At 35.7% G+C, this 57,671-nt stretch carries 63 protein-coding genes and 1 riboswitch (1 of these 64 running past the window's edge); of the genes, 6 read left to right on the forward strand and 57 right to left on the reverse strand.

The window, feature by feature from the left end; genetic code table 11:
* Positions 1-334 precede the first annotated feature (334 nt).
* Positions 335-880, reverse strand: a complete 546-nt coding sequence (locus tag H4O18_RS16420) for a hypothetical protein (RefSeq protein WP_187586554.1) — start codon at positions 878-880, stop codon at positions 335-337.
* A gap of 527 nt (positions 881-1,407) precedes the next feature.
* Between H4O18_RS16420 and H4O18_RS16425 the strand changes: the two genes are divergently transcribed.
* Entirely contained in the window at positions 1,408-1,560 is a 153-nt protein-coding gene (locus H4O18_RS16425; protein WP_187586556.1) for a hypothetical protein, read from the forward strand.
* A gap of 165 nt (positions 1,561-1,725) precedes the next feature.
* On the opposite strand, the gene H4O18_RS16430 is transcribed toward H4O18_RS16425, so the two are convergent.
* The 13 genes from H4O18_RS16430 to H4O18_RS16490 all read right to left on the reverse strand — a co-directional run bounded on the left by H4O18_RS16430 (position 1,726) and on the right by H4O18_RS16490 (position 14,568).
* Positions 1,726-2,955, reverse strand: a complete 1,230-nt coding sequence (locus tag H4O18_RS16430) for a hypothetical protein (RefSeq protein WP_187586558.1) — start codon at positions 2,953-2,955, stop codon at positions 1,726-1,728.
* 14 nt (positions 2,956-2,969) lie between these two features.
* A complete protein-coding gene (locus H4O18_RS16435) occupies positions 2,970-3,428 on the reverse strand; it encodes a HEPN family nuclease (RefSeq protein ID WP_187586560.1) in 459 nt (152 codons plus the stop codon).
* Between the two features lie 158 nt (positions 3,429-3,586).
* Entirely contained in the window at positions 3,587-5,413 is a 1,827-nt protein-coding gene (locus H4O18_RS16440; protein WP_187586562.1) for an ATP-binding protein, read from the reverse strand.
* Between the two features lie 413 nt (positions 5,414-5,826).
* Positions 5,827-6,171 carry an MmcQ/YjbR family DNA-binding protein gene (locus H4O18_RS16445; protein WP_187586564.1) on the reverse strand — a complete coding sequence of 115 codons (345 nt, stop codon included), beginning with the start codon at positions 6,169-6,171 and terminating at the stop codon, positions 5,827-5,829.
* Between the two features lie 120 nt (positions 6,172-6,291).
* Positions 6,292-7,092, reverse strand: a complete 801-nt coding sequence (locus H4O18_RS16450; RefSeq protein ID WP_187586566.1) for a class I SAM-dependent methyltransferase — start codon at positions 7,090-7,092, stop codon at positions 6,292-6,294.
* A gap of 253 nt (positions 7,093-7,345) precedes the next feature.
* Positions 7,346-8,047 carry a class I SAM-dependent methyltransferase gene (locus H4O18_RS16455; RefSeq protein WP_187586568.1) on the reverse strand — a complete coding sequence of 234 codons (702 nt, stop codon included), beginning with the start codon at positions 8,045-8,047 and terminating at the stop codon, positions 7,346-7,348.
* Between the two features lie 280 nt (positions 8,048-8,327).
* On the reverse strand, positions 8,328-8,873 hold the full coding sequence (locus H4O18_RS16460; RefSeq protein WP_187586570.1) for a pyridoxamine 5'-phosphate oxidase family protein: 546 nt from the start codon (positions 8,871-8,873) through the stop codon (positions 8,328-8,330).
* 326 nt (positions 8,874-9,199) lie between these two features.
* The gene (locus H4O18_RS16465) at positions 9,200-9,841 is read right to left on the reverse strand and encodes a DUF5677 domain-containing protein (RefSeq protein WP_187586572.1); all 642 of its coding nucleotides are present in this window, start codon (positions 9,839-9,841) and stop codon (positions 9,200-9,202) included.
* 173 nt (positions 9,842-10,014) lie between these two features.
* Positions 10,015-10,710, reverse strand: coding sequence for a hypothetical protein (locus tag H4O18_RS16470; protein WP_187586574.1), 696 nt, complete (start codon positions 10,708-10,710; stop codon positions 10,015-10,017).
* 218 nt (positions 10,711-10,928) lie between these two features.
* Positions 10,929-11,615 (reverse strand): DUF2695 domain-containing protein, encoded by a 687-nt coding sequence (locus tag H4O18_RS16475; RefSeq protein WP_187586576.1) that lies wholly within the window; start codon positions 11,613-11,615, stop codon positions 10,929-10,931.
* A 383-nt stretch (positions 11,616-11,998) separates the two neighbouring features.
* A complete protein-coding gene (locus H4O18_RS16480; protein ID WP_187586578.1) occupies positions 11,999-12,559 on the reverse strand; it encodes a hypothetical protein in 561 nt (186 codons plus the stop codon).
* 129 nt (positions 12,560-12,688) lie between these two features.
* A complete protein-coding gene (locus H4O18_RS16485; RefSeq protein ID WP_187586580.1) occupies positions 12,689-13,318 on the reverse strand; it encodes a class I SAM-dependent methyltransferase in 630 nt (209 codons plus the stop codon).
* Between the two features lie 248 nt (positions 13,319-13,566).
* Complete coding sequence (locus H4O18_RS16490; RefSeq protein ID WP_187586582.1) at positions 13,567-14,568, reverse strand: NAD(P)/FAD-dependent oxidoreductase; 1,002 nt, start codon at positions 14,566-14,568, stop codon at positions 13,567-13,569.
* Positions 14,569-14,658: 90 nt separating this feature from the next.
* On the opposite strand from H4O18_RS16490, the gene H4O18_RS16495 reads away from it, so the two are divergent.
* Positions 14,659-15,036: a Fur family transcriptional regulator gene (locus H4O18_RS16495; RefSeq protein WP_187586584.1), complete on the forward strand. Its 378-nt coding sequence runs from the start codon at positions 14,659-14,661 to the stop codon at positions 15,034-15,036.
* Between the two features lie 167 nt (positions 15,037-15,203).
* Here H4O18_RS16495 and H4O18_RS16500 read toward each other — a convergent pair whose 3' ends face one another.
* From H4O18_RS16500 to H4O18_RS16550, 11 genes are all read right to left on the reverse strand, one after another.
* Positions 15,204-15,578, reverse strand: a complete 375-nt coding sequence (locus H4O18_RS16500) for a VOC family protein (RefSeq protein ID WP_187586586.1) — start codon at positions 15,576-15,578, stop codon at positions 15,204-15,206.
* Positions 15,579-15,968: 390 nt separating this feature from the next.
* Positions 15,969-16,328: a DUF4180 domain-containing protein gene (locus tag H4O18_RS16505; RefSeq protein WP_187586588.1), complete on the reverse strand. Its 360-nt coding sequence runs from the start codon at positions 16,326-16,328 to the stop codon at positions 15,969-15,971.
* Positions 16,329-16,333: 5 nt separating this feature from the next.
* Positions 16,334-16,690, reverse strand: coding sequence for an iron chaperone (locus tag H4O18_RS16510; protein WP_187586590.1), 357 nt, complete (start codon positions 16,688-16,690; stop codon positions 16,334-16,336).
* Between the two features lie 5 nt (positions 16,691-16,695).
* Positions 16,696-17,070: a DoxX family protein gene (locus H4O18_RS16515; protein ID WP_187586592.1), complete on the reverse strand. Its 375-nt coding sequence runs from the start codon at positions 17,068-17,070 to the stop codon at positions 16,696-16,698.
* Between the two features lie 6 nt (positions 17,071-17,076).
* Complete coding sequence (locus tag H4O18_RS16520; protein WP_187586594.1) at positions 17,077-17,541, reverse strand: SRPBCC family protein; 465 nt, start codon at positions 17,539-17,541, stop codon at positions 17,077-17,079.
* 3 nt (positions 17,542-17,544) lie between these two features.
* The gene (locus tag H4O18_RS16525) at positions 17,545-17,871 is read right to left on the reverse strand and encodes an ArsR/SmtB family transcription factor (protein ID WP_187586596.1); all 327 of its coding nucleotides are present in this window, start codon (positions 17,869-17,871) and stop codon (positions 17,545-17,547) included.
* A gap of 451 nt (positions 17,872-18,322) precedes the next feature.
* Positions 18,323-18,988 carry an SDR family NAD(P)-dependent oxidoreductase gene (locus tag H4O18_RS16530; RefSeq protein ID WP_187586599.1) on the reverse strand — a complete coding sequence of 222 codons (666 nt, stop codon included), beginning with the start codon at positions 18,986-18,988 and terminating at the stop codon, positions 18,323-18,325.
* Between the two features lie 128 nt (positions 18,989-19,116).
* A complete protein-coding gene (locus H4O18_RS16535; RefSeq protein ID WP_187586601.1) occupies positions 19,117-20,007 on the reverse strand; it encodes a helix-turn-helix domain-containing protein in 891 nt (296 codons plus the stop codon).
* Between the two features lie 257 nt (positions 20,008-20,264).
* Entirely contained in the window at positions 20,265-21,731 is a 1,467-nt protein-coding gene (locus H4O18_RS16540) for an efflux transporter outer membrane subunit (RefSeq protein WP_187586603.1), read from the reverse strand.
* An 11-nt stretch (positions 21,732-21,742) separates the two neighbouring features.
* Positions 21,743-24,931, reverse strand: coding sequence for an efflux RND transporter permease subunit (locus tag H4O18_RS16545; protein WP_187586605.1), 3,189 nt, complete (start codon positions 24,929-24,931; stop codon positions 21,743-21,745).
* 120 nt (positions 24,932-25,051) lie between these two features.
* Positions 25,052-26,275, reverse strand: a complete 1,224-nt coding sequence (locus H4O18_RS16550; RefSeq protein ID WP_187586607.1) for an efflux RND transporter periplasmic adaptor subunit — start codon at positions 26,273-26,275, stop codon at positions 25,052-25,054.
* 604 nt (positions 26,276-26,879) lie between these two features.
* Here H4O18_RS16550 and H4O18_RS16555 point away from each other — a divergent pair.
* A complete protein-coding gene (locus H4O18_RS16555) occupies positions 26,880-27,308 on the forward strand; it encodes a DUF1330 domain-containing protein (protein ID WP_187586609.1) in 429 nt (142 codons plus the stop codon).
* A 12-nt stretch (positions 27,309-27,320) separates the two neighbouring features.
* Here H4O18_RS16555 and H4O18_RS21995 read toward each other — a convergent pair whose 3' ends face one another.
* Positions 27,321-27,569, reverse strand: a complete 249-nt coding sequence (locus H4O18_RS21995) for a hypothetical protein (protein WP_222942443.1) — start codon at positions 27,567-27,569, stop codon at positions 27,321-27,323.
* A gap of 15 nt (positions 27,570-27,584) precedes the next feature.
* Positions 27,585-28,172 carry an SRPBCC family protein gene (locus tag H4O18_RS16560; protein WP_343065472.1) on the reverse strand — a complete coding sequence of 196 codons (588 nt, stop codon included), beginning with the start codon at positions 28,170-28,172 and terminating at the stop codon, positions 27,585-27,587.
* Between the two features lie 557 nt (positions 28,173-28,729).
* Here H4O18_RS16560 and H4O18_RS16565 point away from each other — a divergent pair.
* Positions 28,730-29,728, forward strand: coding sequence for a GlxA family transcriptional regulator (locus H4O18_RS16565; RefSeq protein WP_187586611.1), 999 nt, complete (start codon positions 28,730-28,732; stop codon positions 29,726-29,728).
* Positions 29,729-29,771: 43 nt separating this feature from the next.
* Here the strand turns inward: H4O18_RS16565 and H4O18_RS22000 are convergent, their stop codons facing one another.
* From H4O18_RS22000 to H4O18_RS16655, 19 genes are all read right to left on the reverse strand, one after another.
* Entirely contained in the window at positions 29,772-30,020 is a 249-nt protein-coding gene (locus tag H4O18_RS22000; RefSeq protein WP_222942444.1) for a hypothetical protein, read from the reverse strand.
* Positions 30,021-30,053: 33 nt separating this feature from the next.
* Positions 30,054-30,431 (reverse strand): nuclear transport factor 2 family protein, encoded by a 378-nt coding sequence (locus tag H4O18_RS16570; RefSeq protein ID WP_187586613.1) that lies wholly within the window; start codon positions 30,429-30,431, stop codon positions 30,054-30,056.
* Between the two features lie 20 nt (positions 30,432-30,451).
* The gene (locus H4O18_RS16575) at positions 30,452-30,835 is read right to left on the reverse strand and encodes a VOC family protein (RefSeq protein WP_187586615.1); all 384 of its coding nucleotides are present in this window, start codon (positions 30,833-30,835) and stop codon (positions 30,452-30,454) included.
* An 82-nt stretch (positions 30,836-30,917) separates the two neighbouring features.
* Positions 30,918-31,493 carry a Crp/Fnr family transcriptional regulator gene (locus tag H4O18_RS16580; RefSeq protein WP_187586617.1) on the reverse strand — a complete coding sequence of 192 codons (576 nt, stop codon included), beginning with the start codon at positions 31,491-31,493 and terminating at the stop codon, positions 30,918-30,920.
* A gap of 510 nt (positions 31,494-32,003) precedes the next feature.
* Entirely contained in the window at positions 32,004-32,378 is a 375-nt protein-coding gene (locus H4O18_RS16585) for a DUF1801 domain-containing protein (RefSeq protein ID WP_187586619.1), read from the reverse strand.
* 5 nt (positions 32,379-32,383) lie between these two features.
* The gene (locus H4O18_RS16590; RefSeq protein WP_187586621.1) at positions 32,384-33,019 is read right to left on the reverse strand and encodes a DUF998 domain-containing protein; all 636 of its coding nucleotides are present in this window, start codon (positions 33,017-33,019) and stop codon (positions 32,384-32,386) included.
* A gap of 51 nt (positions 33,020-33,070) precedes the next feature.
* Positions 33,071-33,283 (reverse strand): DUF4287 domain-containing protein, encoded by a 213-nt coding sequence (locus H4O18_RS16595; RefSeq protein ID WP_187586623.1) that lies wholly within the window; start codon positions 33,281-33,283, stop codon positions 33,071-33,073.
* A gap of 2 nt (positions 33,284-33,285) precedes the next feature.
* The gene (locus tag H4O18_RS16600; protein WP_187586625.1) at positions 33,286-33,669 is read right to left on the reverse strand and encodes a DoxX family protein; all 384 of its coding nucleotides are present in this window, start codon (positions 33,667-33,669) and stop codon (positions 33,286-33,288) included.
* Positions 33,670-33,674: 5 nt separating this feature from the next.
* Positions 33,675-34,637: an SRPBCC domain-containing protein gene (locus tag H4O18_RS22515; RefSeq protein ID WP_187586627.1), complete on the reverse strand. Its 963-nt coding sequence runs from the start codon at positions 34,635-34,637 to the stop codon at positions 33,675-33,677.
* A gap of 74 nt (positions 34,638-34,711) precedes the next feature.
* Positions 34,712-35,215 carry an SRPBCC domain-containing protein gene (locus H4O18_RS16610; RefSeq protein ID WP_187586629.1) on the reverse strand — a complete coding sequence of 168 codons (504 nt, stop codon included), beginning with the start codon at positions 35,213-35,215 and terminating at the stop codon, positions 34,712-34,714.
* Positions 35,205-35,537, reverse strand: a complete 333-nt coding sequence (locus H4O18_RS16615) for a metalloregulator ArsR/SmtB family transcription factor (protein ID WP_072861652.1) — start codon at positions 35,535-35,537, stop codon at positions 35,205-35,207. The genes H4O18_RS16610 and H4O18_RS16615 overlap by 11 nt, the downstream gene beginning before the upstream one ends.
* 258 nt (positions 35,538-35,795) lie before the next feature.
* On the reverse strand, positions 35,796-36,209 hold the full coding sequence (locus H4O18_RS16620) for an SRPBCC domain-containing protein (protein ID WP_187586631.1): 414 nt from the start codon (positions 36,207-36,209) through the stop codon (positions 35,796-35,798).
* 79 nt (positions 36,210-36,288) lie between these two features.
* Positions 36,289-36,828, reverse strand: a complete 540-nt coding sequence (locus tag H4O18_RS16625; RefSeq protein ID WP_187586633.1) for a dihydrofolate reductase family protein — start codon at positions 36,826-36,828, stop codon at positions 36,289-36,291.
* A 72-nt stretch (positions 36,829-36,900) separates the two neighbouring features.
* On the reverse strand, positions 36,901-37,638 hold the full coding sequence (locus H4O18_RS16630) for a helix-turn-helix transcriptional regulator (protein WP_187586635.1): 738 nt from the start codon (positions 37,636-37,638) through the stop codon (positions 36,901-36,903).
* Positions 37,639-37,930: 292 nt separating this feature from the next.
* A complete protein-coding gene (locus H4O18_RS16635) occupies positions 37,931-40,198 on the reverse strand; it encodes an amidohydrolase family protein (protein ID WP_187586637.1) in 2,268 nt (755 codons plus the stop codon).
* A gap of 183 nt (positions 40,199-40,381) precedes the next feature.
* Complete coding sequence (locus H4O18_RS22520) at positions 40,382-41,875, reverse strand: S41 family peptidase (protein WP_187586639.1); 1,494 nt, start codon at positions 41,873-41,875, stop codon at positions 40,382-40,384.
* Positions 41,876-41,880: 5 nt separating this feature from the next.
* Positions 41,881-42,570, reverse strand: coding sequence for a DUF4386 domain-containing protein (locus tag H4O18_RS16645; RefSeq protein WP_187586641.1), 690 nt, complete (start codon positions 42,568-42,570; stop codon positions 41,881-41,883).
* Positions 42,571-42,645: 75 nt separating this feature from the next.
* Positions 42,646-43,218 (reverse strand): Crp/Fnr family transcriptional regulator, encoded by a 573-nt coding sequence (locus H4O18_RS16650; RefSeq protein ID WP_187586643.1) that lies wholly within the window; start codon positions 43,216-43,218, stop codon positions 42,646-42,648.
* A 111-nt stretch (positions 43,219-43,329) separates the two neighbouring features.
* Positions 43,330-44,514, reverse strand: coding sequence for a PAS domain-containing sensor histidine kinase (locus tag H4O18_RS16655; protein WP_187586645.1), 1,185 nt, complete (start codon positions 44,512-44,514; stop codon positions 43,330-43,332).
* A 642-nt stretch (positions 44,515-45,156) separates the two neighbouring features.
* Here H4O18_RS16655 and H4O18_RS16660 point away from each other — a divergent pair.
* A complete protein-coding gene (locus H4O18_RS16660; protein WP_187586647.1) occupies positions 45,157-45,549 on the forward strand; it encodes a response regulator in 393 nt (130 codons plus the stop codon).
* Positions 45,550-45,599: 50 nt separating this feature from the next.
* On the opposite strand, the gene H4O18_RS16665 is transcribed toward H4O18_RS16660, so the two are convergent.
* The 3 genes from H4O18_RS16665 to H4O18_RS16675 all read right to left on the reverse strand — a co-directional run bounded on the left by H4O18_RS16665 (position 45,600) and on the right by H4O18_RS16675 (position 48,260).
* The gene (locus H4O18_RS16665) at positions 45,600-46,295 is read right to left on the reverse strand and encodes a DJ-1/PfpI family protein (RefSeq protein ID WP_246474362.1); all 696 of its coding nucleotides are present in this window, start codon (positions 46,293-46,295) and stop codon (positions 45,600-45,602) included.
* A gap of 71 nt (positions 46,296-46,366) precedes the next feature.
* Entirely contained in the window at positions 46,367-47,629 is a 1,263-nt protein-coding gene (locus H4O18_RS16670; RefSeq protein ID WP_187586651.1) for an NAD(P)/FAD-dependent oxidoreductase, read from the reverse strand.
* 58 nt (positions 47,630-47,687) lie between these two features.
* Complete coding sequence (locus H4O18_RS16675; RefSeq protein ID WP_187586653.1) at positions 47,688-48,260, reverse strand: Crp/Fnr family transcriptional regulator; 573 nt, start codon at positions 48,258-48,260, stop codon at positions 47,688-47,690.
* A 240-nt stretch (positions 48,261-48,500) separates the two neighbouring features.
* Here H4O18_RS16675 and H4O18_RS16680 point away from each other — a divergent pair, with 240 nt between their 5' ends.
* Positions 48,501-49,193: a LytR/AlgR family response regulator transcription factor gene (locus tag H4O18_RS16680; protein ID WP_187586655.1), complete on the forward strand. Its 693-nt coding sequence runs from the start codon at positions 48,501-48,503 to the stop codon at positions 49,191-49,193.
* A gap of 132 nt (positions 49,194-49,325) precedes the next feature.
* Here H4O18_RS16680 and H4O18_RS16685 read toward each other — a convergent pair whose 3' ends face one another.
* The 8 genes from H4O18_RS16685 to H4O18_RS16720 all read right to left on the reverse strand — a co-directional run.
* On the reverse strand, positions 49,326-49,610 hold the full coding sequence (locus H4O18_RS16685; RefSeq protein ID WP_187586657.1) for a Trm112 family protein: 285 nt from the start codon (positions 49,608-49,610) through the stop codon (positions 49,326-49,328).
* The gene (locus tag H4O18_RS16690; protein ID WP_187586659.1) at positions 49,607-50,254 is read right to left on the reverse strand and encodes a thiamine phosphate synthase; all 648 of its coding nucleotides are present in this window, start codon (positions 50,252-50,254) and stop codon (positions 49,607-49,609) included. Before H4O18_RS16690 ends, H4O18_RS16685 begins: the two co-directional genes overlap by 4 nt.
* Positions 50,245-51,300, reverse strand: a complete 1,056-nt coding sequence (locus tag H4O18_RS16695) for an AIR synthase family protein (protein WP_187586661.1) — start codon at positions 51,298-51,300, stop codon at positions 50,245-50,247. Before H4O18_RS16695 ends, H4O18_RS16690 begins: the two co-directional genes overlap by 10 nt.
* Positions 51,300-52,022, reverse strand: a complete 723-nt coding sequence (locus H4O18_RS16700; RefSeq protein ID WP_187586663.1) for a class I SAM-dependent methyltransferase — start codon at positions 52,020-52,022, stop codon at positions 51,300-51,302. The genes H4O18_RS16695 and H4O18_RS16700 overlap by 1 nt, the downstream gene beginning before the upstream one ends.
* Before the next feature lie 62 nt (positions 52,023-52,084).
* Positions 52,085-52,180, reverse strand: a riboswitch (TPP riboswitch).
* Positions 52,181-52,647: 467 nt separating this feature from the next.
* Positions 52,648-54,420 carry an assimilatory sulfite reductase (NADPH) hemoprotein subunit gene (gene cysI, locus H4O18_RS16705; RefSeq protein ID WP_343065473.1) on the reverse strand — a complete coding sequence of 591 codons (1,773 nt, stop codon included), beginning with the start codon at positions 54,418-54,420 and terminating at the stop codon, positions 52,648-52,650.
* Entirely contained in the window at positions 54,389-56,209 is a 1,821-nt protein-coding gene (locus H4O18_RS16710; protein WP_187586665.1) for an assimilatory sulfite reductase (NADPH) flavoprotein subunit, read from the reverse strand. The genes cysI and H4O18_RS16710 overlap by 32 nt, the downstream gene beginning before the upstream one ends.
* Positions 56,210-56,228: 19 nt before the next feature.
* Positions 56,229-56,864 carry a peroxiredoxin gene (locus H4O18_RS16715; protein ID WP_187586667.1) on the reverse strand — a complete coding sequence of 212 codons (636 nt, stop codon included), beginning with the start codon at positions 56,862-56,864 and terminating at the stop codon, positions 56,229-56,231.
* 226 nt (positions 56,865-57,090) lie between these two features.
* A protein-coding gene (locus tag H4O18_RS16720; RefSeq protein ID WP_072861161.1) for a LysR family transcriptional regulator crosses the window boundary here: on the reverse strand, positions 57,091-57,671 show its 3' portion. 313 nt of this gene lie beyond the right edge of the window; the window shows 581 of its 894 coding nt (coding positions 314-894); its start codon lies off the right edge, out of view; the stop codon is at positions 57,091-57,093.

Genomic DNA, 57,671 nt, shown 5'->3' on the forward strand with positions numbered 1-57,671 from the left:
AATTTTCTGTTCCATAGTTGTTGTTTCTTTCCAAGGCATGATAATTTGATTTTGATCTCAAATTATAACCTAAAAAAGTGTAAACTATGTGACTTTAACTTTGTAAAGGATGTCCCTTTAACGTACCAGCTTGCAGGTAACGCCTAAGCTATGAGTAGTGCGGGAGCAAACTTGCGCTTACCATTCCGTTTTGCCCATAGCAAAAGCTTTTTGTTTTGATATATTTTTTATTCTCAGAGCAAAATCGGAAAGATTTTGCGCCCTTATAAATATAGATAAAACTTTGAATTGAAGACCAGGGCCCGCATTACTTCATAGGCTCTGTTGCCCACAGTTATTTTTCGGTTAGCTGCTTTTTGAGCTTTTTAAATGTTACCCAATCGTTTGAGGGATAATCTTTTATAATAAAACTTGAATCGCTGGATATAACCCTATTTACTATTCCTGCGTGAGAGAAAGAAGAGCGATTATTTATTTTATTTTTTGCAAGTTCCACAATCGCTTTTTCGATAAGGTCGATTTCTACATTATTTAACTCAATGCTATCAATCTTAAGTTCCAGCATTTTATATTCATACCATTTCTTGGGTTTTTCATTTTCTTTGGGTGGCATTGGTGGCTCATAAGAACCTAAATATTTTGAATAATCAGCATAAATTTTTTCGCCGTCAGAGTAAACTAAAATCACATCCGAGTCCCCGCCCCATTCACCATATTTATCATCAGTATGAGCAAGTTCAAGTTGATTCCATTTGTCTATGAAATCCAATGAAATATTCATTGCGTTTTTTACCTCACTATTTGATTCGTTTTTATTCTCATCAACACAACTGACCATAAAAGGAATAACCATTATTAACGTCAACGCGATTTTTTTCATAATTGTGGGCAACAATTGTATATAAATACTAGTGTGCATATTCTTATTATAGGTCCAATTTAATAAAACTTTTTGGTTAGCCTAGTTATTAATTATATCGTTTATGGACCTGCAGCCCTCTATTCTATTTTGTGGGGTCCGGCTTTCGTTCGTTTGCTTAATTTGAATGAACTAAAGGAAAACAATTCCTTGAGAAGTAAGTTGCGGGAAACCGTAATTTGGGTGCAATTATTGCGCTCTAATCTTGAAAAGTGGCATAATAAAACCGAAATACTTGGCAGATTATAGGTGGTAAATTTAGCAATCCCATCGTGAAGGAATCTGGGCCCGGTTTGGTGAACACGGTCTTATAGATTGGCTTCCGCAGAGATTAAGGGACAGGCTGTACCGGCCGCGCGGACCCTTGGTTGTTACTGCCAGTTGCTTAATTCCAAATGTCATTGGATTCTGTTAAAATGACTAGAAAAACCAGTCCGATGACCTTTGACCAGCGTATTGCCAGGATAAACGAAGTGCAGCGGGGATGAATGAACAATTTCCGGGGTACAAGTATTCAGGGCAAGCTACGATATATGGACGACGAGATTAGGAACCGGTTACGCTATGGTGTAGGCTACACCTGGACGGGAAAAACGACACAAGAAGATCAAAAAGGAACTCGGGCGGACAAAGGAAAATGAATTTTGACCACTTTAGGGACCTGACATGACTTCGATATCCATCTGAAAAACTCCATCAAACCATAGCAATCCCCTTAGTAAGGGGCAACTGGACCCGGTTCAGTCAACACGGTCTTCATGTTTGGCCGTACCGACCACACGAAGTCTTAGTTATTGGCATTAGTATTATTGGTCAAAATGGAATAATATTATTTCTAAATACACATTTTTATTCTCATCCTTTGGTAATTGGAATAAATAACTAAATGATGATTCTCCATTCGTTCCATTTGTTTTTTTATAGTATTCGTGTTTTTTAGTTTCTTCTTTTACAGATTCTAAAACTCGTGTAAAATCGTTATTCTTAACAAAAAATATCAATGCTACTTTTGAATCTCTCCAAGTTAAATACCTGTCGAAAAGCTGATTTATAGCTTGGTGAAATTCAGATTTCCCTTTCCAAAATTTACATTCTGCGACAAATAAGTTAGTGTTATCAGCAGCATACTTTAAAATAATATCTGTTTTCCCTTTTTTATTAAAAGTTTCTCCTGTAGCTGTAATACCTTCGTATCTAGTTTCCAAGATAAAAAGAAACTGGTCTCTTAAACCTTCTTCATCTTTATTTTGATAAAGAGCAGGTTTTTTTTCCATACTTTTTCCCGCATCATAAACTACTTTCAAAATATCTGAATACATAGTTTTTGACATCGTAGGAATGGAAGCAAATTCTTTGTTCTTATCTACTTTCGGTTGAGGAATATCAACTTTTTTAATTGCTGGGACTGAAAAAATAGATTCTGTATTTTTATTAGTTGATATATTTATTGCTGCGAAAAAATCGTTTTCTTTTAAAAATTTGTCTTTTACTTTTTTAAATTCTCGGTTAACAACACCTTTAACACAAGCATTCCAACTATCTGCAAATTTGTTGACGTTTGCCAAATTCGTAAAAGCTGCTCGATAAGCGTCTGATTTCTGCCTTTTGAATTTATCAGGATTCTGTTCATAAAGTTTAAATGAGAAAGAGACTGTGTTATTGTGTTCATTTACATTAATTTCATAGCTAGTCATTGTCCAAGTGCTAGGTCTTATTTTGAAAAGGACTGTCGAACCTGAAAAGGTATATCTAATTGTAAAATGATAAACGTCTTGTTCGTAAACGTAATCTCTTGGATAAGCTGTAGTTTTTTCCTTTGTTACTCTTGGTTGCTCAATTTGTTCACTTTCTTCATAAACAACTAATGGAACTACTTTAAAATCTTCGGTTAAGAAATTTTTATATTCTTCCTCATCAACACCAAGAATGTACTCTTTGGATTCACTTTCTATTCTCTTTTTGATTTGTTCCTCCCATTGTTTTTGAGCATTATAGCTGTCAACTTCTGAAAATGTTCTGATTTTTGAATTATACATCTGTAAATCTTGTTTTATGCATAGTTCATTAAGTTGGACTTTACCCAATCAGCATAATATCTAATGAATGGAAGTAACTCATCAGATTTGAATTCTGCAACACTTGTTTGATTGTCCTTGAATATTATTTTATCAATCAAAAATTTGTCATTGGTTGATTTTATTTCTAGGTCAAAATGAGCAATTGAGTTTCTTAAATCAATTATTAGTTCTCGCAGAAATTGGATTTTTGGATTTATTTCCGATTTTTTTAATCCCATTTCTTTTTTCAAATCACTTGTTATTCTGTGGTTAGGAATATGAGAAAAGAACTGTTCTTTAGGCATAACTATAATTCCCAGTAAACAGTTCAATAAAAGCGTATAGTTGTATTGTTGTTCAAAAGGGTATTTGTTCAAATCAGATTCATATTGAGTTATCAAATTCATAGTCCTTTCAATGAAATCGTGATTGATATTTTTATAGTTTCCCATAGTGTTTTCGATATTAATGCCAACGGCTCGGGTATGAAACGTAGGGCATTTCGAAGCACTTCACTGTCCGCCCGAGACAAAGCTTGCTTAAATCCCAAAACTTGCGGAAACCACCGTCCGCCCTATGTTTTATACCCATTGTTGTGCTTTCGTGTTTTTTAATTTAGTAGTTCATTAATTTTTTCAAACCAACCTTTAACTTCACCATTTGGGTCACGTTCTTCTATCATTTCAGCTGTCATGTTTGGGAATGCTCTTTCAGCTAAGAATTTTTTAGCATTAGTATCTTTTATTGGGTTTTGGAAGCCAACTTTCTGCGAGTATGCTTCTGCGAAGATTTTCGGTGTAGCCTTGCCAACATCATTCAAATGGTCAGGTATTTCAATATCAATATCGAAACCTGCAATTATTGCATCTTTATGCAAGTAACTTTCAATTTCAAGCTTTTGGGTCAATTGTCCACAAGAATTATCTTCTCGGTTATTTACTTGGTCAATTGAAAGTTGATATGTATTGACATCATTATCGTATAAATGAAATTCGGGTTTACACAATTCTTTCAAGTAGTTATGATTAACCCAATGTTTTAATGTAGAACCACCCATTAAGACAAAAGCTACTCTTTCATCATTTGTTAGGTCGGGCAATTCTGGGTATTTAATTTTCATTGCTTTGCTCAAAGCGCATATTGCGGAAACATCAGTCGGACCTTCAACACAAAATAGAACTTTAACTCTACTATCAGGTGTCACGCCTAAAGTCTTGGCGATTTTTGGGAAAACATCTTCACCAAGTTCTATTTTCAAATTACCTGAATCATCATGGAAAATGAATCTCAAACTTTCGATAGGAAGTTCTGATGCCAAGCCTGGACTGTGTGTAGTTAGAATTATTTGACAGTCACTTTCATTTGCCAAAGATTTAAATGACTCTATTAATACTTTTTGGTTGTTTGGGTGTTGAGCTGTCTCAGGTTCTTCAATTGCATAGATGATATTTTTTTTTGAAGAGGATTTCAAGCGTCTCTCGGCTTCCGCTTTGAAAAAACTAACAAGAATCATTCTTCTAACACCGCTTCCCCTTTTATTTAAAGGTATTCCATCATCTGTGTCTAATTGGATAGAGAAAAGTCCATTCCATTTTGCAGGTGTAGGCGGATTAAACTTTGGATCTAATTTATTAGCTAAATTTTCATCAATCTCTTTAAGTGCTTTGTGAGTATTTGCTGCTATTTCTTCTGCTTTTTCTTTTACTTTTTGCTGAATGTCATTAATCTCCTTTTGAACTTCTGAAATCGCAGTTGCAATTGCCGCCTTCATTGGGTCTTGTACTTCATTGTCAGAGTCGCTACTACTCCTGTCACTTTGAAATAATGCGAAGATTGGAAGATATCCGTCAATTTGTTCCCAAATCCTTTTAGCATCTTCTTTGGGCTTGGAAACTGGAATTTCAATGGTTTGAAGTTTTAAATCGCTAATAGATTCCCAAATTGCTTTTCTCATAGTCGGGTTTCCTTTCAGCTTAGAATCAAGCGATTTTGATTTTATTATTGCTTGAAGTTCCTTTTCCTTCAACTCCAAAAGGTTTGATACTTCCTTATCTGTCGGATGATTGGCGATAATAAAAATTTCAACACTTGGTGTTTTCTTGCTGCAATCAAAACTCTTCTTAATTACAAGGGTATCATCTGTTGATAATAGATATTCATCTTTAAGGTTTGTTGGCGAAGATGTATCAATGGATATTTCTGAAGGGTATTCTGTGAACTCACATGTAATCTCAACAGTTTTTAATGTTGAGTGGATGTTCGCATCCGATGAATCAATTTTTACAGTCTGATTATTAAAAAATATTTCAAGCGCTTCAAGAATTGTTGATTTACCAATATCATTTTTCCCAATAATAGTCGTCAGTTGGTCAAATCCGATTTTAGTTTCATCTTGGTAAGCTCTGAAGTTTTTTACTGTTAGTGATTTTAGTTTCATTGGTTAGTTTTTTTCAGCATGAAGCACAACAATTGTATATGATTACTAGTGTGTATATTCCTATTATAGGTCTAATTTAGTAAATCTTTCTTGTTAGCCCAGTTTTAAATTTCATGCTTGATGGCTCTGCTAACCCTACGCTATTTTGTGGGGTCTCGTTGTTATTTACTTGCATATTTTTTGGAACTAAAGAAAAACAATAATTTGAGAATTTGGTTGCGGGAAACCGTAATTGGAGATGTTTTAGATCTGTATTGGTCCAAAAACAACTAAATAATTAGGAAGGGGATTACTTTTATGCCAATGGACAAACGATGAAGTATAGGAAATACGGTCTTCATTTTTTGGATACTCAAGGTCTGGAGGATAGGCTGTACCAACCATATGAAGGCTTAGTTATTGGCGGTTCGGTTTTAATTTTTGCTCTCTTTTATTAGCGCAGATAATTTTTTTGGTGCAACCTCACAATAACCTGTTGTCAAAACTTTTGAAAGCAATTCAGGATTCACTTGACTTAATTCTATGAAGGTCCAACCTTGTTTTCCCCACTTATTATTTACAGGGTAAATGCTTGAACTTAAAGATGAGAAATTATCCTGGTCAATTTCCGATAGTTTGACCGTTATTCTATTGTGTTTCTCGTCATAGGTTGCAAATATTTTCTTTTTTATCCGAAATGATATTTTTTCAAAATGAGGTTCAATTGTAATTTCAGGAAAGTTTAGAGTTATTTTTTCAAATGTTCCGAAAGTAACCATTAGCTATTTTTTAAATATTTTAAGAGAGTCATTACAAGAAGTCATTTAAGATTTCACGATCTTATAAAAATACGCAAACAATAAAATTCTGGTCCAAGTCCATATTATTTGTAAGATGTGTTATTTACTGGCAATTTCTCCTCTAGTTTCAGAAAGATTCATTGTCATGGATATAGCCTCTGTTTCCACCCAACTATTATATTCCTTTGCCGCATATAGTCTCTGGGAATCCTCTATAAAACCTTCTTCGGATATTTGTTTTAATCCAGCTACTTTACTCCAAATGCCAACTTTAGACTTAAAATCCTCTCTATCCCGAGTATAGTATTCATCTGAATTTAATGTTTGTATATTTTTTAGTCCAATCTCCTGAAATAATGACGGCAAATGATCAGCGATTTCATTATTCATACCCGCGTTCTCCCTCCACTTAAGAAATGCTTCATAGAATTCCATCATACTTTGCGGTGGATCTGGATTCCATTGAATTTTCTTATGATTATAATCCAATATTGTTATAACACCATTAGGGTTAAGCAATGATTTCATTTTTAACAAAGCTTCTTTCGGATTGGATAACCATTGAAGCATTCTAGCAGATATAATTAAATCAAATTTCTGATCGGTATTAAAATCAAATATATCTGTTGAGATCAGCTCTAAATTCTTTATATATCCATAATTGGCAATTCCATTTTCTATAAAATTAGGATCTTTATCAATACCTGTTACTCTACCACCATTTCCAATTATGGCGGCCACATCTTTGGAAATAGCTCCCGTTCCACAGCCCACATCAAGAACTCTGATATCTTTTCTCAATAAGGTTTTTAAAGTACGATAATCAACTTCTAATGATCTATTATTATATACTTCTGACCCTTCTTTGGAATCTCTTTTTACGATTTTGTTTTGTTTCATTTTGGATATCTAGAATTTCAATTATGCTAGTCGCTCACAAGATAGAATTAAATCATGTAAGCCTAGTGCGCAGTTTTTGGTTTAGCTGTTGAACTATGCGGTCTCGGTTTTGTGCTGCCATTGTCATTGGGACTAATATTTTATTTCTTATCAATTTAGGGATTTTTGCTTTGTGCAGAGGAGTATTTCATTTGTTTGCCTTTGTAGCCTTCCCTAAAAATTTTATTGTTGTTATTTGTGTGTTGAAGTTTTATTACTTTTTAATACATAGATATTCCGCAATGAGCCCACCTTGTATTTCTTTTGATATTATTTCGAATCCTGATCTATTTAATAAACCATCTAGAATCCAATCGTAAGTAGAAAATTCTTCTCGAAAATGCACTTCGGCATCATCTCTTAAAAAATCCCCTCCTAAAATTGCTTGGTTATCAATAAACTTCTGAATATTGCGTTTTGAATTTTTTTCTTCCATGACGACATCTTTAATGTATAAATACCCTCCTGGGATTAACATTTTATTTAATCTTTTAAGTGCAATTCCTTTCCAATAATCAGGCAAATGATGAAAAGAATAGGTAGAAGTAATGTGATTTATTGATTCATTGTTAACTGCAAAATTTAGGAATCCCGAATTACAGAAATCTATATTTTTTATTGAATTTTGAATAGCTTTGTTTTTTGAATAATTCAACATTTTATTTGAAATATCTACGGCGTAAACTTTTTTACAAATTTTAGCAGATTCTATTGCAAAAATTCCTGTCCCAGACCCAAAATCAATTAAAACATCATTTTTTTTGAGTCCTAACTTTTTAATTAGATCAAGACTTTCTTGTTTAATATTGCGAAAGTTGGCATGGCTTGACTCATATATCTTAACTTCATCTTCATCAGAATAATCTTTACCTACTTGTTTAAATTCATCATATTTCCAATTACAGTTTTCGTTCATTATATTATATTTTTTGGGATTACACGGTCAAGCTTGTTGCGAACTGTCTCGGCTTAGCGTAGTGCGGAGGTACGCCATCTGCGACAGCAGTGGGCGAGTTGACGCGTTGGCCAGTTTCCGTCTACGTATGAAACTAAAGCTTATTGCCTGCCCGAACGCACCTTTTTGGTACTGGCGGGTTTTGTAATTATTTTTATTTTAAAAGCCAAATCTAAAAAATTGGCGCACCTTTTGATTTAATAATCACTAGCTATGATTTATAGCATCTAGTAGCTGGTTTTTAATCGTCAAGGATTTTCGTTTCAAATCCATCAATACTTATGCTGTTTTTGTTTTTCCAATATTCTTCAATTTTGTCCTCACCTTGTTTTGCCGCCCAAGAATTTAAAGTTGTGCGCTCTTCTTTGAAATCCATAAAGGGCACCGCAAAGCCGCAGGAAGTTTGAACCAAGTCTACTTCCATTTCGATAATTTGTCGGGCACCTACATTCTCAGGGAACAAATTGTAATATTTGTGAAATTCACTATCCCTTTTATGGTAAATCTTTGCTTTTCCATACAGTCTTAAAATCAAAGGTTTCCCTTCAAAAGCACAGAACATAATAGTCATTCTATTATTCTTTAATATATGCGCAGCGGTTTCATTTCCACTTCCTGTTAAGTTCAACCAAACAATTTTGTTCTTACTAATAACTCTAAATGAGTCGGTACCTTTTGGAGACACATTAACCCTTCCATCATTGGAAGCTGTACCTACAAAAAATAGTTTTTGATTTGCAATGAATTCTTGTAATTCAGTGGTAATAAAATCTAATTTCTTTCCCATATTTTTAAATTGGCTACAACTAATGAATTTAGATGTTCACTATATTTCCTTTATAGGTCTAATTTAGTAAATCTTTTTTGAGACCTAATTATAAATTAAGAGGTTAGCTCAATTTCTCCCCTACTCTATTTTTGTTACTACTAGCATAAAGTGACTGGTCAAAAATATAGCTATAAAGAAAGACATTTATTTAAGAATTAGACGCGGGAAACAGCACAGAACATCTTAGGTGCAGGCATGATAAAATATAAAATCTTGAAATTGAGGTCCAGGTAATTATCCAGATGGACTAGTGCTTTTCATAGGACACGTTGTTAGGCGATGGTTTACTTGTTTTTATATTTCTTAATACTCTTCACAATACGATTCGCATTAATTTGACCTTGAGATAAAAAGATATTTCTAAAAACTGGATTATTGTGTTCATACTCGTGACTATTCATAATCCACGACGAAGGGTGAACATATTTTGAATAAAGTTTGAAAAAAGCATCGTATTCGAGTTTATTGTTTGTTTCAAGTGCTAGGTGACTAACACTCCAATGTCTTGTTGGAGTTAGTACGTAGTCTTTAGTAAGCTTCTCAATGTAATCGATTCTGTCATGAATCATTTTGATAGCTGTTTCAGATGCGTTTTCAGTTTTTAAAGACAAAAAACCCTTATTGATTTCTAATTCCTCTTTAGGTTTTTGACTAATAAAATCTTTGGCTTTAGAAGGGTCTTTTATAATGAACTCTACCAATAAATAACATTCAAAAAGACTTCGTGCAGAAAAAGCTAGATACTCAATTGGTATATTTTGCTCCGTTGTTAAGCGTTTAAAAAGCGTACTTGTATAGCGAACCAAACCTCTTAAAGCGAACAAGAAGTAATCCGTTTCATTTTTTTTAATGAGTGATGATATTTCTTCCTCAATTCCTAATATAATTTTGTTCAACTCGTTATTAATTTCATTCTTAGAATTCATAAATTATAGTTCAGAGTTTACTTAAATATCGCCTAATGGTTGGGCTATGATTTCGTTGCGGCGATATCCGGCAGGAAATTGTCGGTTAGAAATCGGGCCCTGTTAAAAGTTGATTGGTTTAAATTTAGTAATTAAGCAGCAATGGATTATAGCCGGTGTTGTGAGCTCGCTTTTCATTTTTTTAGAGCAATTTTACCTACTGGAACAATTCCAGAACCATGAGGCGCTACACTCATTTCATAGTAAAGGTCATGTTCTTTCAAAAAAAGTCCTGCTCTTGGAGTTCCAGCTGCTTGATAAGAAAGTGCCATCATATAAAAAGTATGCTCTTCATAGGGATTAATCGTTTTTTGCAATATGCCAGCATTATCAAAATTTTCATCTAAGAAAGGTTTTATTTCAGTTAGACCATAGTTGAATTTTGAAAGCTTATCAAGCGAGAATTTTTCTTTGTGCAAAAATAACTTTAAGAAAGAGTCAGGTGGATTGAAAATTCGAAATGAATTAGTAGGAACATTTATGTTTAGCTCTACAGGAATGTCAGTTTCATTTATTATTCTAGTCCAAAAGCACGCAAACCCATATAATTTACCAGTAGAGTCGGAATATTGTGTTCCTGGTTTAATCATTCCTCCCTTTGGAAAGCTGTTTAGTATGGTAATCCTTTTTCCATTAGCAAGGGTGTAGGTAGTATCCGTATAGATGTATTTTTGTAAATCATGATTCTGTAATTGTTGTCCCAAATTACTATAGGCAGCAGTTCTTATGTCTGATTCAATCGCTGCCTTTTCCGTAATCGATTTACTTTTTTGCCCACAAGAACAAAGCCACACTATTGAACAAATCGATAAAAATAAAACTCTTTTCATGTTTAGCTTGCTCACAACGGACTTGTGTATGAAACGTAGCGTGCAAAAAGACACTAACTTTTCGGATTAACACAGAGCCGAATTTTTATATTTTGTTTTTAATTTTCTCTTTTTAAAAGCCAAATTAAAAATTTGGCGGACTTCATAAATATACAGAAACCCTTCGGTAAAGCACTTATTAGCTATGTTTTATACACCGTGTTAGCCATAGTTTTTTATTACCTAAATATTACTTTATGCACTTTTAATTCAACTTTCGTTCCGCCAATTCCTGTTCTTTCCATAAAATGCGTTCCCATTGGTTTTCCAATGTCAATTTTTTCAATTCTCGAAAAGTAATATTCAGCATCTCTTTCCGAAAATCTGGAAAGAGAATCTAATTTTAAATCGCGAATTTTTTTCGCAAACTCTTTTCCATTTATGGGTTCTATTTCTTTTACAATTCCAATTTCAGTAGGCATTTCTGATTCAGTTCCATTAAAGAAGTGCATACTTTTCCTAACTCTCTTTTTTGGTTTAAATCCAAATGGTGCTGGAATTAATAGTTCTCCATTTTTTGTGTAATTATTATGGTCGTATTCAGAACTCGAAAAAAGTGCTTTTGTATAAACTTTATTTTCGGTCTGTTGAAAATTCAAGGGTATTTTGAAAGGATTTTTAAAGTCCATTTCTTTGTTTTCTGACTCTAATTCTAAATCACAATCTTCTGGTAAATTAAATGTTACTTCGCAATCACAAAATCCACCATTCAATTTCAAAACGTCAATCAAGTCAGCTTTGTTAATTCCGTTTTTTTCAGCCCATTCGAAAGTGTTTTTCAATGAGTGGTCACATCCGTTTTTTTCAATTCGGTTTTCTATAAAAAGACAAAGTTCAGTTACTTGATTTTCTGTTAATAAGGTCATTTTTTAAATTATGGCTAACAATTGGATATAGTAACTGGTGATTATATACCTATTATAGGTCTAATTTAATAAATCTTTTTTGTTTGCTCCAATATTAATTAAGGGCTCTGTCCTAAGTGACCCTACTCCAATTATGGTAGAGTATTGCCCTCCCTGGCGTCCCAAATAACAGACTTCTAGAAAAACAATATCTATCAAGTAGGCTGCGGGAAGACGTAAAACATATTGAGCACTTGTTTAAAATCTTTACGATGGTAAAAATGAACCAAAGTATTAGGAAATTTAGTTTGCCAAACGGAGTATGGGAAAACCAGACCAAGTATTTAAGGTTTGGTGATTTCAGGCTGCTATCGAGGAACATTGGTTATTGTACCAGCCTTTTTTTACAAGATGTTAAAGGTCAAGAACCAACTGTAGCCGGGTTGATTTATCATAATCCATGCTAGTAATTTATCGGTTTCGGGGTCCAATAATACAACACCCAATGGGTTTTCAGGTTCTTCTTTTCTGTAGTAAGCAAAAACATTATCATGTTTAGCATACATTTTTTCGCCTTTGACCGTTTTTAGTTCAGCTTTTTCTTCATCAAAAGGCTCATAAATTTTATGATTTTTATAAAATCTCACAGGTTTCGCGTCTAGATTTTCAAATCCAATACTGTCAACGGTCTTTTTAAAATAATCGAAAAGACCATCGAAGGCAACAATGCGTATTTCCCGTCTTTCCGTAACGGTGTCCTTTAATATATTGTCAAAAAAGACGTAGTTTTTAAACAGGCTATCTTTAGAAATTTCAAATTTTTCTTTCTTGTAAATGTAATTAGCCAATTCTTTCAATTTGGCATATTGCGCATGATCATTTTCAGTCCAATGTTCCGAAATTTTAGTTTGTCCAATTCCCAAACTTGTCGCCAGGATAAAAAGCCCAATTAATATTCTTTTCATTTTAATTCTTTTATTGGGCACAGTGCTTTGGCTATGATTAGATTCAAACTTTCCCAACGGAAATTTCCACCGGGACTTAAAGATAGTTAATTGCGAGGATTTCCACATGGGAAATCGGCCGGCAATTCATTATACCTCCTGTTGAGGGTGGTAATATTTTTTCTTTTTGCATTTGATCAGATACATTGGTTGGTTTTCTTTTACTTCTGTAATTTCAAAAAGACCATACTTGTTAAATTCCGTATGAACTGATACTTGGTCATAGTAAAATATTTTTGCTCCTTTATGAATTTCGTAACGGTCTTTACTTATCAATTCACCCTTTCCATATTGAGGAGTGTTTTTGGTTATGGCGGTAAAAACCATAAATCCATTTTCTGTCAATTGGTTGTAGCAGTCTTGTATCAGTTTTTCTCTTTCTTGGCAGTCCAATAAATGAATGAGGGCATAACAAAAAATTCCGTCATATTTTATGTCCTCAAAAGGCATTTTCTTTACAGAGCCGTAAAAAATGTTCATTTTATTTCCATAATGTTTTTTTGCTAACGCGATGGCTGTTTTTGAAATTTCAATTCCGCTTACTTTTATACCATTTTCGATGAATGGTCGGGCATTTCGCCCATATCCAATTCCCGGGATGAGGATATTTTTTATGGCATTTTCTACAAAAAAATCTTTTGTCAATTGGGCAGATTTTGCAGGTTCCATTCCCCACATTTCTTGTTTGCCGGTAAATGCTGTTTCCCAAAACTCTGCCATACTACCTACAAATTTTATCTGCTAATAATTCACATTCAATTCCTTTACTTTTAAGTTGTTGGGTTATTGAATTTGTATCGATCGTTTTTCCTTCAATTCTTAAAATGGAATGACCGCAAGGATATGGTCTGTTGAAATCTTCCAAGTCAAAATTGAATTTTAGCTGTGGATATCCATTTTCCAAAAATTGTAGAATTTCAGTCGATAGAATTTCTGATTTTACGTTGGTCATAAACACTTCTACCATATCAAAAATTTTCTTGTGACAATTCATGATTTACCATTGCACCTGTGATAGTACCACTGCTAACTGCTATTGATACAGAGCGCATCATTGTACTGTTGTCTCCACAAGCAAATATGCCATCTTCACTGGTTTTTTGCATAAAATTCACTTCAATGTGTCCGTTTTCCGTGATTTTACAACCTAATTCTTGGGGTATATTTGAGTTTTGCTCAAATGGAATAGCGGCATAAGCAGATTCAAAATATTCCGTACTACCATCTTTGAATACAATTTTTTCCATTTGTCCATTATGATGTTCTATTGCAGAAATTTCTTTTTCAATGATTTTAATATCGTGTTGTTTTAACTTTTCGAGTTGGTTTACTTCAAAGTCTTTTGATCCCGAAGTAATAATCGTAATTTCTTGAGTTAAATTGTTTACTAAAGAAGCAAGGTGAAACGCTCTTTCTCCTTTTGCAATTATGGCAGTTTTCTTGTTTCTTATTTCGTAACCGTGACAATATGGGCAATGCACAACTGATATTCCCCAACATTCAGAAAAACCTTTTATATCTGGCATTAGGTCTTTAACTCCTGTTGCCAAAACCAATTTCTTTGCTGTAAAAACATCGCCTTTTGAAGTAGTGACTTCAAATCCTATATTGTTTCTTTTACCGCTAACAGCAAGTCCGTCATAGAATTCAATGCTGTCGTATTTTGCTACTTGACTTTTAGCAATTTCAGAAATTTCCTTTGGTGTACTTCCGTCTTGAGTTAAAAAATTATGTGAATGTGGTGTTTGCCGATTACATGGTTTACCTGCGTCAATGACCAAGGTCCTGCGAAGTGAACGTCCTAATGCCATTGCTGCTGAAAGTCCTGCATAACTTCCACCTATTATGATGACTTCAAATTCATTTTTATTCATATTGTTATTGTTTTGAGCAAAGAGTGTTATTGGTTGTGGTATTGTAAGTACTAAACCTGATACGCCGAATAGTTTAAATATTTGTCTTCTGTCCATTAAACAAACAATTAAATGCGAAGTTGTCGCAATAGTGTTTTGGCAAATATACTATCTTTTTGTATTATTGCAACTTATTCGCAATAAAATATGAATCGAAGAAATACACCTACAAAAGAGGCCGTGCTAAACTTATTAATGAATTCGAGAAAGGCGTTAAGTCAAGACGCTATTGAAAGGCAGTTGGATATTGAAATCAATAGGGCTACAATTTATAGAGTATTGAACAGGTTTTGTGAGGATGGGATAGTCCACAAAATAGTTGCAGAAGATGGAAAACAGTATTTTGCAATTTGTAAAAAATGTGAGAATCCACAAGAAGTTATTCAACCTCATTTTCATTTTCGTTGTTTGTCGTGTGATACGATTGAGTGCCTGCAAGTTCCTGTTGAGTGTTCAGTTCCTAATGGTTACGAAGTTCAAAATGCAAATTGTGTTCTGACTGGTACTTGTAATGATTGTTCGTAGGTTTTTATATTGTCATCATCGTTTGTGTATGAAAAGTGGCTGGATTTTCGAAACTGAGGTTTGTCTCACGTGGCCAAACAGAATTAATAAACTAAAACTAAAATTATACACTGTGCCCTAGCCAAGTTTACTACACTTTGTTAGCGGTTCGTTGTTTTCCCTTCAAACTATTTTGTTTCTCTTCTTTGCACATTGAATACTGTTCCTGCTGGGTCTTGTATCCAATGCATATTTTTTGGAAGTTCTTCAAGCTCGTCACAAGTTTCTACTCCATTTGATTGCAAATAGTTTGTCGCTTCATTTACGTCTGGAACTGTAAGTTGTAACCAAGTTTCTGAATGTGTATAGTTGTCAACACAGTCTAACCATATAATATTACTTCCGAATATAACTTCGTGAGTTCTGGAAATAGTTGGACTGTCAATAGGTTTTTCTTCAACGGACAACTTCAAAATATCCCTATAAAAAGCAACCGTTTTCTCGTATTTACTTTTCGGAATTTTTATCGCAATATTTATTCCTGCTTCAAATTTAACGTCCATTGTCCTTATGTTTTTTAGTTTGTCAAATTATAGTTTTCTTATTTGTTAATTTCTGTCGTTGGTCTGCATTGTGTTGTTCCCCAATGAACGCCAACGTTTGGTAATGCTATCCTACTTATAAGAACTAAAGTAATAATTGAAAATCAGATTCATATAAAGTCCAATTGTATTGAGTTGTTCTTTTTTGTTTTCCATTGTCTATCGATTTGTTTTCAACCTCACTTTCTATAAGTTCTAAAGCAATTTTGAGAGCCTCGATTCTATTCTTTAGCAAAGTATGCTGTGACGTTCTATACGTAAGTTTTAGCATGGACTTTTCACATTTATGTAATAGCGACTCAATAACTGTTGTGGCCTGTATTAATTTGTCTTTAGGATAGTTTTTCATATTTATTTTGATGAAAATTTTATAGCTTCCGAAAAATTAGACGCGAAATTAACATGCGTTCCCTTGTTACTTTCGTAAATAAAGTCCTTTAAACTTTTGCTTTCATACTTTGAGAAGCACCCAACAATAAATAACGGCATTCTATATTGACTAAATTTTTGCAGTATATCTCCTGCTATTTTTGTTTTTAAATCAAAGAAGGCAGGAGTTATGTTTTTCTCGTGGATTATGATTTTATCAAAACCTTGGTAATATAAATTTCCAAGTATATCTAAAGCGGTTTCGGTATTCTCAATAATTATCTCGTTAGAAATAACCTCTGCGATTTTAATACCACTTACCAAATGTTCTTTAATCTCCATTTGATTTATATTTCGTTTCTTTTAGCCTGATCTTTAATTAACTGTTTTAATTCAGCTTCAGGAACCTTTTGGTCGAATTTTATTTGAATGGTTTTCTTTCCCGTTTTATAGCCTTTATTTTCGAGTACTTTTCTCACGTCTTCTGTTAATGCATCTATGCCAAAACTTACGTGCTTTTTAGCCAAGGAAAAACCTGCAAGAATGCCGTTATACTTATAAATAGGCACATTCCAACTTATACCGCCTTCAGCGGTGGGCTTTGTAGTTTCGATTATGTTTTTAAGCTGTATCATTACCTCTTGCGCTGCTACCGGTGAAATGTGGATATACTCATCCACTGTCTTTGGTTTTGAATCTTCCATTTTTACTATTTTAGTGTTTTACGATCAGCAGGTCTGAAATACCAGGAGGTAATTGTAAGTGCCAAGAGTAATGTGGGCCCAAAAAGCGTTATCATTTCATCGCCAACTATTATATGTGAAGTCATTGCACCAGTCATAGTGAAGAAAAAGCCAGCATAGGCCCATTCTTTCACTAAAGGGAATTTGGGAATTAAGATGGCTATAACACCTAGGATTTTCCATACACCAAGTATTGGTAACAAAAAGGTTGGGTAGCCCAAAGCATTTATGCTTTGTACCTCTTCCTCCATTTTTATCAATTGTACAATCCCAGTGGAAAGCATTCCTAATGACAACCAGACTGTGGCTATCCAATAGATTATTTTATCTCTTTTTTTCATATGGACTTATTGTTGAATTGAAAGTACTTCCTCAAGTTTGTTGTGGGCCATATTTAAGCCATATGAAAATGGTAGTTTTAATTGTTCTGCTCGGTGTTTTTCTGATTTATAAATAATCTGAATGGTTAGCTTGCTTTTGTCTTCTGTAACTTTTTCAAAATTCAAGAACTCCAATTGTACACCTACCGGCATATTTTCCATTTCAAAAGTTCGTACCATCTCTTGGTTGGGAATAAGCTTGTGTATGGTTCCATTCGCCTTAAACATTACATTTCCTTCATATGAGGTTTCGAACTCAAAACTTCCGTGGTTTCTGTTTTCTAACTTTAGTACGTTAGTACCCATCCATTGTGCAATAAATTCAGCTTCGGTATACGCTTTGTAAACAAGTTCTACTGGAAGGTCAAATTCTCTCGTAATGGTTAGATCTTGCTTGCCTTCTAGGGCATTGATGTTGGTTTTTTGCTCCATAATCTATTTCAATTTTGATTGATGTTTCTTCATTATAGTTTCCAGGTTGTTAAAGCGTTCATCCCACATTTTCCTAAAAGGCTCAATGAAATCTGCTATTTGTTTCATCCCCTTTGGGTTTAGCTGATAATAGATTTCCCTTCCTTTTTGTTCCTGTTCCAATAATTCACATTCAGTCAGAATTTGAATGTGTTTGGAAATAGTTTGTCTAGAATAATCGAAATTCTCTGCAATAGTACTTGGTGTCATTGCACTTGCTGCGACCAATGTGATAATTGTTCTCCTTGTTGGGTCAGCTATAGCTTGAAAAACGTCTCTTCTTAATTTCATAATGCAGTTATTTGACTGCAAATATAAGCGCAGTTATTTGATTGCGCAAAATTTTGAAGGAAAAATATAATTGAAAATGTGTTTTCTATGAAATTAGATGACTGTAAATGGACGGTTATTAGACCTTATAATTGTTGAATAGTCTGTTATGAAATAATATCTAGAAGGTACGCCGGATAGCGGTAAACAATTTTATCAAAACTTCAAAGACAAGGGGAAAATTATAATGCTTAATTTACTAAAGCTTAAAGAAACAGTAGAGGTTGTAATACCATTGAAATTACAAAAATACGTTCAGGTATAGATAACCACACACCCTGTTGGCCATCCAAGGTGGATTACTTCTGTATTAAAGTCATAGTATAAAGCTTTGAGAATAATGGTAGAGGAATTTAAAACCATCATCAACCATGTAGATAATTTTCTGAATCGTCAATTACCTAATTGTCGTTTATTCTTTTTCTATTAGGGCAATGAAATCATCTTTAATACCATTGCAAATAGTAACTGAGTTATGAGTGCAATTTTTTAAGGCAATAGGGTCAAAGCTATTGATTTTAATTTTTGAAGTCTTGAATTCCTTGCACTGTAAATGGGTAAACATATTCAATGCGGCTTTAGAAGTCGCATAAGCAGTCATACAATAGTTGGAATAGCAGAATTCGTCATCCCGCATTTTATTGATATCGCCCAATGCACTAGTAATATTAATAATACTGGGATCTATGCCCTTTTCAAGCAAAGGCTTCAATACCTGGATAATCCTGATGACTGCGAACAAATTTGTCTCATATACAAGCCTCACCTCATCGAGGTTGATTTGATCGATTTTTTGACCAAAGCCATTGGCTATTTCAGCATTGTTGACCAAAAGGTCCAATCTCCCAAATTCAGAATCTATTTTTGTTTTTAATTCCAATAGGCTTTCTGCTGATGTGAAATCTGTTTTCACCAACTTATAGTCTTGAAGAACTCCTCCATCTTGAGAAAGCAATTCGAAACTTTTCTTACTAGCAGCAAGAATTACATTATAATTATTGTTCAATAAAATATTGGCAAATGTTTTTCCCAACCCATTACCAGATTCTGTGACAACTGCAATTCTATTAACATTCATGGCAAAACTATTTAACTCTACAAATTTAACTAAAAACAATCTCAAAAAATAACCACTTTTCTTTAATAAATGACCCAAATAGTGACTTACTGCAATGTATCCGAATTACTAATTTAAATCGCTTTCCATCAATTCAACTGACGAAATTTATTAGGTGTCGTACCACTTAACTTTTTAAAGAATCTCGTGAAATGGGTGGGTTCTTGAAAATTGAGTCTATAGGCAATTTCCGCTATATCCAGGCCTGAAAATTTCAACAGGCTTTTGCTTTCAACTAGTAGCCTTTCCTGAATGATATCCTTGGCGCTTTTACCTGTTAATTTTTTTACCGTCGTGGTCAGGTAATTCGGTGTAATGTTGAGTTGATCGGCATAATCACTGACATTCTTGGTGTCCACATACATTTTATCAACTAGGGTTTCAAATTTTTGGGTTATCATTTGTGCACTTGTCAAATGATTTTCGGTAGTTTTGTAGCGCTCATACACTGCTTTACAGTAATACAAAAAAGTGAGCAACATGCCCTCCAGCATTTTTTCTTGGTAGGGATGAGGATTCTTAAATACGGAATGCATTCTTTCGGCATCAAAATAAAGGGATTCGTGCTCCTCTTTTGTCAATACCAACACTTTGTTTTCTGACATTTTTAAAAACGGGAAATCCTCAATTAAATTAGGGACCGCATGCATTAAAAATTCCTTTTTAAACATGATATTAAATCCAGCTATTTTTGCATCCCATACCCAGGAGAAAACTTGCCCTGGTACTACAAATAATAATGGATACCCATCTAGACTAAGCCAGTCAGTGTTCAGATTCAATTTGCTATCCCCAACATAACTCAATAGACCTATATAATAAAAACCCTGCCGATAAGGTGGCATGCATCGCCTTGTGGAAGGTTCCAACCTTTCGAAGGCATACACATCAAAATTAGGGATGTGGCTTCTATGGGGAAATCCAATCGCTTCATGAAAATCATTACTTGTTTCAAAAACAGGAATTTCGGTTTTAATCATCAAATAAAATTACAAAATAATGGTCTTAATGTTAGGCCGTCAGCCACTAAAATAGTTAAATGAAACAAAACAATGTAACTCCATATTTGTATATATCACCACTCGTTTTAAATTTATCCAATACCTTGACCTTATACTGCTATCCAAGCGAAATATTTATCCATTCGTAAAAAAAAATGATTTTTTTTGGCGAAAAAGGGAACTACCATATTCCTCACTGAAAAGTGGTAGTCACGATGAAACCCTTAAAATTAGCGCTATTTTGAATTATCCTCGAGGTATTTCATTTGCTCAAATTTGGTGTTCAATTCACTTTCGGATATAATTTCCCAGCCCCCACCTAAAGCTTTATATATTGCTATTAGGGATGTTGCCGAAGAAATCTCACTTCTTGCCAACAAGTTTTCGGATTGAAGAAGTGTATTATCGGCACTTAAAAAGTCGATAAAGCTATCCAGACCGGCATTATATCGCTGTTTGGCAAATTTGGCGGCCTCTGCACTGGCCTCCGAAGAGGCTCTTAATGTTTCCTTTCTTTGCAATTCGTTCGAATAATTGCTCATAGCTGTTCGGATCTCCTCCAATCCATTTAATACGGTTTTCTCATATTGATTCAGTATTGCAAATGTTAAGGCATCGTTCCCCTTGATCTGTTGTTTCACCTTTCCCAGGTTAAAGGCAGCCCAACTAATATTTGGCATGACACTCCAAGTAAAGGTTTCGTTACTTCCAAAATTCGAAAAATCAACGGCAGAAAACCCAATTGATCCACCAAATTGAATTTTAGGATAAAGTTCTGCCACAGACAAGTTGTACCTGGCAATTTGTATTTGTAATGCAGCTTCTGCCCGACGTACATCCGGACGGCGACGCAACAGTTCGTTTACATCTCCCAAAGCCACTGATAAAGGTAAACTTGGCAAAGGTTGCTTCTCTACCATGGTCGAATCCAGATTACCAGGCACTTCTCCAATCAAGACGCTCAATCTATTTTTCAATGCTTCAATATTTGCTTTTAGAGGAGGAATCGTAGCTCTGGTATTTTCCAATTGCGCCAACGCTCGAGAAACGTCAAGATTATTGCTTGTTCCAGCCTCCGACAATTTAACAGTCAGATCATATGTATCTTGTTGCCCTTTTAAGTTACGATGTGCTATATCCAACAGGTATTGCGACCCTCTCAGTTCCATGTAATTTTTGGCCACTTCGGCAAAAATACTCACATATACCCCTTGCATATCGGCCACAGCCAATTGATTATTGGCATGGGCCCCTTTAATACGATTGGAAACCCTTCCGAACAGGTCAGCCTCCCAAAATGCATCGAAGCTACCATTATAGTTGCTATAAGTGGGATTGCTCCCTTGTACAAAGACGTTTTCTCCAAGACGGGTTCTGGTATAATTGCCATTGGCCGTCACTGTTGGCACTCTATCAAATTTTGCTTCTTTAAATAAAGCCTTTGAGGCAAAAACGTTCGCGACGGCAGAATTGATATCCATATTGTGTTTTCTTGCTTTTTCAATTAAAGAGTTCAAATTGGGGTCGTTGAATTCTGACCACCAATTCTGGGCCGCAGCAACTTTGGTAAAAACATTGGAACTATCTACTTCTAAGAAATTCTCTTCAACCTTTGCGTTGGGCGCCACCTCAAAATCACGTTTGGTAATTCCACAGGAAACCAACAGAAATAACAATATGGCGACAATAAACAAATTCTTCATTTTTTTTAAATTTAAGTTAATTCAGTTTTTTCAACGCTTGTTGGCACCGGTTTAATTGTGTTGGGGTTTGAAGATTTGGAGGACCATTTTCTTCCCAAATAATAGAATACCGGTGTCAGGAAAATTCCAAAAAGTGTCACTCCGAGCATACCGCTGAATACCGCAATACCCAATGACACCCGTAGCTCTGCGCCGGCACCAGTTGCAATGGCCAAAGGAACAACACCTAAAATAAACGCCATGGCTGTCATTAAAATAGGTCTGAGCCTTAATTTACTAGCTTCCATAATTGCGGTTTTCAAGTCCTTGCCCTGATCTTCCAATTGCTTGGCGAACTCTACAATTAAAATGGAGTTCTTGCTCGCCAATCCTACTAAAACTATAAGTCCGATCTGTACCATTATGTTGTTGTCCAACCCTGCCAAGTCAATACCGATCATTGCGGACAATAATACCATAGGAACAATGAATATGACCACTAGAGGGAGTACCAAACTTTCAAATTGAGCCGCCAACAATAGAAAGACAAATACGACGGCCAATAAGAATGCGATGCCTGCCGTGCTTCCCGTCTGTTTTTCTTGATACGCCAATTCTGTCCACTCATATGAAATACCTTGTGGAAGAATCTTTTCCGCCAACTGTTCCATTCTCTCCAAAGCTTGCCCTGAACTATATCCAGCGGCAATATTTCCATTTAACGAAGCTGCAGGATATAAGTTAAACCTTGGAATCCTTGAGGGTCCGGAAATATTTTGTTGGGTGGTGATCGTTCCAAGTGGCACCATTTCCCCACTTTTATTTCGAACCTTGATCCGTGATATATCATCTGGTGTTAAACGGTTTGGCGCATCGGCCTGTGCAGTCACTTGAAAGGTTCTCCCTAAATAATTGAATTCATTGACAAATGCGGATCCCATATAGATCTCCAAGGACTGAAATACATCACCTACATTTAACCCCAATTTTTCTGCTTTAACCCGATCGATATCCAAATACAATTGGGGGGTCTGATTGTTGAAAAAAGTGAATACATTATTAAGAATTGGGTCATTGTTGGCTGCAGCGGCCAATGCATAGGTGGCGTTCAAGAGTTCATCCGTTCCGACATTCCCTCGATCCTGAACCATCATTCTAAACCCACCGGCATTCCCTATCCCTCTCACAGATGGAGGAGGAATTACAAGAACTACAGCATCATCTATCTGTGCCAATTTCTGTTGTAGGGTACCTAGCAATGCTTCATATTTTAGGCCCTTTTTTCTTCTTACCTCAAAATCTTCCAAGGGTAAAAATACTGCAGCGGCATTGGAAGCATTCGTAAAGGAGGCAGCATCAAATCCAGTAAATGCAACCGCATTTTCAACTCCGTCCACAGCCAAAGCAATATCCAATACCTTTTGCATGACATTATCAGTTCTAGATAAGGAAGAGCCTGGCGGTAATTGCACAATCGTGATAAAATACTGTTGGTCCATGGCTGGAATAAACCCTTTGGCCACCCTGTTGAATTCTATTCCTGTAAGTAATACCAGACCACCGTAAACTACCAATACCATTATTGACGTTCTAATGAGTTTTTGAACAGTTTTACCATAGTTTATGGAAATTTTTTCCATGAAATTATTAAAGGTTGTACCAACAAAAACAAATGGTTTGAGTAATATGGGCGTCTTTTTATTATGATCTTTTTCCTCATGCCTCATTAATAGAGCTGCCATAGCCGGACTCAATGTTAAGGAAACGAAAACGGAAATGGTCGTTGCAACTGCAATGGTCAATCCAAACTGTTTGTAAAATTGCCCCGATATGCCCTCCAGGAATGCTGTCGGAATAAAAACCGCTATCAAAACCAGACCTATGGCCACCAAAGCACCTCCCACCTCATCCATGGTCTTAACGGCAGCCTCTTTAGGGGAGAGTCCTTTTGACAAATACCTCTCCATATTTTCAACCACGACAATGGCATCATCCACTACAATTCCGATAGCCAATACCAAGCCAAACAACGTAAGGTTGTTCAAAGAAAACCCAATGGCTTGCATAACGGCAAAGGTTCCTATAAGGGATACCGGTATGGCAAGAATTGGAATGATGGCCGCTCGCCAAGACTGTAGAAACAAAAGGATTACCAAGACCACTAAAATGATGGCTTCAAAAATTGTATGGTATACTTCATCTACAGATTTTTGGATGAATTCTGTCGGATTATAAGCGATTTTATATTTCAGATCTTCTGGAAAATTTTTGGACAACTCCACCATTTTGGCTTGAATTTCAGCAGCTGTTTCCAAAGCATTACCTCCCGGTTGTTGGAAAATAGGCATGGCTATAGCAGGATTTTTTCCCAAGTATCCCTTGGTGGCATAATTTTGAGCCCCCAATTCAACCCTTCCTATATCTTTTAATTGTACAATTCTACCATCTCCATGCGACTTGATGATGACATTCTCAAACTGCTCGGTAGTTACAAGCTTGCCCTGGGTCTGAATATTTATTTCGAAGGCAGATTGGCTACCTGAAGGCAAAGTATTCAAAGTACCACTGGCAATTTGTATGTTTTGTGCGCGAAGTGAAGCAACCACTTCACCTGCGGTCAAATCCAAATTGGCAATTTTATCAGGATCCAACCAAATTCGCATGGCATATTCAGCAGCCCCAAAAATCTGTATATCGCCAATACCTTTTATACGTGCCAATTGGTCCTTCAATTGCAAGGTGGCATAATTCCCCATATAGGTTTGGTCATAGGTTTTATTCGGGGAATACATATTAACCACCAATAGGATGTCAGGTGATATTTTTTTGGTAGTAATTCCTAATCGACGGGAAGATTCCGGTAACCTTGGCTCTGCAATGGCGACACGGTTCTGAACCTGAACCTGTGCCCTGTCGAGATCGGTTCCCAGTTCAAAGGCTATTTGCAGCACTACCCGGCCGTCAGCAGAGGATTGGGAGGTCATATAGATCATCCCCTCTACCCCATTGATTTCTTTTTCGAGAGGTGCTGCTACTGTTTCCGAAAGAGTCTTGGCATTTGCTCCTGGATATAGGGCCACAACCTCTACCGTTGGCGGCGCAACATCTGGGAATTGAGAAACTGGCAAGGATACGTATGCCAGACCGCCCACAATAAGTATGAGTACACTCAGTACTGCAGCAAAAATGGGTCTTTTTATAAATATGTGACTGAATTTCATAATTTATCTATAATTGAAAAATAGCAATCCTCCTGCTCCTCTCTCCCTCCAATTTATGGACGTGGAGGAGCAATTTAAGGGACTGTAATAATTTTTGGGTTTCTTTTTATGTGATGGCTATCACTCTATTTTGGCAATGGCCAACTCTCCTGATTCACTCTTTTGCAATTCCGTTTCTATAGGGGTGACAGCCATTCCCTGACTTATTTTTTGAATGTTATTCGTTATCAATTTATCCTCTTGGGAAATTCCATCCCTAATGATTCTCAATCCGTTGGAATGTAATGGCCCCAATGTGACATTCTTTGTTGTTACAAGATTGCCCTCACCCAATACATATACAAAACGAATGGATTGGTTGGTACCTATGATCTCATCTGGAATCATAATGGCCTCGTATTCGGCACTTCCAGCTATCCTTGCTTTTCCGAACATTCCGGGTTCCAACAAATGATCTTTGTTTTCAAGCACCGCCCGACTTTCGATCGTTCCGGTACTGTTATCTATCTCGTTATCCACAAAATCCATTTCAGCTTCGTGCACAAAATCCTCTTCATCTTGAAGTTTTATAAATACTGGTATACCCTCAGAGCGGGCGGACCTTCGTTCACCGTTTCTTGCCAAACGAACATATCTTAAATAATCCGATTCACTTCCGGTGAAATAAAAATCAATAGGGCTTGTGGCAACAATAGTGGTCAACAAGGTGGAGTTGGAAGAACCTCCATCGATTAAATTGCCCTCATTAACCCTATCTCTGCTCACTAGACCGGCCATTGGTGCCGTAACCCTTGTGAATTCCAAATTTAATTTTGCATTATCAACCCTTGCTTGTGACAATTGAATACTCGCTTTGGCATATTCAAGGGCTTGTTTTCTGCGATCGTATTCTTCAATGGACACAGCTCCGGATTCACGAAGTGATTCTACTCTTTCAAAATTATCCTGTGCTGTTTTTAAGGATGCCTGTGCTTGACTAAGATCTCCATTTGCTTGGTCAAGAGCAATTTTAAATGGCCTGTCATCAATGGTAAAAAGCACATCGCCCTTTTTTACCATCTGTCCATCAACAAAATTGACGCTTTCTAAAAATCCGCTAACACGGGCCCGTACTTCCACTCGGTTACTTGCCTCAAAACGGCCTGTGTATTCATCCCATTCGGTTATTTTTTCTATTAGGGGTGACGACACTTCTACCGGCATGGCCTGTGGAGCCGCAACAGTTTCAAATTCTTCTTCATCCCCTGACGTGAAAGAGAGTACAATAATTATAATAAAAAGTAATCCGGCCAGTGCCAATACACTTTTGGAAATTTTTTGGGTATTTATATGAAATTTTTTCATCTTGTTCTTCTTTAGGTTTTTGATTAATGTTTTGACACAGCAAATTTATAATGAGCTGTTCCCTAATGGCTAACCATTATGTTTATATAAATGACCAAAATCTAATCTTCTTGGTTATTTTTTTATCTAATCTCCGGAAGCACTCTTATACCGTTTTCTAAAAAGACATTTTATACCATTAGATTTGATCCAGGGCTAGATACAATACCATTTATACTTTATATAATGTCATTGCTTTAAACTTCTATATGAAAAAATGATGCGATAAACTAGGATAGAGGAAAGCAGCAACGAAATTACAGTCACCAAATAGAATAAATAGCCTTCTGTCGCCGGTTTATTTTCATGGCCTAAATGAAAAACAAACCTTTGTAAAGTAATTTGCGGGAAACCGTGATTTGAGATTTTATTAGTTCTGTTGTAGCATAAAACGTATCGAAAAATTAGGAAATGGCTTGAAAAATATCTCATCTTAATTTTAATATGCAGTTATTTGATTGCACAAAATTTTGAAGGAAAAATTTAATTGAAAATGTGTTTTCTATTAAATTAGATGGCTGCAATTTGACGTTTATTAAACCTTAACATTATCGAATAGTCTGTTATGAAAAAATATCTAGAAGGTACCCCGGATCGCGGTAAACAATTTTATCAAAACTTTAAAGACAAGGGAAAAATTATAATGCTTAATTTACTAAAGTTTAAAGAAACGGCTGACTACACAAATATAGAACATCTAAGTCCCAAACAAGAAATTAGTGGAGAAGAAGCTTATCAGTTATACCTTGATGCTACAATACCACAGTTTCAAGAAGTAGGAAGTGAAATTATATTTTATGGAAAAAGCAAGGAATATTTAATTGGACCAGAAACTGAAAAATGGGATGCTGTTTTATTGGTTAAACATCAATCGGTAATGAAATTCATGGAATTTGCACAAAGTGAGGACTATCTAAAATATGCAGGTCACCGAACTGCTGCGCTTGAAGATTCACGTTTATTGCCTACAACTGAAATAAAAAATGAGCTGTAAAATTACAATCATTTAATAGCCGAGAAGCTTTATTTCTAGGTTATTTAATTTTCCAAAATTGATAATTCCCAAAACATCAATACTAGTATAGCTTTCCACACGAAGTACCTTATCACGATCTTCTAAATCGAAATTGATACGATACTTAGGATATAACTGATTGAGCTCATAAACTATTTTGTTGGCCAATTGTCGGTTGTTAACATTAGTTTTGAAAATTTCGATAATATTTCTATTGACCAAGCTGTTTTTTACATTCATAATTAATTAAAACTGTTATTTATCAGGTAGCCCCCATTTTCTAACTAATTCCGCATTTAGACCACCTTCTTTTGCATTGGGTTTGCCAAAACCTGTTTCTATTAAACCTTTTAAGCTTCCTTGTATATAACTAGTCCATGCATCATTACATACCTCAAAGCATTCATATTCAGGTGTTAGCCCTACATGGGTAAACACTACTTTTGTTTGATTGCCTTCTTCGGATATTTCAAATATTAGTTTTGTGTTTATCCATTCTGTTTTGTCTTTCACAAAGCTAAACTCGTTGTCTGTTACTAGATATACCAACTTGTTGTTTGGTAGCTCTTCAATTAATTTTACTTTACACAAGTGCACATCTTTATAATGGTAGAAAAAAGTTTCACCTAAGGTGCCGGTTTCTCCAATAATTTCTTCAGACCACCAAGCTCTAAAGTTTTTGATAGCATTAAATGCTGTTTGAGCATCTTTTTTTACTATAATAGTTGACGTGTAATTCTGATTTTCCATTTGATTTATTATTAAGTTTTGATTTATCACTTTACTTTTTAAATTGCTCATTAGTAATACAGAAATAAAAAGGAATAGTATTAGTTTTTTCATTTTTTATTAAGTTTTGTTTCAAGTTGTTCTGAATAGTTTAACCAAGTACTGGAACATTGATTATAACATTCAACCTGTGGTGCTAAACCTTTATGTGTAAACTGAACCCACGTATTTCCCGTTGAATTTTTACTAATATTAAATATCAATTTAGTGTTATTCCATTCGTTGTGATCTTTTAAATATGAAAGGTTACTTTCTGTTACCAACCAAGCAATTTTTTACTGGGTATTAATTCAACTAGCTTTTGATTGGTAATATGCATGCCTCCACCTGCGAAAAAACAAAACCCATCTCCAATATTTTGACTACTTCCGGTTATGGTTTCTTCATAAAATCATACCCACCATTTAGTAATATCTAATAAAAAATTAAAAACTTCACTTGCAGTCTTATCATTTGAGAAGTTGTATATAAAGTTTCCCAACTTGTATGTTATTTATTATTAATTCAAATTTAATGGGTATTACACACTTGTAAGGTGTGGTATTTAGACATTATGAAGGGTTGATTTAGACATTAGAATAAATTATATTCGATTAACGGTTTAATTTAATATGAGACACTTAAGTATACTTGTTCCAGATGACCAAACAAATATGAGTACTGTGGCTTGTATAGTTGGTAGTTTACAAGTGTTTGCAGCAGCAAATGCTTATTTTGAGAATAAGGGCAAGAAATCTGTTTTTCACATTAATTTGGTAAGCGCAACTAAGAAAAAGTTTTTAGACAACGGTTTTTTGTCTATAAAATCAGATGTCGCCATTTCTGAATGCACAAAAACTGATCTGGTCATTGTGCCAGCCACATTGATTCGTAATTATCAGATGGCTACACCCAACAACCAAATCTTGATTGATTGGATAAAAAAACAGTATAAGGAAGGTGCTGAAATAGCTAGTATGTGTGTTGGTAGCTTTATGTTGGCGTCAAGTGGCTTGCTATCAGGAAAAATATGTTCTACCCATTGGGCTAAGGAAGAAGAATTTAAAAAGTTATTTCCGGACGTGGGTATCCAAACTGATAAATTGATAACCGATGAAAACGGAATTTACACCAATGGTGGGGCATATTCTTTTTTGCATTTATTGATGTATTTGGTTCAAAAATTTTATGACAGGCAAACGGCAATTCACTGTGCCAAATACTTTCAGGTAGATGTTAACCGAAGCCAACAATCTGAATTTTTGATTTTTAATGGACATAAAAATCACAATGATGAAATTATTCTGGAAGCTCAGTTATTCATGGAAAACAATTATCAAGACAAAATTTCCATTGAAGATTTATCTACAAAATTTGGACTGAGCAGAAGAAGTTTTGACCGCAGATTTATCAAGGCAACGGATTTACGGCCATTAGATTATTTACAAAGGTTAAAAGTGGAAGCAGCAAAGAAAGCATTTGAAAGTACGCGAAAATCTGTTAGTGAAGTGATGCATGAAGTCGGCTATAACGATACCAAGGCATTTAGGGAGGTCTTTGGTCGAATTACAGGTATAACACCCATTGCGTATAAAGAAAAATACAATGTTGATGCTCAATATTATATATAGTTAGGACTATCATCTCATAAAGAGTTAAATAGAAATTATCTCACTAAACTATAAGTTTGATTTTAACATTGTTTTTTTTACCATAGTTAACAACACCTAAAATGTCAATGAAATCGTTATCCTCAATCCTTAATATGTTGTCACAATCTTCTAAATCGAAATTGATACGGTAATCCGGATATAATTGAATGAGGTCAGCAATTATTCTATTTGCTAACTGTTGGTTGTTAACATTCGTTTTGAAAATCTCAACAATGGTAAGGTTAACCTTTAAGTGCTCATTAATTTTCATTTTCTTCAAACCATTTCTATAGTCATGGTTAATCTAAATCTCTATGCAGTACGACGTAATGGCTTTTATTTTTTCACCCTTTGCACCCTGAAAAATATAAAAATCCGAAAAGGCATACTGATTTCCATTTTCCATTATCATTACACCATTTGCAGCTCCTTCTTTACCATGGGATAAGATTTGATTTATTATCAATTCAGAGGTTTTTAAAGATTGCATTTTTTCTAATTCTACTGTAAATGCTTCTATTCCTACGATTTTCTTGTCACCAATGATGTTCCAAACAATGTCGTCCGTTACATTGTTGGTAAGAAAGGTAGCATCCCCTTTGGCAAAGGCAATATTAAATTGTTCTATGAATTCCATTTTGGGCGAGTTCCCGCAATTAGGTCTTGATATTATTCTGGTCATTTAGAGTCATTCTATTTTTCTTAGTTCATCGAATGAAACCCAATAGAATTTCCTTCTGTATCTTTAACAATGGATACAAAACCATGTTCCCCAATAGCCATTTTTTCTTGAATTACTTCAGCTCCATTTTTTGCTGCTCTATCTTCTAAAACCTTACAATCCTCACATCCAAAATAAATGAGACTCCCATTAGTAGAAGGTTTTACTGCTTCCATTTTTACCAAAGCTCCGGCTGCACCGTAATTTTCCATATCACTAGGGAAGCATTTCATTTGTACGGATGAATCTGTTGGGTCGCTCATATCTTCTAACACAACTTGAAGTACTTTTTCATAAAACGTTGCAGCTCGATCTATATCATTTACATAAATTTCGAACCACACCACAGGATTAAATTTTTTCATCTTTTCTATTTTTTAAATTATTAGTATAACAAAAGTGAAAAAAGAAAATCATTAAAATCTTGTCCTATGGCAAGTTATCTACTTAAGTTAGTACTTCTTTTCTTATTCTACTTAAAGATGTATCAGTAATCCCCAAGTAAGTAGCAATGTGTTTTAACGGAACTTCCTTAATGATTAGGGGCTTTTCCTCTGCTAAGTTTAAATATCGTTGTGAGGCACTTTGTGTGTGCATATTAACGGCACGATGTTTTGCCATAAAAAGTTGGTGGGACATCCAAGCTCGTCCCCATTCTGTAAATCCGTCTATGGTGCTATATAAATTTTGGAAATCGTTGAAATCGATTTTATAAACTTCACAGTCTGTTATGGCTTGAATGGTTTCTTTGGAAGGAATACGAAGAAATAAAGAAGCTACTTCAATTAAAATATCATTTGGACCAAAAAAATCGGTGGTAATCTCGTTACCTTTATAATCCATAACATAGGATCGAAACAATCCCTTTTTAATTAAATAGTATGCGTTACTAATCTTTCCTTCGCTAAGTATAGTGTCGTTCTTGAAAAACTCAACCCTTTCATGGGCCTCTATAATGGTCTTATAGTTATCATTTTTAATGTTTGGATGGCTATATATTTGTTTGAAAAAGGAATCCTTCATTATTTTATGTTTTGTTTAAAAATAAGGAAATAGAATAATATTATAACGTATTGAAAATGATTGAATTAAGGTTCGATTGATAATCTTATCGTTTTTAAAAGCTTCATTATTTTCTAGTTTTGCGTCGAAGTTATAGCAAATCCAACGACCATCTTACTCTTCCCTTTTAAAACTCCCCACCTGCCATAATGTACCTGAGTCTCTTTAGAATTTCCATTCTCCCTCCATCACATCATTAATAGATAAACTTTGTGCCTTTATTTTCAATCTTAAAAAGCATGTAAAAGTGCTTCTGTTTTGTTAATTATTTTGCGTCCCTTCTCTATAAGAGTTTAAGGATTGGAATAATTCAATCCTTTAGTTTATTTAGGCCAAAATTCCATGTTACCAAAAAAACTACAAAATACCCTGACCCTTGCGAATAAGCTCTTCAATAATTTGTTTAATTTTTATTACATCCTTCCATATTGCTGGATTAGATATTAGGAACCATTCTTGGAATGGATGTTTTCATATTAAATCTTTTTTATGATCTAATGCTATTGCTTGCAAAATATAGTATTCAAATACTTCGTCACTATATTCCTTACTATCACTTATTCTAAGATTTAAAGTTTTATTACCAACCCCTTCCAGTAGGTTATACTTATCTTCAAATAGTTTACCATCCGTAAATGAGAACGTAACTCCTTTCTGTGTGGGGCTCACCGTTATGATGATTTTATTGTTCCGGTAAACAGGAACTCCGTAATATTTCTCGGTTCCCCCTCGCATTTCTTCGTTTAAAAATGGGAATTTCGAGTGAATTAAGTTTCTGAATTTTGTAATAATTGGTTGGTATTCTTCCTTAACTCTATCTGTAAGGAATTGATTAACGGTTTTCATTAGAATCAATTTTTGAAATTAGATTTTTGTAGATAATTTGCACAAGCCCAAACCCAAATGGCACAAATTACTATTACAACTCTGCCAAGCCAACCAATTGGAGTTTCTGGTGTTATCATACCGTTAGTTTCACTCATATAAATACCCATAGTAACAATTAAAGCTAACTCTGAACCCCAAAGAATTACAGTTAAAACAAGCATGTTTTTTCCAAATGGTTTAAGTTGTTCACGTTTTATGAATTGGAATGCTATAAACACTGTAGCTAAAATCATAAAACCCAATAGCCCTGCAGCTGAGTTATGAATTTGACCGCTCATTGTCATTTGGTCGGGAAGTGTACTAATGGGATCCGTATTAAAAATGCTTGCTAAAAAATTACCTAGGGATGCTAGTATTAATAGGATTCCTCCGACTTTTGCACCTGTTTTTGGGAAGTTTTTAATTAAGTATAAGCCCAAAGTTAGAAAGCTTATACCAAGTAAAAAGAATGCAATATTCATTAACCAACCTGCGGTACCAATGGCATATACGCTGATAGGTTGCCATTTTGGATTGACAGATGTGTTTACGAAATGTAATATGAATAATATGATAATAAATACAATGACTCCTATCTTGGAGATGGTTAACTTTTTCATTTAATTTTAATTTGGAGGATAGTACAATTAGATATTATATAATGGATGTTATTAATCTCTTTTTCCCTTAATATAAGCATACATTGCCGTTGCGTGTCCGTGACCTAATTGAAATTCTTCTTTAAGCCAATTGGTTACTTCGGTAGCTTTTACAACTAGTTCTCCGTTTTTGGTAAACCCTTTTTGTTCAGCAAAATCTTGAAAGTCTTGAGCAGTTTTACCTGTTTTTTCTTCAATGTTTTTGATATATGTTTGAAATGACATAATTATATATTTTTAGATTTGAATATGATTTTTTGTGAGTGGACATAGGAAACTCCTAGCACAACTCCCACCATTACAGGCATTAGGATATATGATATAATTTGATCTACTGCCAAATGGCTAATGACGGCAAATAGTAAATTGAATGTTAAACCTGCATATGCCCATTCCCTTAGCTTAGCAGGAAGTTTTGGGAACATTATTGCAGTTGCCCCTAATATCTTACAAACTATTAAAGCATAGGCAAAGTAATCGGGGTAACCCAAGGGTTTAGTTCCAGCATTAAAATGTTCGTGCGCAAATAAAAGCGTTGCCAAAGGCATTAATGCTTCCATTACAAAAATGATGGAAGTAGTTGTCCAGAATATGATTTTATTCTTTTTCATTGTCATTATTGGTTTTGATAATTAATCATCCAATTGATTCCAAACTTATCCGCACAACTACCGAAATAAGCACCCCAAAACATATCTTGAATAGGCATTTCTATATTTCCACCTTCCGAAAGTGCATCAAAAAGCCGCTTAGCTTCTTCTCGGGATTCTGGTTCAAGATTGATGTGCATATTGTTTCCTAGGTTTACAGTCATCCCAAATTCTTTGGGTGCATCTGTACCCATTAAAATATGACCTCCAAGAATGGGAAGCTCTACGTGTAACACCATTTTCTTAACGGATTCGTCCATAGGTGGATGATTATGGTCATCTGGGACTTCGTCAAAGCGCTTGATGCCATTTATGAAATCGGATTTAAAAACTTGTTTGTAGAAGTTAAAAGCTTCTTCTGTATTACCAGGAAAGTTTAAATAGGTGGACACTCTAGCCATATTATTCGGTTTGTTTTGTTTACGTAATTTAAATTGTGATTCGATGTACTGATCTAAATTTGATAGAGCCATTTCAAAACCTTCTTTGAAGCCCATTTTAATCATCGTCTCAATATCTTCCAGTTTATCGTGTTTTAAGATAATATCTACTAGGGTAACCCCATTTTTTTCGGTGAAAAGATTTGTCCATAGCGAACGTGGTTTTAATGTGTTCTCAATCCCATTTTCATCACAGAACGCATCTAGCCAAGACAATAACTTATTTGGTTCAATCTCTTTATAATCTGCCTTGCACCATGTTTTTTCATTTTCGGGGCTTACCATTGCATAAAGCCACATTCCGCCCACTTTTAAATCCAAACTCTTTGTTTCTATATGGTAAGGTTTGGGTGCCCACCATTGATTTAATAATTCAGCTTCTGTCCAAGCTTTCCATACCAATTCAAGTTCTGCATTAAACTCTCGTTGAATATTAATGGTTTTATTTTCCTTATTTACCGAAAAATTGAATAATAGACTACTTTTCATTCTAATTATTTTTTAATGTTCCTAAAGGCATCATAGCTACTTTCAAATAAATGATTTTACTTTTTTTCATCATCTTATTTCTTTAAGGTTGCCAGTAGTTCATCTAATTTCTCAAGCGTTGCTATCATTCCTTCTTCCATTCCCATATTTATAATTGTTTCGAGGTCATTTAGTGAATCATAGGTAACAACAGTGGTAACCGTAGAATTATCGCCTTTATCGTTAAAAGTCACAAGCCATTTTGCTCTTGGAAGGTCTTCATTGATTTTAGCTTCACTATCACAAAATGCATCGATTGTACGATAATAATCAATGGGATTTATATCGTGATATTCCGTGTAACCCCAATACTCCGTTCCTTCAGGGTCAACCATTGCGTAGTGCCAATGTCCGCCATTGCTAAAATCCATTGATTTGGTCTTGGTTGTAAATGGTTTTGGTGCAAACCATTGGTCTAACAGTTCTTGTTTGGTGTAGCAGTCCCAAACCAATTGCCTTTCTGCGTTGAACTCACGAACAATGGAAAGCGTGTTTTTTTCTTTATCGACAATGAAGTCGAATTGCAAATTATTTTTCATTTTTTTTGTTTTTAAGAGTTGATAATAAATTGTCAAGTTGGTCAAAACGGTTTTCCCAAATCTTTCTGAACTGTTCCAACCATTTATCGATTTCTTTCATTTTTTCGATTTTCAGTTCGTAGTAGATTTCCCGACCTTGTTGGTTTGCTTCTACAAGATCGCATTCGTTCAAAATTTGTATGTGTTTTGAAATGGTAGGTCTCGCTGCATCAAAGTTTTCGGCAATTGCTCCTGCTGTCATTGCTTGAGAAGTGAGCAATACTAATATCGCTCGTCTTGTTGGGTCTGAAATTGCTTGAAATATGTCTCTTCTTAATTTCATTATGAAGTTATTTGACTACAAATATATATGAAGTCATTTAACTACGCAAAAAATTTTTGAATGTATTAGGTTTTTTTTTGACTACTTCAATTGCACCAAACCATTTTCAAATGATTTTGCGTACGAGAATCGCAAAAAGGTGTTTTAATCTTTCTTCTTAAAAGAAAGAATCCTGTTTTATAAAAATAAGAATGAACACACTGTGTGTAATGAGGCCACTTGTTTAAGTCCTTATAGTTAAATTTGTTGATTACTTTATTATCTATATCGCAATAGTTCAGTTCCAATTTCCTTCATTATTTTATTCCAATAAACTTTCATTTCAGCTCTCTGTTCTGCATCTAATAATTTTTCTTGATGGATGGCTATGGTTGTCTTTGTCTGATTTCCAATAACTCTAATTTGAACGGTTGACGTATTTTCCCAATGTGTGGATTTCCAATTCAAGCGAATATGTGAATTTGCTTCAAAAACACGGATAAGTCCTGTTATGCCATTTTCAGTTTCGTAATCCTTTTTAATTTGAAGTTCATTTTTCAATTGACCCAACCAAATATTTATTCCTTTTTTGGAGAACAAAAAGTCCCAAACCCTTTTAGTTGAAACAGGAAATGTTTTCCTTATTCCGAATTGAAATCCTACGTCTTTGGTTTTTCCGACTTGATTTTCCATATTTCTATTGAGGTTTAAAAAGTTATTACGTCAATTTCAAGTACTTTGTTAAGACACTATTATGGCAGTAGACTTGTAGTTAATACTTTGTTTTTCGCTTGTAATACAACTGAGTTAACCCTGTTTCAAATGTTTTGGCACTTACAAATTCCAGAAGTTGCTCTGGTCTACCTTCCTTAAATAGTTTTGTACCATTGCCAACTAGAATGGGCACAATGGAAATAGTAAGTTCATCTATGAGGTCATTTTTAAGTAGTTCGTTAACCACTTCAGCACCACCATCACAATAAATATCTTTTCCTTCTTCACTTTTAAGTTTGGTGACCAATTCTTTCAGGTTACCTGTATGAAATTTGATTCTTCCATTATCGGGACGTTCTGTGCGTGTAATGACATAGACATCTCTTTCGCCATTGTCGTAATGCGAAGCACCAATTTCCTTAACTACATAATCATAGGTTTTGCGGCCGATAATAATAGTATCAATAGTTGATGTAAATGCTGCGTAACCATAATCTTCCCCTTCCTTTTCGACAAGTTTTAGGAAACTAAGGTCATCATTTGGCTGGGCTATAAACCCGTCTAAACTAGTAGCGATAAATAGTTTTATCTTTCTCATTGAATATAGAATTATACTTTTCTACAAAGGTAGGAGGTTATCAAAGGCTATGCTTTGGAAAAAAACGACATTTTAAAGTTCGGAGGGTACAAATCCCGTATGTTGTTTAATGGCATTGGTGAGGTGGGAGTGGTCATAAAATCCACATTCAAAAGCAATATCCAATAAAGCTTTATGGTTATTATTTGATGCTATTAAGGCTAATGCTTGTTGAATCCGAATGATGTTGGAATATTCTTTTGGTGTTAACCCTATAAAATCTTTGAATAGTCTTTCTAGTTGCCTTGTTGAAATACCGTTTTGTTTAGACAACTCATCAATTGTTAATAGTCCTTTAGAAGCCTGTACAGCATTTACTATCGTGCGTAACCTTATAGACTTGCTACATACCTTGTCATTGAAGAACTGGTTTAAATAGTCAATGTAGTTACCATTGAAAAAATAGTCTCGGTCAAAAGATAAATTGTGGTCAAATTGAATTGTGTTATTTTTTATTTCGCTTAGAGAAGCATAAGAGAAGAAAGATGCAAAGGTGGAAGGTTTAAAACAGACGCCTATCAAGTGTGTGTTTTCGTCTATATAACTTTCTTTAAAAGAAGTCATGGCACCAACCACATAGGTTTTACCGTGATCCATGGTTGTAGCTCCATTATCGGTTAGGCATCTGTCACCAAGGTTTATGATTAAGCCTGGGCAACCATCAGGGAAAATACGTTCCCAACTATGGCTCGTGACATCTCCTTTTAACTCCCAGAAGTTGTGAATTTTGCTTTGAAGGTGTTTCCCTGGATTAATTTCTTTATACTTCATAAATGCTTTTATACAACCGATGGAAATATTACCCCGATTTGGGCATCTTGGCCATTAAGGTAAAATTTCAATTCTCCTTTTACAAGTAATCATGGATCTTTAGATCAAAAACAATAGTACAAATGGTTGCGAAGATTACTGCTCAACCGTAATATTCTCCTTCTTTATCAACTAACTTTTGCATTCCACGGGCATCATTTGACTTGGCTATGCAGCCATCTAAACAGGTAACTATAAGTTAATTCATTTTTCCCTTTGGGCCATTATGAACTGAATTTCTTTCCATCCCAAATTATTCCCTATAATTATCCAAAATTTTCGTACTTACCCAATAAATATCATTATTACTTGTATAAAAGAGATACTTTCCGTCCTTAGTTACAAAAGGACAAAGTTCGTGCTTTTCCGTATTAATTGCGTTTCCCATATTAACTGCATCGCCCCATTTCCCGTCTTTATCTTTGAAACTAATATATAAATCACCTTGACCTTTCCCGATTTTACGAATGGAACAAAATATCATATACGACTCATCAGGTGCAATAAATACATCCGCTTCGTATCTATTGGTATTAATTGATTCGGATAGTAATTCAGGTTTGACGAATTTTCCGTTAACATATTTGGAACGGTATATATCATAAGCATAGTTTGGGGCATTTAAAGTTTTATCTTGAGATGCGAAATAAAGTGTACCATCATTTGTAAAAGAAGCGTAGTACTCATTTAAAGGGCTGTTGATCGGTAACCCTAAATTGATTGACTCAGACCAGTTTGATTGTTTGTTTTCCCTTTCTACATACCAAATATCCATATCATCTTTAGTAATATCTTCATTTAGTGAACGATTGGATATAAAATATAATCTTTTCTCATCCGGAGATAACATTGGATCATTGTAGCTTATTGAAGCCGAATCGAAAAGTTTACTGGGTGGAGACCAGACACCTTCTAATAAGTTCGTGTAATGAATTTCCGTAACGCCATTATTGTCTACTCCAAAATAGAATTCATTCCCATCACCCGATATTGTACAGCCGAACTCATGTCTATTAGGTTTTGAAATTATATTCGGCGCGAATAGTTCTGGTTCATTCGAAGGAGTTTTTTGGCCAAAATATACCATAGTATTGTCTGTTTCCGAACCAACATTTCCTTTTGCAGATTCAATCAGTTTATTTGGATCGAAGCCAATACCATTTTTAAATACAATTTCCACTTCTCGAATAACTTTGGGGTTTCTTTCCAGATCTCCATTGAGAACTACAATATTGGCCAACTTTCCTTTCTCAATTGTCCCTATGTCAGTTCTTGACAGTAGCTTTGCTCCATTAGAGGTCATTACCTGTAAGGCTTCCTCTGGCTTGAATCCAGCCTCAATAAATAGTTCGTAATTTTTTTGATCTCCAAATCCGGGCATATTGTGGAGGCCAGGATCAAGACCCGCTACCAGCAATCCACCTTGCCTGAAAAATTGAAGTTCGTATGCCATTGATTTTACCAACCATTCTGGTTTAAAATACCAGTCGTTACCCTGTTCTTTCTTACGTAATTTACGCTGGTGATACGCTTCTTTATGAATGGGAGCCATTACTTCAAGGTCTCTGGCATCTGCCATTACATTAGCTTGTGCTTCAAAAATGGCAAGTGTTGAACCTAGTGCCACCCCATTGTTTATAAGGTTTTGTTGCACATCTTTGACCGTATCACTGTCAATGTCCAGATTTGTTCTAAAGTCGTTATTTTTAGAGCAAACTCCAGCTTCCCTTTCTGTTCCATGGTCATAACTGTGTATAAATCCATGTTCTATGGCATCGATCCCTATTTCTGCAGCTTCGGTAAAAGTTGTGGCACAAAGGTGACCTGTTACTTTTAGATTATTCCTATGTGCTTCATCAACTATTACTTTTAAGTCCTGTGGCCTGGTATTTCTATAAACCTTCAGCCATTGTACTCCTTTGCTTGCCCAATATCGAATGGTATCCCTGACCATTTTTTCATTGGTAAATCTTATGAAATTCGATTTACCCTCTGGACCTGTGAAATATGGCCCGGAATTAATGATTTCAGGACCAGGCTGCTCTCCCCTATCTATCGATTTTGCGATAGCTAACTCTTCAAAGGGATTTCCTGTCCCACAAGTTTGGATTGTAGTCACACCACTTGCTAAATATAGTTTAGGTGATGTAGATAACATTGCGGATTCAGGTATTCTCATGTGGTTGTGCATACCGATTATGCCTGGGATAATAGTCCTGCCAGATAAATTTAGTTCAAAAAAATCATCTGCTATTTGAATGTCATTGGCATCTCCAATCCCGACAATTATTCCATTTTCTATCAGAACAGTCTGTGAAGTTTTGGATGGATTCCCTGTTCCATCAATTATTTTAACATTTGATATGGCAATATTCGGAGAGTCGAAGGAAATAAAACTTTGGGAATAATCCGATATGTCAATTCTTGTGGATTGTATATCCGTTGCCTGTTTCTGTCCACACCCTTGCAGTGAAACCAGAATGGTAAATGTTAAAATTATAGTTTTAGTTATTCTGTTCATTGGCTCAAAATAATAGGTGTCATCCTTAATTGACAAATTGATGGTAATGTAAAACTTTGATGACCGCTGTACCTAACAGCAGTTTTTTTTACATTCTGTTCTTTTGCTTTTGTGCGAAGTGCCAAATCTGGCATTTGACAGTGTTTGTAATTAGCCTTGAACTTAAATGGACCAATGAAAACCCTATTCATTATGTACAGTGTTACCATGTTTTTTTTGTTTTTCTATTAAATGTTTTACGATATAATCCAGTTGGCTATCAATTCCGTCGATTAAGTCCTCCACAGTTAGTTCAACTTCTATGTCGGGCAGTACTCCACTACCCTTAGGGACGGTTTTGTCAAGAACATATTTATCTATTTTTACAAATGGCACGCGAACCATAATTTTTGAATTGGGTAATTTATAAAGTGCAGAATATTGTGCCGTATGAAAATAATACCCTCCTCCTGTTTCGTTGCCAACAAGTGTAATTTCCTGACAGTTTTTTGCATTCAGCGCAAAAGCCGAAGCGGCAGAAAAAGTATTTCCTCCTATTAATACATACACCTTGCCCTTAAATGGTTTTTTGTAAGGAATCATTTCTTCCTGGGCATGGTCTTTTGTTAATATCCAACGTCCAACTTTCTTTTCAGCAGAAGCAAAATATCTTTTAAAAAACTCATTGTAATCGGCCATACTGTGAATCACATACCTTTTTTTGGGAAGAGTATCTGTGACCGTACTTTCAGATATTCTTTGCTTAAAAGGTTTCTCTGTTAAAAAAGAGAATAAATTAATTGCGTTTATTCTGTATCCTCCAATGTTTTGCCTGATGTCCAAAATAAGATTGGACACCCTTTTCTTTTTTATATCTTTAAAGAGATCAACCAACCTTGATTTGAACTCTTTCGGGTCTAAACCGAAAGAATTGACAGTTAGTACACCGGATTTAATGGAGTCCATGTAATATACGAAGGGCCACTTTTCAGCTAATGTATTTTTAAAATGTTCTACGCGATCGGTATTTCCGTGATACATTGCAAAATGTGAGCTTCTCTTAGGGTATCTATTTTCTAAACTTTCAAATGATTCTGGGACAATTTCGATTGTTCTTAATTCGCTGTTGTTGATAGAATACTTGACGGTAAAGCTTTCCTTTTCTCCATATTCATAATAGTAGAGTATACCAAATTCCTTCTCTATCTGTCTATACTTTTTGTTTAGATTGTACCCATCGGATGCTGCGTATTTCAAAAATTCGTGAATAATTCTATTACTTTTTAAACCTTCTATAGAAGTTATTTCTGCTCCTAGAGGAATACCAAAATCATCGGTATCCGTATAAAGTTTTCCATCGATTATTTTTAAAAGTAATGGAAATAATGCAGGGACTGTATCCATTTTAGGGTGATAAATGACTAAATGTCCATCATATGCATTTTTTGCTATTGAATTTATAGATTTAAAAAGCTCTTTAGACTCTGTTAGATCTTTTATCCGTGTTTGTTCAAAATCGTAAAAAATACTATCCCACTGCGCCTTTGAAGTGTACTCATATAAACTTGGATGGCCCGTTGTTATAATTTCTTTGAAAATGGTATAGTCTTCCAAAACTTGTTTCTGTGATAATTCGTTTTGCCCAAAAATGCAAAAAGAAAACAGGAGTAATATGATTATGTTATAATTGGTTTTCACCTTTTTTAAGAAATAGAATTTACAATATTAGTATCAAATCCCTTAACTATCAACCAAGTTGCTAAAATCAATTCCAACAAAGCCGTAGGGAAGGTTAATGTAATATAGGTAGGTGTAATAATGTTTATAACACCAAACATAAGCAGTATGCTGGCCAAAACACTGCTCAAAATAGTGGCGAAAATCCCCCAAATTGAAAGCCATCTAGGGACAAGCTTGGATTGATACAAAATATAATAGAACATTAAGTTACCTACACTCAGGATTAAAGGCATTGCTACATGGTTTATTAAATCTCTGCCTGACCGAATCAAGTTATCCAACGTTTGAAAATAACGCAAGTCAGGACTTCCAGCTTGTATGAATTCCTGACTCAAGGTCAATAGCAGCAGTATGCTCATCCAGCCGATTAAAATGAAAACCACAGTTATAATTCTAAAAACTAGAAATCCAATTGTCAGTCCAGTATTAAATGTCTTAAATAATGAATAAAGTATAATAGGTATGCTCGCATAAATAAGAGCCAAGATAAACTGCATGAATGCTCTAATAAGTATCGGTTTTGAATGGTGGGAAATATTCACAAGGTTGTCCATCCCATCAATGACCGGGTCTATACTTAGAATACCTACAGCTATGCTTGAAATTAATAATACACCAACGAATATTGATTTTTTTCTGAATACGTTCGTCATATTTTTATTTATTAAAATTTGCACAAAAATATGATGACGTTGATTTTAACTTGTTGACTTAAGTTAAGAAGTCAATTATTTGTTAATTAATCTTTTTCTAATTCGGCTCAATGACTCCGGTCTTATACCTAAGTAGCTAGCTATTTGATATTGAGAGGCTCTTTGGAGCAAATTGGGCCTTGTTTTTAGCAATTGTAAATAGCGCTCCTCCGGTGTAGAAGATTTAAATGCAGTGTATGATTCTTGTTGCTTTGTTAATATTACTTCAGCGATCACCCTGGATAGGGATTCCAATTGTGGATACTTTTGATACATTTCATTTTCCAAGGCAGGATTGCCTACATTTACAACTGTATCTTCCAAACATTCCAAGAAATATTGGGAAGGCGTTGATTTACCTATATTGGAAGGTGTAACAACTTCTTCCTCAGTATAAAACTCTATAGTTTTTTCTTCTCCATCTTTAACAAAATAGCTTCTAATACAACCTTCCAATATGAAATAACATTCATTTGAAAAATCTCCTTCCTTAAGTAGGATATCCCCTTTTTTATAGCTTTTGAAATATGCACTTTCGTTTATTGCATTCTCTAACTGCTCTGTAATCTCAGTGTATTTTGAGAGATATTTTAATATTTTACTTTTCAAAATTCAATACTTTATTGTTTAGCCCAAATTCTAAATCGGCATATATTAAAATTAACCCAGATTTATTTTTGTTCTCTTATCAAACTCAATCAATTATATTTTATGCATTTTTTAATTGTTTAAATTTATGGTGAACAATGCCCCTTCATTAGGTTTGCTTTTGACTTCGATCTTTCCACCATGTGTCTCAACAATGGATTTAACAATGTACAGGCCAACCCCTACTCCTTCTTCATGGGTATGCAAGCGTTTAAATAGGCCGAACACTTTTTCACCATGTTTTTCAGCGTCAAAACCAAGTCCATTATCTTTTATGAGGAGATAAACTCTTTCGTTGCGCTTTCTGGTTTTTACTTCGATTTTCAGTAACCGATCCGGGCTTTTGAATTTCATCGAATTGCTTAGCAGATTTTGTAGGATACTTATTAAATGCAAGGGTGGATATTCAATTTCAGAGCATTCGGAAAAGTCTACGTCGATGTTGGCGTTTGTAGATTTAAGACGGTCAGGAATACTCTGTTTAACTTCATCAAATACCTTTTCGAATTCCAGGTGTTTTTTCTGGTCATTTAGTGTTGTTTTAAAATTGATGACATCGTTCAGAGCGAATACCTTTTTATAAACTTGTTCAATGTTATTTTTCAATTTATTGAATAATTCAATATCCTTGTCACCACGAATACTTTGCGTATTTATCATTTCAATTAACACATTGAGATTGGTGATAGGAGCTTTCAAATCGTGAGCGGCCACATAGGCCAACTCTTCCAATTCTCTATTTTTTGTTTCAATTTGTTTGGCGTTCAATTCCGCTTTGCTTACCTCTTCTTCCAAAGCTGTATTTAACTTCTTCATTTTTTCTTCCGCCTGCTTGCGTTCGGTGATGTTTTGAATGTGGACATGTACTACCGGCCTATCGTCAATTATATACATACAGGGCGTGATATCTGCAAAAAAAACGGACCCGTCCTTACGTTTAAAGGTTCTTTCAGCAGTTAACTTTTGCGTAGGTATCTTGTTCCCACCAAATCGAATTGAAGGCTCTTGATCAACTTTGTATTGTAAGTCTATTAGTTTCTTTCTGAGTAGTTCATTCTTGGGGTAACCAAATTCTTTGATGGCACTGTCATTCGCCTCAATGATACGCATGTCCATATTATGGATGATTTTTGGAAAAATGGAGTACTTGAAAACTTGTTTGTAAATGTCATTGGTTATTTTAACTTGTAGAAATTCTTCAAATGGATTTGTATTGTCTGAATTATCCTTTTCATTCATTTCCTTATTAAAGTCCATTTTTATGATTTTTACATGTTTCTGATGTCAGAAATCAATTCATTTTAATATTGCCTTAAGACCATAAATAAATATCTGTTGTAGCTTGCAGCTATTCTAGATCATAGTCCCAATCTAACCTTTCCTTGATCTTGTTCCCTAATAGTACCCAAAATAGTTAATTTTAAATAAATGGAAACTTGTAATGGGCATTTTTGGAAAAAGGTTCTGCAGTATTATTAGGAATAATGGGTCATATAATAAATACCGAATACATAATGGCATTAAACTTGGTCAAATTACTTATAATCTAATTCTTGTCCCAGACCACATTTTGGTCTTTTGCAATATCATGGACTTTCCATACATAGCAACCAAATCCCCACTAATTTTTTGGGATGAATTCACAATTTTTAAGTTTAGGATTCTGCCATTCTAAAAATGTACGTGTCATGAACCAATAAACCAGATACTAAAACAGTTCAGCGAATTTCTATTGAGTTGAGGCTAGGCAGCCCTTATTTTGGGACAAATAAATAAGTAGCTATTATTTCAGGGATTATTTTGGATTATTAAATGAAATCGGAGATTAATTTGGTAAAAACCGATCTTAAATCCGGATGTTAATTGTTGATGACATATATTAAGGTATATTAGATTAATATGAGAGAAGAAACCTTGTGGATAATTGATGATGATATGGTATCACAATTTGCCATTAAGTATAAGATAGGGCAATCTTACCCCAACAATAGGGTTAGTACTTTTTATTCTGTTCAGGAGGCTTTGACCGCCCTAAAGGAATGTATGGATGGTAAATTGGAGTTTCCGGAAAAGGTTTTATTGGACTTAGGCTTGCCAGTACTTACAGGGTGGCACTTTCTGCAGGAACTGGAAAAAATTCGAGGAAATATTGCCCCGTTCGAAATTTATATCGTTTCAGCATTTTCCAATTCAATGGACCGTAAGCGCGCTAAAGATCATTCTTTGGTCAAGGGCTATTTTGAAAAACCGTTGGATAACTTTGCCGTAGACCAAATATTTATGTCGCGGTAGCACGATCATGGATTAGGTTATGCTGTTGAACATGGAGACAAAAGTGATTCCTAATCTTTCCAATTTTGAAGTCGATCAAGATATAGATAATCTTCAACAAACTTTCTATGCCCTGGACCGGACATTTTTTCCAAAAGATTTAGGGCAGATATGTAGCTTGCCAAATTACCGTTGGAGGAGCTGAATTTTCCGTCCTCTACAAAGGTCACCGAACTGTCGTTCTGTACCTTTAGATTAGGGTAATCCTTCTGCAATTGTGTGCCCCCTCCGATCCAGGTAACAATTTTATGTCCATCTGCAATACCGGATTTGCCGATCAATTGTGCTCCAGCACAATTGCTTACGGTATATAGCGTTTCCCTATTTTTTTCCTTTATAAAACTTACAATTTTTTCATTATGAACTTGAGCGTACATGTCATAGGCACTTGGAACAAACAAGGCCGTAAGTTGTGGGCAGTTTTCAAAGGTGTAATCTGGTAAAAACCGTATTCCTTCCTCTGATGTTATTGGGTCGGCATTTTCAGCAATGGTTATTACATTATACAGCTGATTTCCTTCTATACTTGGTTTGGCAAAAACATCAGAAGTGGCAATGACTTCACTCTGCAGGACGCCATTGAACATCAGCAGTCCTATAGTTGGCAACTCCTTTTTGAAGGGCTTTAAGTGTTTCGTCAAAGTGTCCGTGGTAATGCTCAGGTCTGGTAAATGTCCAGTTTTGGCACTATTTTTTGATTGGTCCATTTTGCAACTTCCGAAAAAAACCAACAATGCAACTAATATTAGATTATACTTTTCCATAAGTCCTTAAGGTATTATTTTTTATCGTTTGGTTTGATGATCATTCTAAAATACTGATCCTTATACAGGTAGTACCCGATCCAGTTAATGAATGTGCGAAACCTATTTTTAAAATTAACCAACCCCATAATATGCACGAAGATCCAAATTAACCAGGCTATAAATCCTTTTATAAAAAACCTTTCCTTTGGCAAGTCAAAAACTGCCTTATTTCTTCCAATAATTGCCAATGACCCTTTGTCCCTGTACTTGAAAGGAGTCCATGGGCTTTTGTCCCTGTCTAAATTAAAGGCCAAATTCTTGGCCTGTTGAATTGCGGGTTGGGCCAATTGGGGATGGCCTTCAGGATAGCCAATATCTCCTTGGACCAACGCACAATCGCCCAATGCATAAATATTATCGTAGCCGTTGACCAAATTGGAAGAGTTGGTTTTTAACCTTTTTCCCTTTCCAAAACTGTCCATGGAGAAACCATTGAAAGCCTTGGCAGTTACCCCGGCCGCCCAGATTAGATTTTTGGATTCTATTGTAGTACCATCGGACAGTAAAACAATATCTTCCTTAAAATCATTTACCAAACAGTTCAGCCTTATTTCTACACCCAATTCATTTAGCTTGGAGTAGGTATAGCTTTGGGAGTTTTTTGACATGGTATTCAAAACTGCACTTTGACCATCTATTAAATATATTTTTCCTAAATCACTTTCACTCAATTCTGGATAATCTTTCTTCAAAATAGAGGTCTTCATCTCTGCTAAAATGCCTGAAAGTTCAACTCCTGTAGGTCCGGCTCCAGCGATAACAAATGTCAATAATTTTTTTCGTTCTTCTTTGTCATCGTGTCTTGTTGCCCTGTCCAGCCTAGTAAGAATGGTGTTTCTAAGAGTTAACGCATCACTTATGGTTTTCATCGGTAAACTATACTTTTCAATGTTCTTATTACCGAAGTAATTACTTTCAGTACCTGTGGCCATAACCAATATATCATAGTGCAACTCACCATTGCTCAGCATTACTTTGTTTTCATTGGGAACCACTTCCAATAAACTTCCAAGCCTAAAGCGAACATTCTTAAAGTTCCTCAATATTTTTCTAAAGGGGTAACTAATCGCCGATGGTTCCATAAACCCGGTAGAGACCTGATAGATCAAAGGCGGAAAGAAATTATAATTATTGGCATCTACCAATATGGTTTGGTACTTTGGTGAATTTCCGATCCTTTTTATCAATTCCAAGCCAGCAAAACCTCCCCCTACTACTATTATCGACTTTTTCATAGTATTCCATTTAAGGTACAAAGGTCCTGGATTCAGCCATAAATAATCTTGAACTGGTTCAAGAAATGTCTTTTTTATTTAATTTACTTACGTATTCCGGCGATAAGCCTAAAAAGCTTGCCACTAGATATTGAGGTACATTGTTTACAAAATCAGGAAAGGCCTCTTTAAACCTAAAATAGATTTCTTCCTTTGAATAAATAAAAAGATACTTTATCCGATTAAGTGAGGCACCATAAGCTGTTTGATATATCTTTCTGAAATAAGTTTCCATATTAGGAAACCGTCTAAGTAATTCTCTTTCGTTATTATGTGTTAAGTGAAGTATGGTCGAAGCTTTAACTCCTTGGATATAACACTCTGAACGCATATTGTTGTGATAGGCCAAATAATCCGTAATCCACCAATTCTCTATGGCAAATTGTAAAGTATGCTCGGTACCCTTTTCATCAATAATATACAATTGAAGACACCCGCTTAAAACAAAATAGTGGTCCAGAGATTTGTTTCCTGGTTCGTAAAGTAGTTCTTTTTTTTTGACAGTTTTCAAATCAAAGTACTTCGCAATCTCCTGAAACTCATTATTGTCAACTGAAGTGTATTTGTTAATATGTTCGAACAGTTTTTGCATTTTAATAGGTTCATCTAATATCAAATTTAGCACAATTCATCGATTACCCCAGACCATTCAATTTTTTAGTTTTTTCAATGATTTAATTAAATCAAGTATCTGAATAGACAGCCACCGGATAATTAACTACCCATAAGTATCATTTCACAACATATTATAAAGGGTTGTCATCATTTATTGTGCTCAGGTATGTCATTTGGGTACCTTGAACTTTTTATTAATCAATCTATCCCTCCGATTATGAAATTGAGATGTATAATAGTGGACGATTCGTTTATGCAGCGAACTACCATGGCCAGATTAGTGGACAATCATCCGAACTTGGCAATGGTGGCTGAATACAGTAATGCCATTGAGGCAAAAAACGGTCTAAAAAATAATGAAATCGACCTTATTTTCCTGGATGTGGAAATGCCCATCATCAATGGTTTTGATCTTTTGGAATCTTTGGACAACCCACCACAGGTAATTTTGATTACCGGTAATCCGGATTATGCACTCAAGGCTTTCGATTATAACGTAACCGATTATCTTTATAAGCCCATTTCCCTAGCTCGATTTGATGCCTCTGTAAAAAGGGCCGTGGCCAAATATGAGCAGATTAATAAATTGGATGAAGAAGAAGAGTATATCTTCGTTAAAAGTAACCTTAGACAGCGCAAAGTTGTTCTGAACGACATTAATTGGGTCGAAGCTCTCGGCGATTACATTAAATTGGTAACGATTGAAGGCAATGTCGTTATCCTTTCCACAATGAAATCTTTTGAACAAAAATTACCGAAGGATAAATTCCTAAGGATACATAAATCCTATATCGTTAATCTGGAAAAAGTTGAAAAGTACAATAGTAAAACAGTAGAAGTAGCTGGTAAACAGGTACCTCTTAGTAGACATAAAAAGACAGAACTCGCCGAGGCCCTTTACAACGTCTAAATTATAGGGGCCTATAATTTGGATTTGAATATCGGGGTATTACCCCCGATATTTTAGTATGTAACTTTAAGCTGATTTCAATTCTACGGCAATAAGTTATTTGCAATAGGGCTTTCCAAGAATAACTGCGATCTAATTTTCTATTTGTTCAGGCTCGGTTAGACGAAAGTTTTCAAACTTCTGACCTTTAAGATGTTTGTGCCATTTTTCAATTAATGGCCGTTCAAGTTTAAACTCACGGAATTCGTCAGGACTCATAATTGGTATTCCTTTTACGATTGGATAAAACCTTTTGCAGGATGAGCATACAAAAAAGCCTTCCAAAATATTATCATCTACATCTTTTGTGATTTCTGTTAGGCTAAGGTCCCCTTTGTCAAACGGACAACAAAGTTTATCGATTGTTTCTTTTTTCATATGTTATTTAATTTGTGGGCATATTTTTTAATGGATTCGTTGGGGACATCGCTACTCATAATTCCTGACACTACTGCAATTCCCGTATATTTTAACGCGTCTAGTCGATGGAGGTTTTCAGGTTTGATTCCACCAGCTAAATAAATAGGTAAATCGTAATTTTTTGACGCATGATGAATGGTTCCAAAATTTACAATTTCACAACTGTTGGCCGTTTGTGACGGGAAAATGGAACAGAATGAAATATAATCCAGCTTGTTCCTACTTGCCCATTCTACATGTGTTAAATCGTTGTTGCATGTAAGTCCACTAATAAAAGGATGGAGTACGCTTCCTACTATAGATGTGTAATCCGTTGGAATATCGTCAAAATGTACACCATCCAATAACGAATTATTGAGCAGTTCCCATCTGTTGTTTATCAATACCGGAATATTTTTAGCATGGCATTTTTCACAAATCCTGTTGATCAGTTCAATTATGTTTTGGTTGACTTTAAAATTGTCCCAAATTTGAACTGCGGCTAATTTTTCACTTAAACATAAATTTAATTTATTCATGAGAATTGATTCATCCATTGCCGGGTCGACAATTAAATAGATTCCAGAACCCATGTTTCTTTTCGCTTTCCCCCTTATTTCCATCCTGAATTGAGTGCTTTGAAAAAGGCCGCCCAGTAAGGGTCGTTCTCATTGTACAATAGATCATTGGCTACATCATTGGCTACGAGTTTAATACCCTGCTTCCTATGGGTTATTTTTCCCACTTCTGAGCAGAAAATATTTTCCCTGGCCAAACGATTGATAACTTTTTTTGCACTACCCTCCTTACAGGTGATGATCATTGAACCTGCTCCAATACAGTAACGCGGATCCAACGAAAACAATTTACAAACTTCACTTTGTAGAATGCCTATAGGCAGTTTGTCGTTATAAACGATTGCACCATTGTTCGAGGCGGTTGCCAATTCATATATTGCACCCAAGACACCTCCTTCCGTAACATCGTGCATGGCGGTTACATCATTATGTTCACGGTTTTGACCTACTGCTGCCAGGGCGTCCTCAAGGGAAGAAGTTTGATAAAAAGTAGCGCATGCCTGTTGTTGTATTTCGGAACCAAGTTTATTAGTAACCGTTTCAGGGAAACACATAGCAAGTATGGCCGTCGAAGAAATAGCACATGATTTGGTAACTAATATCACATCGCCGGGTTTCGCATATTTAGAAACCAATATTTTAGTTTTCGGAGCAATACTGACAAATGTCCCACCGCCTGCGATGGTAGAATTTTGGCCTTCAATAAAACCTGTATGCCCCCCGGTAATGGCAATGCCTATTTTTGAGCAAAAGCTGTGGATATAACCCCAATATATTTGAAAATCGGATTTCGAAAAAGTACTCGGAAGATTTAGAACAAACTGCCCATACATAGGTGCATATCCCGTGGTTGCCATGTCATTTGCCATTAATTGCACGGATAGCCAAGCGGACTCTTCCAAACCGAGACTTGGAAGTAAGGTCAGAGGGTCACTGGTCATGGCCATCGCCATAGTTCCGGGTAAATCTACTATGGATACATCAACACCGAAATTAGGACCTACACTTACTTCCTCTCTATTAAAACCACATTTATTACTGATAAACTGCTCAAATACATGTGGGTCTATTTTCCCTAGTTTATCACCCATTATTTTACGTCGTTTAATTTGATATACAAGCCAAAAAAGTCCCCAAAGGGTAGACTCCATTGTTGGATCGGAAACCATTTTGGTAGGCCTGTACACGTCCATTCAATGGAATAATCGCGTCCTTGAAGTGCCTCTTCGATAATTTTAGAGAGTTTTTCAGGTGTATAAAAGGTCGCTGTTAGATAGAAAGGATTCATCCCAAATACTTCTTGTATTCTTCTTCTAACTACCTTGGTCGAATTTCTGTTCATCATTCCCATAGCTATTCCATATTTTCCAACGCGTGCGGCTTCGCGAATTACTTGAACTGGGTTCTTGTAATATTCAAATGTGGTAATGAATGCAAGCGAATCAAAAGTATGGTCCTTAAATGGCATATAGTGTGAGTCGGCCATAACAAGATCACCATCAAATAGTTCTACGGCTTGGGATAGCATAAGTGGTGATATGTCACCACCAGTAGCTTCAATGCCAATCTCCTTCCACCAGCGTGTAAAACGGGTTGTACCACAGCCAAACTCCAATAGGGTTTTAACACGTTTGTCTTTTGAAACCAATTGCTCCATTACCTTTTTTTGCCATATTTCAGCGCGCTTGTACCTACCTTCATACCATTGTTCGTAGGTGTCTGTATGTTCTCTATTAAAAAACCATTCTGGCCTGTTCTGCCAGTTTTGATCTTCCTTGGGAATAAGTTCTGAAGTTGCTTTTTCTATTTTCATTTTATATTATTTAAAACAAAAACTCCATTCTTTGGGGTAACCAATGAATGGAGCCTAAAATGAAATATCTTAGCTTGCATCCCTACGTTGGCATTATCCAAATCAGGTCTCGGGTATTATCTCAGCTTGGCTTTTACCAGGCACCCCGTGCTTTTGTGTTGATAAATGTACGATTAAAATTTAAAATTCTAAGCTATACTAAATGTTTCAAGAAGGTAAATTGTGTTACTCAAGTTTCTATTGAGAGTATCCATAATAATTGTACTTGGAAGGCACGGTCTTTGGGAAACGCCACTGTACATATTTTTGGTTGCAAGGGAAAACGGTATTGGTTCAAGATGGGCTGGCTTGAAGAATTGAATACCACATGTTTAATAGGTTTCGGAATGCATTACTGTTACATAGGCATTTAATGCAATAAAAAAGTTATTCTATCTTCCATAACACTTTTTATACTGTTAATTTAACGTATAGAATAAGAACCTCAATAAGAAGTCAGTATTGGCGAGTTGTACGAATAACTAATAATCCATCGACATTAAAGCTATTACTATGGGAGAAGATTATAGGTACCATGAAATTCATCCTTAGTGTTTTTTAGAGTTGGTTTCATATAAGCAATGCTCTAGTTCATAACCCGTATTGGCCGATCTGTTGGTTCAATAATATTCTTTCTGATTACGAAATCTCCAAAATGCTCCTCCCCTAACCTATCCTGGGCATAGGCTTTGATAATTGGCTCTAATTCCTCTAAAATGTTTTCCTCGGATAGCATTTCCTTATATAAGGTATTTAATCGGTCACCGTTATGGCTTGCACCCAAGTACATGTTATATCTACCAATGGCCCTACCCACAAAACCTATTTCCCCTAGTGATGATCGTGCACAGTTATTTGGACAACCTGTCATCCGAATATTAATTTCATCCTTCTCCAGGCCATTATTTTTCATAATTACCTCCAGCTTATCTATTAAGGAAGGAAGGTAACGCTCTGCTTCGGCAAAAGCCAATCCACATGTGTTCAATGCGACACAGGCCATGGAACTCTTGCGTAGGCCCGTTAGTTTAGGATGGTTACCAACACCATACAATTCCAAAATAGCATCAATGCCCTGCTTTTTACCTTCCTCTATATTTCCAATAATGAGATTTTGGTTACCTGTCAATCGAAAATCTCCTGTATGAATTTTGGCAATTTCCCTTAAAGCCGTTTTCAGCTGATAATTATTTTCATCCCTAACTCTACCATGTTCCACAAATAAGGTGTAAAACCATTTATTGTTGGTGCCTTTTAGCCATCCATATTCATCTCCGTTTGATTTGAATCGATAGGATTTTGGTTTGGCCAGATTCCATCCCAATCGGTTTTGAAGTTCCGCTACAAACCATTCCAACCCCCTGTCGTCTATGGTATGTTTTAATCTCGATAACTTGCGGTCAGATCGGTTGCCGTAATCCCTTTGGATGGCTATTACTGTTTCGGCTAAATCAATCACTTTTTCCTTCGGCGCGAAACCAATAACGTCGGCTAATCGCGGATAAGTGGCGTCATTACCAAAGGTACTTCCCAATCCACCACCAACACATATATTATATCCTGCTATGTTGTTGTTTTCCTCAATAGCAATAAGTCCAAGGTCATTCGCAAAAACATCGATGGCATTGTTTGGTGGAATTGCCAATGCTATTTTGAATTTTCTTGGAAGGTAGTGGTGATGATACAATGGTTCAAAATCTGGGGTTCCCGCTACTTTTTCCTGGTCCAACCAAATTTCATGATAGGCAGTTGTCTTTGGAAGAAAATAATCGCTTATTTCTTTTGCAAGTTGGTATACCTCTTCGTGGATATGGGATTGGTAAGGGTTTGGATTGCACATTACGTTCCTATTCACATCCCCGCAGGTCGCAAGCGTACTTAACAAAACTTCGTTAACCTTCTGAATCGTAGGTTTTAAATTCCTTTTTAATATGCCATGAAATTGGAAAGATTGTCTAGTGGTCAATTTAAGGGTGCCATTTCCATATTGCTCAGAAAGTTCATCGAGGGCCAACCATTGCTTAGGAGTAGTAACACCACCAGCAGCTCTAACTCGAACCATAAACTGGTACAATGGCTCCAATTTCTTCTGCCTTCGTTCACTCTCCAAATCCCTGTCGTACTGCTGATAAGAACCGTGGTATTTTATAAGCTTGACATCGTCGGGAAATAAAGCTCCGGTCAAAGGGTTTTTTAGGCTGTCCTTTATACTCCCTCTGAGGAAATCGCTCTTGTCCTTGATATGTTCATCTTCCGATAATTCCTTGTAATCCAATTGTTTTCCCATAAAAATATTTCCTTGGTATTTTAGCTCACCTGAATCGGCCTTAATAGATATCTGCTTGGTAACGGTTCGCAATTTGAAGATTTTTTACATACTCTTCTGCCTTTTCAATAGTTATCCCCCCCTGTTGTTGTATAATCTGCTTTAAGGCAACATCAACATCTTTGGCCATTTTTTTAGCGTCACCGCACACGTAAAAATGCGCTCCTTTCTCCAACCATTCATATAACTCCTTACCGTTTTCCAACATTCTATGTTGTACATAGTGCTTTTGATCCTGATCTCTTGAAAAGGCAACATCTGCTTTGGTCAGCACCCCCTCCTTCAAATATTGTTGCCATTCTGTCTGATAAAGGAAATCTGTAGTGAAATTCCGATCGCCAAAGAAAAGCCAGGAAGGTCCCTTTTTGTCCAATACTTCCCGTTGTTGCATAAATGCCCTAAATGGCGCCACTCCAGTTCCCGGACCAACCATAATAATAGGCACTTCAGGATTTTTGGGAAGCTTAAAGCGTGTATTCCGATCAACAAAGACCTTTACTTTATCGCCAATATCAAGCCTGTCTGCCAGGGTAGATGAACAATGCCCTTCCTTGTTTCTGCCTAATGCACTATATCGGACAACCGACACCAACAGATGTACTTCTTCATCAACTACATCTTGAGCCGAGGCTATGGAATACATCCGTGGGGTATTTTTGCGCAAAATGGAAATCAGTTCGTCAGAAGTCAACTCGTACGGCACCTCGTTTATCAGATCTAAAAAATCACGTCCGGAAAGATACTCCTGAAGTGCAATTTTATCCTCAAGGATTTTCTTTAACCCCTTATTGTCTGTTAGTTCTGCATATCCGGAAAGCGTGTTCCTTGAAAGTGGAGTAAGTTCATAGTTATATGTAAGTGCATCATGTAGCGTTTTGGTACCTTCATAGGTTTCTACCTCCTTTTCGCCCGCTAACTTTGTGGTATGCAAAACTGACTCTACCAGTTCATGGGAATTGGAACCGTACACGCCTAAGGCATCCCCAGGCTCATATTTTATTCCAGATCCTTCCAGATCCAATTCAAGGTGAACGGTCTCTTTGGAAGATCCCTGTCCGTTTAGATTGATTTTCTCGAGAATGGTGGCTTCAAAAAGATTATTTCTGGAATATTGGGACTTATTAGCCGGATTATCGGGAATGTTCTCCGCTTTGACCGGGGAAGTTTGGCCATTTGTCTGCACTACGGCACTAAGAAACGTGCTTTGCCAAGCCTCTGCCTGTTCTGCGTAATCTACATCGCAGTCCTCACGCGGAACAATTCTTTGAGCTCCAAGTTTTTCAAGTACGGTATCAAAATCTTTGCCAGTCTGGCAAAAGTCAATATAACTACTATCTCCTAGGCTTAAAACCGAGAATTGCAAATGCGCCAGGTTTGGTGCCTTATTGCTGTGCAGGTATCGATAGAAATCTTCAGCTTGTACCGGGGGTTCTCCCAATCCATGGGTGCTTACGATTATGGCCAATTTTTTGATGCCCTTGAGTTCCCTGGTTTTAAAAGAGGCCATGTCGGAAATAACTGCATCAATTCCCAAATCCTTTACCTTGGAATGTAGGTCTATGGCCAAACTTTCAGAATTACCTGTATGGCTCCCGAAAAGAATATGCACTTTTTCGTGTTTAAGCTCATTTTTAGTATTGTGGCCCGAATCCAATGGTAGATTTCCAGTAGAGGGTTTGTTTAAAGACGTATGAATGAGCCCTTCGAAATAACCACTTAGCCATTGAAGCTGACCGGAGTCAAGGCCGGACAAAGCTATATTGAGTTTGTCCACTTGCTCATCGTTGAACGGTCCTCTGTCCAATCCTCTTTTTAGTTCCATGTTTTCAGATAATTAGTAATTATTTATTGGGCTGGGGAGTATACCTCAAGTATGGCTTTATAACTCGATGACCTTTAGGATATTTGGCTTCTACATCTTCCTGCTTCACTCCTGGTGGAATAATTACATCCTGGCCATCTTCCCAATCCACTGGAGTGGCCACATTATGTTCCGCTGTAAGTTTTAGTGAGTCGACAACGCGGAGAATTTCGGAAAAGTTTCTTCCCGTAGAAGCGGGATACGTAATAATGGCCTGTACCTTTTTGTCGGGACTGATAAAATAAACAGATCTAACTGTGGCAGAAGTAGATGCGTTGGGATGTATCATATTATAAAGGGTTGCCACATTTTTGTCATTATCCGCTATAATAGGGAAATCCACATTGCAGTTTTGGGTTTCGTTGATGTCCTTTACCCAGCCATAATGTGAATCCAAGTCGTCAACACTAACAGCGAGTACCTTAGTCTTTCTTTTTGCAAAATCTTCCTTTAACTGGGCGGTCCTGCCAAGTTCTGTTGTACACACAGGGGTATAGTCTGCAGGGTGTGAATATAAAATTCCCCAACTATTGCCCAGCCATTGGTGAAAATCTATTTCACCTTCCGTCGTCCGCGCCTTAAAGTTTGGCGCATCGTCTCCAATTCTCAAACTCATATCTTTAATTTTTAAATTATACTATTAGGCAACTTCAAAATTAATGAAGCCTTTCAGATTCAAATTTACGAGGGTTTATTCCCAATAGCCAATTGCAAACATTAATTTATGATAACCTAAGGTTATGACGATTGTCGACCTTGATGAGTGGAAGTTATAATATAGTTTAATGTAATATTAGTGAAGAGATGCTTCTATCGATTCTCAATTCAATAACCAATGACAACTAAAAATTATGGTTTCTCCTTAAAAAATTCATTAGTAATAAGGACAACCCTCCTTCAGGACCTTGGGGCGTTATAAAATAAAATTGCCTATGGATCGGCAGTTTTTTAATCTCTATTATCTTTAAGACGCCGCTTTTAAGTTCTTTAAATATGGCATGTAAGGAAACGAATGCCATACAATCAGAGTGTTGTAGGTAGGATTTTATGGCTTCCGTGCTGCCCAATTGCATTTCTATTTTTAGGTCTCCAAGTCGGATTCCTTTTTGCTTTAAAGCATCGGCAATGACTTCCAAGGTCCCCGATCCGGGCTCCCGTAATAGCAAAGGAATGTTCTTCAGGTTTTCGGGTCTTATCTCTTCTTTGGTTGACATAGGATTTTTACTCCCGCAAACCAGTACGATCTCATCTTTTAAGAAAGGGGAATAGTGAATTTCACGCCTTTTGGATTTGCCCTCAACTACGCCAAGTTCTATGCTCTTATTTAGAAGGGCCATCTCAATTTGTTCCGAATTGCCACTGAACAGCTCTACCTTCACATCTTGGTGCATAGCATGGAACCGGGCCAATAATGGAGGTAATA

The sequence above is a fragment of the Arenibacter arenosicollis genome (assembly GCF_014397245.1).
GTDB classification, from domain to species: domain Bacteria; phylum Bacteroidota; class Bacteroidia; order Flavobacteriales; family Flavobacteriaceae; genus Arenibacter; species Arenibacter arenosicollis.

Bases quoted from the DNA above. Each gene is read 5' to 3' on its own strand.
- H4O18_RS16700 (WP_187586663.1), bottom strand. From the start codon at position 52,022: ATGAAAATAGAAAAAGCAACTTCAGAACTTATTCCCAAGGAAGATCAA.
- H4O18_RS16530 (WP_187586599.1), bottom strand. From the start codon at position 18,988: ATGAATGTTAATAGAATTGCAGTTGTCACAGAATCTGGTAATGGGTTG.
- H4O18_RS16425 (WP_187586556.1), top strand. From the start codon at position 1,408: ATGAACAATTTCCGGGGTACAAGTATTCAGGGCAAGCTACGATATATG.
- H4O18_RS21995 (WP_222942443.1), bottom strand. From the start codon at position 27,569: ATGAATGTAAAAAACAGCTTGGTCAATAGAAATATTATCGAAATTTTC.
- H4O18_RS16645 (WP_187586641.1), bottom strand. From the start codon at position 42,570: ATGACGAACGTATTCAGAAAAAAATCAATATTCGTTGGTGTATTATTA.
- H4O18_RS16435 (WP_187586560.1), bottom strand. From the start codon at position 3,428: ATGGGAAACTATAAAAATATCAATCACGATTTCATTGAAAGGACTATG.
- H4O18_RS16590 (WP_187586621.1), bottom strand. From the start codon at position 33,019: ATGAAAAAGTTAACCATCTCCAAGATAGGAGTCATTGTATTTATTATC.
- H4O18_RS16670 (WP_187586651.1), bottom strand. From the start codon at position 47,629: ATGAAAAAGTCGATAATAGTAGTAGGGGGAGGTTTTGCTGGCTTGGAA.
- H4O18_RS16545 (WP_187586605.1), bottom strand. From the start codon at position 24,931: ATGAAATTCAGTCACATATTTATAAAAAGACCCATTTTTGCTGCAGTA.
- H4O18_RS16565 (WP_187586611.1), top strand. From the start codon at position 28,730: ATGAGACACTTAAGTATACTTGTTCCAGATGACCAAACAAATATGAGT.
- H4O18_RS16555 (WP_187586609.1), top strand. From the start codon at position 26,880: ATGAAAAAATATCTAGAAGGTACCCCGGATCGCGGTAAACAATTTTAT.
- H4O18_RS16485 (WP_187586580.1), bottom strand. From the start codon at position 13,318: ATGGCAGAGTTTTGGGAAACAGCATTTACCGGCAAACAAGAAATGTGG.
- H4O18_RS16515 (WP_187586592.1), bottom strand. From the start codon at position 17,070: ATGAAAAAAAGAGATAAAATAATCTATTGGATAGCCACAGTCTGGTTG.
- H4O18_RS16610 (WP_187586629.1), bottom strand. From the start codon at position 35,215: ATGAAAAATAATTTGCAATTCGACTTCATTGTCGATAAAGAAAAAAAC.
- H4O18_RS16550 (WP_187586607.1), bottom strand. From the start codon at position 26,275: ATGAAAAAATTTCATATAAATACCCAAAAAATTTCCAAAAGTGTATTG.
- H4O18_RS16525 (WP_187586596.1), bottom strand. From the start codon at position 17,871: ATGAAATTAAGAAGAGACGTTTTTCAAGCTATAGCTGACCCAACAAGG.
- H4O18_RS16495 (WP_187586584.1), top strand. From the start codon at position 14,659: ATGAATCGAAGAAATACACCTACAAAAGAGGCCGTGCTAAACTTATTA.
- H4O18_RS16430 (WP_187586558.1), bottom strand. From the start codon at position 2,955: ATGTATAATTCAAAAATCAGAACATTTTCAGAAGTTGACAGCTATAAT.
- H4O18_RS16660 (WP_187586647.1), top strand. From the start codon at position 45,157: ATGAGAGAAGAAACCTTGTGGATAATTGATGATGATATGGTATCACAA.
- H4O18_RS16695 (WP_187586661.1), bottom strand. From the start codon at position 51,300: ATGGGTGATAAACTAGGGAAAATAGACCCACATGTATTTGAGCAGTTT.
- H4O18_RS16585 (WP_187586619.1), bottom strand. From the start codon at position 32,378: ATGAAAACCGTTAATCAATTCCTTACAGATAGAGTTAAGGAAGAATAC.
- H4O18_RS16505 (WP_187586588.1), bottom strand. From the start codon at position 16,328: ATGGAGATTAAAGAACATTTGGTAAGTGGTATTAAAATCGCAGAGGTT.
- H4O18_RS16490 (WP_187586582.1), bottom strand. From the start codon at position 14,568: ATGGACAGAAGACAAATATTTAAACTATTCGGCGTATCAGGTTTAGTA.
- H4O18_RS16510 (WP_187586590.1), bottom strand. From the start codon at position 16,690: ATGGAAGATTCAAAACCAAAGACAGTGGATGAGTATATCCACATTTCA.
- H4O18_RS16685 (WP_187586657.1), bottom strand. From the start codon at position 49,610: ATGAAAAAAGAAACAATCGATAAACTTTGTTGTCCGTTTGACAAAGGG.
- H4O18_RS16630 (WP_187586635.1), bottom strand. From the start codon at position 37,638: ATGAAGTATAAAGAAATTAATCCAGGGAAACACCTTCAAAGCAAAATT.
- H4O18_RS16520 (WP_187586594.1), bottom strand. From the start codon at position 17,541: ATGGAGCAAAAAACCAACATCAATGCCCTAGAAGGCAAGCAAGATCTA.
- H4O18_RS16445 (WP_187586564.1), bottom strand. From the start codon at position 6,171: ATGGTTACTTTCGGAACATTTGAAAAAATAACTCTAAACTTTCCTGAA.
- H4O18_RS16615 (WP_072861652.1), bottom strand. From the start codon at position 35,537: ATGAAATTAAGAAGAGACATATTTCAAGCAATTTCAGACCCAACAAGA.
- H4O18_RS16460 (WP_187586570.1), bottom strand. From the start codon at position 8,873: ATGGGAAAGAAATTAGATTTTATTACCACTGAATTACAAGAATTCATT.
- H4O18_RS16440 (WP_187586562.1), bottom strand. From the start codon at position 5,413: ATGAAACTAAAATCACTAACAGTAAAAAACTTCAGAGCTTACCAAGAT.
- H4O18_RS16655 (WP_187586645.1), bottom strand. From the start codon at position 44,514: ATGGACTTTAATAAGGAAATGAATGAAAAGGATAATTCAGACAATACA.
- H4O18_RS16420 (WP_187586554.1), bottom strand. From the start codon at position 880: ATGAAAAAAATCGCGTTGACGTTAATAATGGTTATTCCTTTTATGGTC.
- H4O18_RS16665 (WP_246474362.1), bottom strand. From the start codon at position 46,295: ATGGACCAATCAAAAAATAGTGCCAAAACTGGACATTTACCAGACCTG.
- H4O18_RS16465 (WP_187586572.1), bottom strand. From the start codon at position 9,841: ATGAATTCTAAGAATGAAATTAATAACGAGTTGAACAAAATTATATTA.
- H4O18_RS16535 (WP_187586601.1), bottom strand. From the start codon at position 20,007: ATGATTAAAACCGAAATTCCTGTTTTTGAAACAAGTAATGATTTTCAT.
- H4O18_RS16480 (WP_187586578.1), bottom strand. From the start codon at position 12,559: ATGAAAAGAATATTAATTGGGCTTTTTATCCTGGCGACAAGTTTGGGA.
- H4O18_RS16710 (WP_187586665.1), bottom strand. From the start codon at position 56,209: ATGGAACTAAAAAGAGGATTGGACAGAGGACCGTTCAACGATGAGCAA.
- H4O18_RS16575 (WP_187586615.1), bottom strand. From the start codon at position 30,835: ATGAAAAAATTTAATCCTGTGGTGTGGTTCGAAATTTATGTAAATGAT.
- H4O18_RS16675 (WP_187586653.1), bottom strand. From the start codon at position 48,260: ATGCAAAAACTGTTCGAACATATTAACAAATACACTTCAGTTGACAAT.
- H4O18_RS16455 (WP_187586568.1), bottom strand. From the start codon at position 8,047: ATGAACGAAAACTGTAATTGGAAATATGATGAATTTAAACAAGTAGGT.
- H4O18_RS16635 (WP_187586637.1), bottom strand. From the start codon at position 40,198: ATGAACAGAATAACTAAAACTATAATTTTAACATTTACCATTCTGGTT.
- H4O18_RS16600 (WP_187586625.1), bottom strand. From the start codon at position 33,669: ATGAAAAAGAATAAAATCATATTCTGGACAACTACTTCCATCATTTTT.
- H4O18_RS16560 (WP_343065472.1), bottom strand. From the start codon at position 28,172: ATGAAAAAACTAATACTATTCCTTTTTATTTCTGTATTACTAATGAGC.
- H4O18_RS16540 (WP_187586603.1), bottom strand. From the start codon at position 21,731: ATGAAGAATTTGTTTATTGTCGCCATATTGTTATTTCTGTTGGTTTCC.
- H4O18_RS16625 (WP_187586633.1), bottom strand. From the start codon at position 36,828: ATGAGAAAGATAAAACTATTTATCGCTACTAGTTTAGACGGGTTTATA.
- H4O18_RS16580 (WP_187586617.1), bottom strand. From the start codon at position 31,493: ATGAAGGATTCCTTTTTCAAACAAATATATAGCCATCCAAACATTAAA.
- H4O18_RS16620 (WP_187586631.1), bottom strand. From the start codon at position 36,209: ATGGAAAATCAAGTCGGAAAAACCAAAGACGTAGGATTTCAATTCGGA.
- H4O18_RS16570 (WP_187586613.1), bottom strand. From the start codon at position 30,431: ATGACCAGAATAATATCAAGACCTAATTGCGGGAACTCGCCCAAAATG.
- H4O18_RS16690 (WP_187586659.1), bottom strand. From the start codon at position 50,254: ATGGAAATAAGGGGGAAAGCGAAAAGAAACATGGGTTCTGGAATCTAT.
- H4O18_RS16470 (WP_187586574.1), bottom strand. From the start codon at position 10,710: ATGAAAAGAGTTTTATTTTTATCGATTTGTTCAATAGTGTGGCTTTGT.
- H4O18_RS22000 (WP_222942444.1), bottom strand. From the start codon at position 30,020: ATGAAAATTAATGAGCACTTAAAGGTTAACCTTACCATTGTTGAGATT.
- H4O18_RS16680 (WP_187586655.1), top strand. From the start codon at position 48,501: ATGAAATTGAGATGTATAATAGTGGACGATTCGTTTATGCAGCGAACT.
- H4O18_RS16595 (WP_187586623.1), bottom strand. From the start codon at position 33,283: ATGTCATTTCAAACATATATCAAAAACATTGAAGAAAAAACAGGTAAA.
- H4O18_RS22515 (WP_187586627.1), bottom strand. From the start codon at position 34,637: ATGAAAAGTAGTCTATTATTCAATTTTTCGGTAAATAAGGAAAATAAA.
- H4O18_RS16475 (WP_187586576.1), bottom strand. From the start codon at position 11,615: ATGACCTTATTAACAGAAAATCAAGTAACTGAACTTTGTCTTTTTATA.
- H4O18_RS16500 (WP_187586586.1), bottom strand. From the start codon at position 15,578: ATGGACGTTAAATTTGAAGCAGGAATAAATATTGCGATAAAAATTCCG.
- H4O18_RS16715 (WP_187586667.1), bottom strand. From the start codon at position 56,864: ATGAGTTTGAGAATTGGAGACGATGCGCCAAACTTTAAGGCGCGGACG.
- H4O18_RS16450 (WP_187586566.1), bottom strand. From the start codon at position 7,092: ATGAAACAAAACAAAATCGTAAAAAGAGATTCCAAAGAAGGGTCAGAA.